This is a genomic window from Acidocella facilis ATCC 35904, assembly GCF_000687875.1.
Classification (GTDB): Bacteria; Pseudomonadota; Alphaproteobacteria; order Acetobacterales; family Acetobacteraceae; genus Acidocella; species Acidocella facilis.
In genome coordinates this window covers 115,344-173,014 of record NZ_JHYG01000006.1, presented here as the reverse complement: position 1 = coordinate 173,014, position 57,671 = coordinate 115,344, and the positions used below count along the sequence as shown (strand labels likewise).

At 65.1% G+C, this 57,671-nt stretch carries 48 protein-coding genes (2 of these 48 cut by a window edge); 21 read left to right on the top strand and 27 right to left on the bottom strand.

The window, feature by feature from the left end; translation table 11 throughout:
- The 8 genes from T331_RS0109785 to T331_RS0109750 all read right to left on the bottom strand — a co-directional run.
- Nucleotides 1-1,327, bottom strand: the 5' portion of a protein-coding gene (locus T331_RS0109785) for a chloride channel protein (protein ID WP_026439886.1). The gene continues 458 nt to the left of window position 1, outside the view; 1,327 of the gene's 1,785 nt are visible here — the first part of the coding sequence; its start codon is at nucleotides 1,325-1,327; its stop codon lies beyond the left edge, outside the window.
- Nucleotides 1,299-2,228 (bottom strand): dimethyl sulfoxide reductase anchor subunit family protein, encoded by a 930-nt coding sequence (locus tag T331_RS0109780; RefSeq protein ID WP_026439885.1) that lies wholly within the window; start codon nucleotides 2,226-2,228, stop codon nucleotides 1,299-1,301. The genes T331_RS0109785 and T331_RS0109780 overlap by 29 nt, the downstream gene beginning before the upstream one ends.
- Entirely contained in the window at nucleotides 2,225-2,953 is a 729-nt protein-coding gene (locus T331_RS0109775) for a 4Fe-4S dicluster domain-containing protein (protein WP_026439884.1), read from the bottom strand. The genes T331_RS0109780 and T331_RS0109775 overlap by 4 nt, the downstream gene beginning before the upstream one ends.
- Nucleotides 2,950-5,799: a molybdopterin oxidoreductase family protein gene (locus tag T331_RS17995; protein ID WP_051622298.1), complete on the bottom strand. Its 2,850-nt coding sequence runs from the start codon at nucleotides 5,797-5,799 to the stop codon at nucleotides 2,950-2,952. Before T331_RS17995 ends, T331_RS0109775 begins: the two co-directional genes overlap by 4 nt.
- Before the next feature lie 138 nt (nucleotides 5,800-5,937).
- Nucleotides 5,938-6,909, bottom strand: coding sequence for an Ldh family oxidoreductase (locus tag T331_RS0109765; protein ID WP_026439883.1), 972 nt, complete (start codon nucleotides 6,907-6,909; stop codon nucleotides 5,938-5,940).
- Nucleotides 6,910-6,912: 3 nt separating this feature from the next.
- Nucleotides 6,913-7,842 carry a hydroxyacid dehydrogenase gene (locus T331_RS0109760; RefSeq protein WP_026439882.1) on the bottom strand — a complete coding sequence of 310 codons (930 nt, stop codon included), beginning with the start codon at nucleotides 7,840-7,842 and terminating at the stop codon, nucleotides 6,913-6,915.
- 38 nt (nucleotides 7,843-7,880) lie between these two features.
- The gene (locus T331_RS0109755) at nucleotides 7,881-9,428 is read right to left on the bottom strand and encodes a sodium:solute symporter family protein (RefSeq protein WP_026439881.1); all 1,548 of its coding nucleotides are present in this window, start codon (nucleotides 9,426-9,428) and stop codon (nucleotides 7,881-7,883) included.
- 5 nt (nucleotides 9,429-9,433) lie between these two features.
- A complete protein-coding gene (locus T331_RS0109750) occupies nucleotides 9,434-9,664 on the bottom strand; it encodes a hypothetical protein (RefSeq protein WP_211248705.1) in 231 nt (76 codons plus the stop codon).
- A gap of 127 nt (nucleotides 9,665-9,791) precedes the next feature.
- On the opposite strand from T331_RS0109750, the gene T331_RS0109745 reads away from it, so the two are divergent.
- Both T331_RS0109745 and T331_RS0109740 read left to right on the top strand, forming a co-directional pair.
- Entirely contained in the window at nucleotides 9,792-11,378 is a 1,587-nt protein-coding gene (locus T331_RS0109745; protein ID WP_026439879.1) for a thiamine pyrophosphate-binding protein, read from the top strand.
- Nucleotides 11,379-11,504: 126 nt separating this feature from the next.
- Complete coding sequence (locus tag T331_RS0109740; RefSeq protein ID WP_026439878.1) at nucleotides 11,505-12,236, top strand: TSUP family transporter; 732 nt, start codon at nucleotides 11,505-11,507, stop codon at nucleotides 12,234-12,236.
- Between the two features lie 31 nt (nucleotides 12,237-12,267).
- Here T331_RS0109740 and T331_RS0109735 read toward each other — a convergent pair whose 3' ends face one another.
- Nucleotides 12,268-13,311 (bottom strand): LacI family DNA-binding transcriptional regulator, encoded by a 1,044-nt coding sequence (locus T331_RS0109735; protein ID WP_026439877.1) that lies wholly within the window; start codon nucleotides 13,309-13,311, stop codon nucleotides 12,268-12,270.
- A gap of 106 nt (nucleotides 13,312-13,417) precedes the next feature.
- On the opposite strand from T331_RS0109735, the gene T331_RS0109730 reads away from it, so the two are divergent.
- The 3 genes from T331_RS0109730 to T331_RS0109720 are packed head-to-tail and all read left to right on the top strand — an operon-like array spanning nucleotide 13,418 to nucleotide 16,714.
- The gene (locus T331_RS0109730) at nucleotides 13,418-14,185 is read left to right on the top strand and encodes an SDR family NAD(P)-dependent oxidoreductase (protein ID WP_026439876.1); all 768 of its coding nucleotides are present in this window, start codon (nucleotides 13,418-13,420) and stop codon (nucleotides 14,183-14,185) included.
- A 10-nt stretch (nucleotides 14,186-14,195) separates the two neighbouring features.
- Nucleotides 14,196-15,920, top strand: a complete 1,725-nt coding sequence (araD, locus tag T331_RS0109725; RefSeq protein ID WP_026439875.1) for an L-arabinonate dehydratase — start codon at nucleotides 14,196-14,198, stop codon at nucleotides 15,918-15,920.
- 11 nt (nucleotides 15,921-15,931) lie between these two features.
- On the top strand, nucleotides 15,932-16,714 hold the full coding sequence (locus T331_RS0109720; protein WP_026439874.1) for an HpcH/HpaI aldolase family protein: 783 nt from the start codon (nucleotides 15,932-15,934) through the stop codon (nucleotides 16,712-16,714).
- A gap of 88 nt (nucleotides 16,715-16,802) precedes the next feature.
- Here the strand turns inward: T331_RS0109720 and T331_RS0109715 are convergent, their stop codons facing one another.
- Nucleotides 16,803-18,812: an alpha-glucosidase gene (locus tag T331_RS0109715; RefSeq protein WP_081822205.1), complete on the bottom strand. Its 2,010-nt coding sequence runs from the start codon at nucleotides 18,810-18,812 to the stop codon at nucleotides 16,803-16,805.
- A 20-nt stretch (nucleotides 18,813-18,832) separates the two neighbouring features.
- Entirely contained in the window at nucleotides 18,833-20,230 is a 1,398-nt protein-coding gene (locus T331_RS17990) for a sugar porter family MFS transporter (RefSeq protein ID WP_081822204.1), read from the bottom strand.
- Between the two features lie 275 nt (nucleotides 20,231-20,505).
- Between T331_RS17990 and T331_RS0109705 the strand changes: the two genes are divergently transcribed.
- Genes T331_RS0109705 through T331_RS0109690 form a run of 4 tightly spaced genes read left to right on the top strand, consistent with a single transcriptional unit; the run spans nucleotide 20,506 to nucleotide 24,207 of the window.
- Nucleotides 20,506-21,879 (top strand): carbohydrate porin, encoded by a 1,374-nt coding sequence (locus tag T331_RS0109705; RefSeq protein WP_081822203.1) that lies wholly within the window; start codon nucleotides 20,506-20,508, stop codon nucleotides 21,877-21,879.
- A complete protein-coding gene (locus T331_RS0109700) occupies nucleotides 21,876-22,751 on the top strand; it encodes an SMP-30/gluconolactonase/LRE family protein (protein ID WP_035179793.1) in 876 nt (291 codons plus the stop codon). The genes T331_RS0109705 and T331_RS0109700 overlap by 4 nt, the downstream gene beginning before the upstream one ends.
- A gap of 42 nt (nucleotides 22,752-22,793) precedes the next feature.
- The gene (locus T331_RS0109695) at nucleotides 22,794-23,060 is read left to right on the top strand and encodes a metal-sensing transcriptional repressor (RefSeq protein WP_026439870.1); all 267 of its coding nucleotides are present in this window, start codon (nucleotides 22,794-22,796) and stop codon (nucleotides 23,058-23,060) included.
- A gap of 22 nt (nucleotides 23,061-23,082) precedes the next feature.
- A complete protein-coding gene (locus T331_RS0109690; RefSeq protein ID WP_026439869.1) occupies nucleotides 23,083-24,207 on the top strand; it encodes an S-(hydroxymethyl)glutathione dehydrogenase/class III alcohol dehydrogenase in 1,125 nt (374 codons plus the stop codon).
- Between the two features lie 57 nt (nucleotides 24,208-24,264).
- Here the strand turns inward: T331_RS0109690 and T331_RS0109685 are convergent, their stop codons facing one another.
- From T331_RS0109685 to T331_RS0109675, 3 genes are read right to left on the bottom strand one after another with little or no spacing between them, the layout of a single operon-like run.
- A complete protein-coding gene (locus T331_RS0109685; RefSeq protein ID WP_026439868.1) occupies nucleotides 24,265-25,011 on the bottom strand; it encodes an SDR family NAD(P)-dependent oxidoreductase in 747 nt (248 codons plus the stop codon).
- A 2-nt stretch (nucleotides 25,012-25,013) separates the two neighbouring features.
- The gene (locus T331_RS0109680) at nucleotides 25,014-26,891 is read right to left on the bottom strand and encodes a TRAP transporter large permease (RefSeq protein WP_026439867.1); all 1,878 of its coding nucleotides are present in this window, start codon (nucleotides 26,889-26,891) and stop codon (nucleotides 25,014-25,016) included.
- On the bottom strand, nucleotides 26,888-27,898 hold the full coding sequence (locus T331_RS0109675) for a TRAP transporter substrate-binding protein (protein ID WP_155992675.1): 1,011 nt from the start codon (nucleotides 27,896-27,898) through the stop codon (nucleotides 26,888-26,890). Before T331_RS0109675 ends, T331_RS0109680 begins: the two co-directional genes overlap by 4 nt.
- A gap of 255 nt (nucleotides 27,899-28,153) precedes the next feature.
- Between T331_RS0109675 and T331_RS0109670 the strand changes: the two genes are divergently transcribed.
- From T331_RS0109670 to T331_RS0109650, 5 genes are read left to right on the top strand one after another with little or no spacing between them, the layout of a single operon-like run.
- Entirely contained in the window at nucleotides 28,154-29,002 is an 849-nt protein-coding gene (locus T331_RS0109670) for an IclR family transcriptional regulator (protein WP_026439865.1), read from the top strand.
- 24 nt (nucleotides 29,003-29,026) lie between these two features.
- Nucleotides 29,027-30,196, top strand: a complete 1,170-nt coding sequence (locus T331_RS0109665; RefSeq protein ID WP_026439864.1) for an acetyl-CoA acetyltransferase — start codon at nucleotides 29,027-29,029, stop codon at nucleotides 30,194-30,196.
- On the top strand, nucleotides 30,193-31,833 hold the full coding sequence (locus tag T331_RS0109660) for an acyl-CoA synthetase (RefSeq protein ID WP_026439863.1): 1,641 nt from the start codon (nucleotides 30,193-30,195) through the stop codon (nucleotides 31,831-31,833). The genes T331_RS0109665 and T331_RS0109660 overlap by 4 nt, the downstream gene beginning before the upstream one ends.
- Before the next feature lie 10 nt (nucleotides 31,834-31,843).
- Entirely contained in the window at nucleotides 31,844-32,398 is a 555-nt protein-coding gene (locus T331_RS0109655; protein ID WP_026439862.1) for a PPC domain-containing DNA-binding protein, read from the top strand.
- Complete coding sequence (locus T331_RS0109650) at nucleotides 32,395-32,784, top strand: PPC domain-containing DNA-binding protein (RefSeq protein WP_026439861.1); 390 nt, start codon at nucleotides 32,395-32,397, stop codon at nucleotides 32,782-32,784. The genes T331_RS0109655 and T331_RS0109650 overlap by 4 nt, the downstream gene beginning before the upstream one ends.
- Nucleotides 32,785-32,914: 130 nt before the next feature.
- Here the strand turns inward: T331_RS0109650 and T331_RS0109645 are convergent, their stop codons facing one another.
- The 3 genes from T331_RS0109645 to abc-f all read right to left on the bottom strand — a co-directional run bounded on the left by T331_RS0109645 (nucleotide 32,915) and on the right by abc-f (nucleotide 37,893).
- Nucleotides 32,915-34,297 carry a cytochrome-c peroxidase gene (locus T331_RS0109645; RefSeq protein WP_026439860.1) on the bottom strand — a complete coding sequence of 461 codons (1,383 nt, stop codon included), beginning with the start codon at nucleotides 34,295-34,297 and terminating at the stop codon, nucleotides 32,915-32,917.
- 21 nt (nucleotides 34,298-34,318) lie between these two features.
- Nucleotides 34,319-35,983: a phospholipase C gene (locus tag T331_RS0109640; RefSeq protein WP_026439859.1), complete on the bottom strand. Its 1,665-nt coding sequence runs from the start codon at nucleotides 35,981-35,983 to the stop codon at nucleotides 34,319-34,321.
- Nucleotides 35,984-36,270: 287 nt separating this feature from the next.
- Nucleotides 36,271-37,893 carry a ribosomal protection-like ABC-F family protein gene (gene abc-f, locus T331_RS0109635; protein ID WP_008495484.1) on the bottom strand — a complete coding sequence of 541 codons (1,623 nt, stop codon included), beginning with the start codon at nucleotides 37,891-37,893 and terminating at the stop codon, nucleotides 36,271-36,273.
- A gap of 137 nt (nucleotides 37,894-38,030) precedes the next feature.
- Between abc-f and T331_RS0109630 the strand changes: the two genes are divergently transcribed.
- On the top strand, nucleotides 38,031-39,290 hold the full coding sequence (locus T331_RS0109630) for an Hsp70 family protein (RefSeq protein WP_026439858.1): 1,260 nt from the start codon (nucleotides 38,031-38,033) through the stop codon (nucleotides 39,288-39,290).
- 99 nt (nucleotides 39,291-39,389) lie between these two features.
- Here the strand turns inward: T331_RS0109630 and T331_RS0109625 are convergent, their stop codons facing one another.
- The 7 genes from T331_RS0109625 to T331_RS0109595 form a co-directional block, all read right to left on the bottom strand.
- Entirely contained in the window at nucleotides 39,390-40,646 is a 1,257-nt protein-coding gene (locus T331_RS0109625) for a glycerate kinase type-2 family protein (RefSeq protein WP_026439857.1), read from the bottom strand.
- Complete coding sequence (locus T331_RS0109620) at nucleotides 40,646-41,620, bottom strand: D-2-hydroxyacid dehydrogenase (protein WP_244876930.1); 975 nt, start codon at nucleotides 41,618-41,620, stop codon at nucleotides 40,646-40,648. Before T331_RS0109620 ends, T331_RS0109625 begins: the two co-directional genes overlap by 1 nt.
- Nucleotides 41,621-41,649: 29 nt before the next feature.
- A complete protein-coding gene (locus tag T331_RS0109615) occupies nucleotides 41,650-43,542 on the bottom strand; it encodes a TRAP transporter large permease (RefSeq protein WP_081822202.1) in 1,893 nt (630 codons plus the stop codon).
- Complete coding sequence (locus T331_RS0109610; protein WP_026439854.1) at nucleotides 43,542-44,570, bottom strand: TRAP transporter substrate-binding protein; 1,029 nt, start codon at nucleotides 44,568-44,570, stop codon at nucleotides 43,542-43,544. The genes T331_RS0109615 and T331_RS0109610 overlap by 1 nt, the downstream gene beginning before the upstream one ends.
- A gap of 193 nt (nucleotides 44,571-44,763) precedes the next feature.
- Complete coding sequence (locus T331_RS0109605) at nucleotides 44,764-45,765, bottom strand: transketolase family protein (RefSeq protein WP_026439853.1); 1,002 nt, start codon at nucleotides 45,763-45,765, stop codon at nucleotides 44,764-44,766.
- Nucleotides 45,762-46,598 (bottom strand): transketolase, encoded by an 837-nt coding sequence (locus T331_RS0109600; RefSeq protein ID WP_026439852.1) that lies wholly within the window; start codon nucleotides 46,596-46,598, stop codon nucleotides 45,762-45,764. Before T331_RS0109600 ends, T331_RS0109605 begins: the two co-directional genes overlap by 4 nt.
- Entirely contained in the window at nucleotides 46,595-47,356 is a 762-nt protein-coding gene (locus T331_RS0109595; protein WP_026439851.1) for an SDR family NAD(P)-dependent oxidoreductase, read from the bottom strand. Before T331_RS0109595 ends, T331_RS0109600 begins: the two co-directional genes overlap by 4 nt.
- Nucleotides 47,357-47,457: 101 nt before the next feature.
- Here T331_RS0109595 and T331_RS0109590 point away from each other — a divergent pair, with 101 nt between their 5' ends.
- Nucleotides 47,458-48,345: a LysR substrate-binding domain-containing protein gene (locus tag T331_RS0109590; RefSeq protein ID WP_026439850.1), complete on the top strand. Its 888-nt coding sequence runs from the start codon at nucleotides 47,458-47,460 to the stop codon at nucleotides 48,343-48,345.
- 150 nt (nucleotides 48,346-48,495) lie between these two features.
- On the opposite strand, the gene T331_RS0109585 is transcribed toward T331_RS0109590, so the two are convergent.
- Complete coding sequence (locus T331_RS0109585; protein ID WP_026439849.1) at nucleotides 48,496-49,899, bottom strand: UdgX family uracil-DNA binding protein; 1,404 nt, start codon at nucleotides 49,897-49,899, stop codon at nucleotides 48,496-48,498.
- A complete protein-coding gene (locus T331_RS0109580; protein ID WP_026439848.1) occupies nucleotides 49,899-51,110 on the bottom strand; it encodes a putative DNA modification/repair radical SAM protein in 1,212 nt (403 codons plus the stop codon). Before T331_RS0109580 ends, T331_RS0109585 begins: the two co-directional genes overlap by 1 nt.
- 171 nt (nucleotides 51,111-51,281) lie before the next feature.
- Between T331_RS0109580 and T331_RS0109575 the strand changes: the two genes are divergently transcribed.
- From T331_RS0109575 to T331_RS0109565, 3 genes are all read left to right on the top strand, one after another.
- Nucleotides 51,282-51,770, top strand: a complete 489-nt coding sequence (locus tag T331_RS0109575; protein ID WP_026439847.1) for a hypothetical protein — start codon at nucleotides 51,282-51,284, stop codon at nucleotides 51,768-51,770.
- A 149-nt stretch (nucleotides 51,771-51,919) separates the two neighbouring features.
- Entirely contained in the window at nucleotides 51,920-52,645 is a 726-nt protein-coding gene (locus T331_RS0109570; RefSeq protein WP_026439846.1) for a GntR family transcriptional regulator, read from the top strand.
- Nucleotides 52,642-53,769, top strand: coding sequence for a mandelate racemase/muconate lactonizing enzyme family protein (locus T331_RS0109565; protein WP_026439845.1), 1,128 nt, complete (start codon nucleotides 52,642-52,644; stop codon nucleotides 53,767-53,769). The genes T331_RS0109570 and T331_RS0109565 overlap by 4 nt, the downstream gene beginning before the upstream one ends.
- A gap of 86 nt (nucleotides 53,770-53,855) precedes the next feature.
- On the opposite strand, the gene adhP is transcribed toward T331_RS0109565, so the two are convergent.
- Entirely contained in the window at nucleotides 53,856-54,878 is a 1,023-nt protein-coding gene (adhP, locus tag T331_RS0109560) for an alcohol dehydrogenase AdhP (RefSeq protein ID WP_026439844.1), read from the bottom strand.
- Nucleotides 54,879-55,218: 340 nt separating this feature from the next.
- Between adhP and T331_RS0109550 the strand changes: the two genes are divergently transcribed.
- Complete coding sequence (locus tag T331_RS0109550) at nucleotides 55,219-57,390, top strand: GGDEF/EAL domain-containing response regulator (protein WP_008495466.1); 2,172 nt, start codon at nucleotides 55,219-55,221, stop codon at nucleotides 57,388-57,390.
- Nucleotides 57,387-57,671, top strand: partial view of an ATP-binding protein gene (locus T331_RS19200; protein WP_026439843.1) — the 5' portion only. Its footprint extends 2,265 nt past the window's final position; only the first 285 of its 2,550 coding nucleotides appear in the window; the start codon lies at nucleotides 57,387-57,389; its stop codon lies off the right edge, out of view. Before T331_RS0109550 ends, T331_RS19200 begins: the two co-directional genes overlap by 4 nt.

Below are 57,671 nucleotides of genomic sequence, written 5' to 3'. Positions count from 1 at the left end.
ACCGCCAGGTCGAGAAGGAATAGCCGAACACACGCTTGACCGTGATCGAGGCCGCGATCGCCGCCGCCAGCACGCAGATGGTGATGGAAAACTGCCCGGTGCTCTCCAGCGCCAGGAAGGTCATCGTCATCGGCCCGCCGACGATGGCCACCGCCATCGCGCTCATCCCCACCACCGCGTAGAACCCCACCGGCATCGCCGCCAGCCCGGGCACCACCAGCGCCACATCGGCAAACAACTTCCCGAACAGCGAGCCCAGAAACAGCGAGGCGAAGAACAAGCCGCCGCGAAACCCGGCGCCGATGGAAATCGACGACGCCACCGCCTTGCCCAGAAACAGCACCAGAGCCGTCAGCAGCGGCAGCGACAGCCCGATCTGCGCATGCAGCGCCGCATGGCCGGAACTCAGCGTCGCCGGCGAGACCAAGCCCAGCGGCCCGAGCAGCAGCCCGCCCACCACCGGGCGCAGCCAGACCGGCATTTTCGAGCGCCGGAACCCGGCCTCGATCGCCGTCACCCCGCGCATGATCGCAATCGCCACCATCCCGGCGGAAATCCCGACCAGAATCGCCATCGGGTAGGCGGAGAGCGGCAGCATTTGCGGCAGCGCCACATTCAGCGGGGCTGAGCCGGCATGCAGCTGCCCGGTCACCAGCGTGCCGGCCAGCGCCGCGATGATGATGAACGGCAGTGTTGCCAGCGAATAATTCGCCAGGATCAGCTCCACCCCGTAAAACACCCCGCAAAGCGGCGCGCTGAACGCCCCGCCGATCGCCGCCGCCGCCCCGCACCCCACCAGCAGCCGCAAATCCGAGCGCCGCAGCCGCAGCTTCGCCCCGCCCCAGGAGGCAAGGCCAGCGCCCAGCTGCGCATAGCCCGCCTCCAGCCCCACCGAGCCGCCAATGCCGTTGGACCAGACCGTCTGCACCGCGACGATGACGCTATCGCGCAGCGACATCCGCCCGCCATAGAGCGCATTCGCCTCTACCGGATCGATGATGCCTTTCGGGCGGAATTTCGCCACCAGCCAGGCGCCAAGCCCCAGCACCAGCCCGCCGAGCACCGGCACCGCCAGCAGCCGCGCCGTCTCCACATAGGGCGCGTCGGACAGCCCCTGCCCCGCCGGCAGGTTGAACAGCAGGCGATGCAGCGCATGGGTGACGCCGTTCATCGCCGCCACCCCGGCCCCGGCCAGCCCGCCGACCAGCGCCGCGAACCCCGCCAGCCATAATTCATCCACCCGCACCAGCAGCCGCACACGCTGCCAGGCAGCGTCCAGCCTGGGAAAATGCGCGGTCTTAACGTCCGTAATAGAGGGTTGCGACATGGGTGGCTTCGGCAAAGAACAGCCAGCGCTCTATGAACAGCCCCATGGCCGTCAGCAGCGTGGCGAGGATGATGAGCAGGGCCGGCACCAGCCCCAGCCCGGCCAGCAGCGCCAGCAAGGAAGGCAGCAGGAAGGCGGTGGCGATTGTGATGCGGCGCAGCCTGGCGGCATGTTTGCGGGCGATCTGATAACCCATCTCACGCAGCACGTAGTTTTCGGTGAAATGCGGCGCATCCAGCGGCCGCACCTCGCCATATCGGGTCAGCCCGGTGGCGCTGGCCAGCGTGGCCAGCGGTTTCTGGGTGTCGATGAAGCGCCAATAGGCCAGCTTGGCCGCCGCCGCGAGCAGCCCGGCCAGCAGCACCAGCAGCCCGGCCAACCCGGCCTGCCCAGTCCAGCAGGCCAGCAGCAGCGCCATCAGCATGGCGCCGGAGAACAAGGCCAGCAGCATATAGTTCGGCGCGGTATGCTTGTTGTTCCACTGCCGGATCGGCTTCAGGCTGGCATAGATCATCGCCGTGCAATAGACCGTGACCAGCCCCAGCGCCCCGGCGACGAGGCCGACAATCACCGTCACCGGCGCCGGCCCCATCCCCCACCACAAGGCGGCAAAACCCAAAGCCGGCGGAAAGCTGGCGAGCGAGGCCACCCCTTCGCGCGACAGCCAGGAGGAGCGCCATTGGCTGAAGGCCCGCCAGGCCCGCTCCGGCCGCCCGAGATGCAGCATGGAGGCGATGAGCCCCGAAGCCGCGAAGCCGAGCGCCACCACCACCCCCACCGGCATGAACCAGCGCGAGGCCGGCAACAGCCCGAGCAGCGCGAACAAGGCCAGCCAGGCCAGCAGCCCATAGCCAAAGCCGGTCAAGGTGGTGAGCAGCAGAACCGAAGCGGCAGGCTTCATCGGGAGAGCACCTTGTCCAGCAGCCGCAACAGCTTGTTGCCGCCCTCGGCGGCGCGCTCGCGCGGCGCGGTTTGGATCTGCGCCTGGCGCGGCGGCAGATATCTGTTCACCGGCTTATAGCCCAGCTCCGGCATCAGCTCGACGCCGCCGCGCTGCGCCACCAGCTTGGAAACCTTGCTCTCCGGGTCATTGAAATCGCCAAAATGCCGGGCCCGCGAGGGGCAGGTGGCGACACAGGCCGGCTCGCGCTCTTCCGCGGGCAAGGTCTCGTTATAGATGCGGTCGATGCAGAGCGTGCATTTCTTCATCACCCCGGCCAGCTCATCAAACTCCCGCGCCCCGTAGGGGCAGGCCCAGGAGCACAGCTTGCAGCCGATGCATTTATCCATATCCACGAGCACGATGCCATCTTCCACCCGCTTATAGGAGGCACCGGTGGGGCAGACGGTAACGCATTGCGGGTTTTCGCAATGCAGGCAGGAGCGCGGAAAATTCACCGTGCGGCTGGCCTCGCCACACCCCGCCTCGTAGGAATGGATGCGATTGAACCAGACGCCATCGGGCTCCTTGCCGTAGGGGTCGTAATCGGGCAGCGGCGCGGCATGGCCGCCGGTGTTCCATTCCTTGCAGTTCACCGCGCAGGCATGGCAGCCGACACAGGTATCAAGATCGATGACCAGGCCGAGTTTCTTCGCCCCCGGATCTGGGGTGGGTAGGCTGGTCATTCGGCGGCCTCCATCTTGGCGCCGTAGCGCAGATTTTCGGGGTTATGTACGGCAAAAGGGGCGTGCACTGTGCCGGGATGCGGCGCGGTCTGCCCTGCCTCGGCGGCGCTGGCCTTGCGCACCCGCACGGTGAGATCAAACCAGGCTGCCTGGCCGGTGACCGGGTCCGAGTTGGAGGCGCGATGCCCGCTTTCGTCCGCCGGCAGATATTCCGAAATCAGATGGTTGAGCAGAAATCCCCTCTCGGATTCAGGGGCTTTCTGATCCAGCGTCCAGGCGCCGGAGCGCTTGCCGATCGCATTCCAGGTCCACACAGAGTTCGGGTTCAGCCCCTCCATCAGCCGCGCCTGGCAGGTGAGCGCGCCGTTGCGGCTTTCCACCACCACCCAGTCCTCATCCGCGATCCCCAGCGCCCCGGCGGTCTCCCGGTTCATATAGAGCCGGTTTTCAGACATGATCTGCCGCAGCCAGGCATTTTGCGAACCCCAGGAATGGTACATCGCCATCGGCCGCTGGGTGAGCGCGTGCAGCGGGTACTCTTGCCGGTTCACCATCGTCGCCTCAATCGGCTCATACCAGATCGGCAACGGGTCCATCACCGCCTCCAGCCGGGCGCGCAGCCGCTCAGGGGGCTGATGCGCCCCGTGCCCCTGTGCGGCCAGACGGAATGTCTGCAGGATTTCGCAGTAGAGATGCAGCGTGATCGGTTCGTCCTTGTCGATCAGCCCCATCGCCTTGGCGGTGCTGAGATAGGCCTGGTTGGAATGTTTGAAGTAAAGCTGCTCATCGGGCAAATGATGCCGCCAGAAGCTGCCATTCTCGATATAGCGCTTGAGCTGGTCGCCATTCACCTCGCCCTTGCCGATGGCCTGCCCATCCGCGCCGCGGAATCCGGCCAGCGGGCCGATACCGGGCTTGCGCTGATGCCTCACCATGTAGTCAGCGTACGATGCATAAAGCGGCGCGCCGTCTTCATCCGTGAAATTCGGCAATTTCAGCCGCCCTGCAATGTCGATCAGCACATCCTGGAAGGGGCGCACATCGCGGTCGGGCTTGAGCACTGGAATCCGGATCGCATCCGCCGGCCCATGCGCCGAGCCAATCGGCCGGTCCAGCAGCGAGATGCAGTCATAGCGCTCAAGATAGGTCGTGTCCGGCAATACGATGTCCGCATAGGGCACGGTTTCGGAGAAGAACGCATCGGCCAGGATGAAAAATGGAATCCTGTAGCTGCCATCGGCGTTCTTGTCGGTGAGCATGCGCATCGCCTCACCCGGATTCATCGCCGAATTCCAGGCGACATTGGCCATATAGACCATCAGCGTGTCGATCGGATAACGATCCTGCTTATGCGCCTCGGCGATGGACATATGCATCATCCCGTGCACGCCCAGCGGCGCCTCCCAGGAAAACGCCCGGTCCAGCCGCAGCGCCTCGCCATTGTCATCCACCAGAAGATCCTGCGGCCCGGCGGGGAATCCCAAAGGCAGCCCGGCCAGCGCGCCGTTTTCCAAAAACGCCTTGCCCCCCGGCGCCGGCCCCGCCGGAATCGGCTTCGGGTAGGGCGATTTATAGCGCCAGGAGCCCGGCGTATCGACCGCGCCCAGCAGCATCTGCAGCATATGGATGGCGCGGCAGGTCTGAAACCCGTTGGAATGGGCGGAGATGCCGCGCATCGCATGGATCGCGACCGGCCGGCCCTGCATCGTTTCATGCCGGCGGCCGGAGGTATCCATCCAGGGCACATTCAGCGTCACCGGCTGGTTGAAGGCAATCTCCGCCAACTCCGCCGCCAGCCTACGTATGGTGGCAGCCGGCACCCCACAGCGCGCCGCCACCGCCTCCGGCGCGTAGGCGGCATCGCTATAGCGCGCCGCCAGCAGCGCGAAGGCGGGGCGCGCCGCGCGCCCATCCGGCAATGTCACGCTGCCCAGCAAGGCCGGGTCGGCCCCCAGCGTCGAAGCTGGTTTGATCTGATGATCGGCCCGGTCCAGGCAGAGCGGCGCGCCGCTTTCATCACGCGCGAACAGCCCATCCTCCGCCGTGCCCGGCGCATCGATCACCAGATAATGCGCATTGGTATGGCGGATGAGAAACTCGGTATCGATCGCCCCTTCTTCCAACAGGCAATGCACCAAGGCCAGCACGAACAGCCCATCCGTGCCCGGCGTGATGGCGACGAACTCATCCGCAATCGCCCCATAGCCGGTACGCACCGGATTGATGGCGACGATCTTCGCCCCCCGCTCCTTCAACCTGCCAAGCCCCAGCTTGATCGGGTTGGAATCATGATCCTCGGCGACGCCGATCAGCAGGAAGATTTTCGCATGCTCCCAATCCGGCTCGCCAAACTCCCAGAACGCGCCGCCAACGGAATAAAGCCCCGCCGCCGCCATGTTCACCGTACAGAACCCGCCATGGGCCGCGAAATTCAGCGTGCCGAACATCTGCGCGAAATAGCCGGTGAGGGATTGCGACTGATCCCGCCCGGTGAAGAACGCGAACTGCTTGGGATCATTGGCGCGGATTTTGGCGAGGCGCGCGGTGATGATGGACAGCGCTTCCTCCCACTCGATCTCCTCGAACTCGCCCGCCCCGCGCTCGCCTACACGCTTCAGCGGTTTGCGCAGCCGCGCCGGGGAGAGCACATTCATGATCCCCGCCGAGCCCTTGGCGCAGAGCACGCCGCGATTGACCGGATGCGCCCGATTGCCCTCAATATAACGAAGCTTGCCGTCCTTCAGATGCACTTTGATGCCGCAGCGGCAGGCGCACATATAGCAGGTCGTCTGCGCCACGCTGTCGCCAACCGGCACGGAATACTCGATGGTTTCTTGCTTCGACACCACTCACTCCCAACGGCCTACCCAACAGGAAGGCCCGCCGCGCCAGGGGCGCAGCCGATTCAATACGCGATGATAGGTCAGCTTCCTTGTATTGAATAACAGATTATTTTTGCCAAACTCATAAATCGAATTTATGAATCAAGCCAGAAACCAGCCCTCCTGCACCAGCAGCCCCTCGGCCTCGGCACGGCGGCGGTTTTCGCTGCGGCGTGCCCCCGGCAGGCGCACCCCATCCGTCAGCGCCTCGGCAAAAAGCCGCTCCATATGTGAGATGTTGCCGCCAAAGCTGATCGGGTTCAGCGCGATCAGCAGCTGCCCGGTGCCCGGCGGCGGGCCTTGCGCGTCCAGAAAAGAGCTGGCCTCATAGGCATAATGGCTGCCGGTCAGCCCGGCGGCCAGCGCCTCCACCATCAGCGCCAAGGCCGCGCCCTTGGCCCCGCCCAAAGGCAGCATCGAGCCCGCCAGCGCCGCCGCCGGGTCCTCGGTTTCCTGCCCCTGCGCATCCAACGCCCAATCTTTGGGAATTTTCGTGCCCTTCTGCTTCGCCGCGACGATCTGCCCGCGCGCGACCTTGGAGAGGGAGAGATCGATCACCACCGGCGCGCCGCGCGGGCGCGGGAAGGCACAGGCGATCGGGTTGGTGCCAAGCAACGGCCGCCGCCCGCCCCACACCGCCATCGCCGCCGGGGTATTGGCAAACATCAAGGCCACAAGCTCGTGACTGGCCAAACGCTCAACCACCAGCCCCATCGCCCCGCAATGGCTGGAACGGGTGATCGAGGCCGCGGCGACCCCCTGACGGAAGGTGAGCGCCAGTAACTCGTCGATCGCCATGTCGATCGCTGGGTAGGCAAAGCCGTTCGCGGCATCGAGGCTCACCCCGCTGCCGGTGCGCTGCTTCACCGCCGGGCGGGCCTGGCCGTCGATCTTGCCGCATTTCGCCTGCGCCGCGTAAAACGGCAAACGCATCAGCCCATGCCCGGCCAGCCCGTCCGCCTCCGCCAGCACCAGCGCATTGGCGACAGAGGCGGCATTTTCCGGCGCGGTATCATTCGCCACCAGCGTGGCCTCAGCCTTCTGCTTGGCCTCGGCGATGGAGAGTTTCAACATGCGTCAACCAATCTTCAAAGCGTTGAGAACAATCTCGGCAATCTTGCCGGAGACACGGACATTTGATTCCATCGTCACCCCGGCAATATGCGGCGTTAGAATCAGATTCGGCACGCCGGCGAACAAGGCGCCATAGGGGCCATCCAGCGGCTCATGCTCGAACACATCCAGAGCCGCCCCACCCAGCGCGCCGGCTTTCAACCCCGCCACCAGGGCCGCCTCATCCACCACCCCGCCCCGGGCAGCGTTGATCAGCACGGCATGGCTCTGCATCAAAGCGAGTTTTCCGGCATCGATCATATGGCGCGTCTGCGGTGTCAGCGGCACATGTAAGCTCACCACGTCACAGCTTGCGAGCAAGTCCTCCAGGCTCATGCGCTGCGCCGTCCCCCAGGCCGCATGCCCCTCCGACAATAACGGATCGTAAGCGGCGACGCGCATGCCCAAAGCCGCCAGCCGCGCCGCCGCCTGCCGCGCCGTACCGCCGAACCCCACCATGCCCGCGCGCCGGCCGGCAATCTCCCGGCCGATCATCGCCTCACGCGGCCACAGCCCGGCCGCCACCTCGGCACTGCGCAGAAAGCCGCGCCGCAACAGGCTCAGCGTGGCGCAGGCGACATATTCGGCGACGGCATCGTCATTCGCCCCCGTCGCCGGATAGACCGCGATCTTGCGCGCCTTGCAGGCCTCAAGATCGATATTATCGAGCCCGACGCCCAGCCGCCCGACCAGCTCCAGCTTCGGCGCCTGCGCCAACAGCGCGCCGCGCACCTGGGTGCGGTTTCTCACAATCAGCGCCTGGCAATCTTCCAACGCCGCCGCCAGCGCTTCGGGCTGATCGACCAGGTCAGGGCGATACAGCACCTGCCCCCGCGCCGCTAAGGCGCGCACCGCCTCGTCATCCATGAATTCGGTTATGACAATCTGCGCCATGCCGCCTACGCGCTCCGGTCCATGATCAATCTCCTCATTTAAGACACAGGGTTTTTAAGGCTATCCGGCAAATCCCGGGCCAGCGCGCCGCGCGGGGCGGCAATGACCTGGCGCCGGCGGCGGTGGTAGGCCGCGCCGAAGAACTCATCCAGAAAGCTGGTGGGCACTGGCTGCGTCGTCAGGCTGACGATGAAGAAGGTGACGCAATTGGCCAGCAAGGCGACGAAGCCGGCATTATAGCCCAGCACCGGATCATGGTGGGAGAGCAGGAAATACAGGCTCAACCCCCAGCCGACCAGCAGCCCGGCCGCCACCCCCGCCCCGGTGGCGCGCCGCCAGAGCAGCCCGCCAATGATCACCGCCGGCACCAGCTGGGCGATGAAATCATAGGCCACCAGCAGCACCGTGACGATCAGCGATTGCGCCACCACCGCCAGGATCAACGCCGCGAAGGTGACGACGAAGACCAGCCAGCGCGTCATGTTGAACATCTGCCGGTCAGTCGTCTGCGGCACCAGCTTGGCATAGACATTGCGCGCCAGCATGGTGCAGCTCATCATGATGATCGGCCCGGCCGGGACGATGGCGGAAAGCACCGCCGCCAGCGCGAAGATCGCCAGCGCCCAGGGCGGGAAGATCTGCTGGGCCAGGCGCAGCACCACCTCATTGCCGCCGACCTTCTGTGTGGCGAAAATCAGCACCGCGGCAAAGCCGATGGTGATCACGGCAACTTTCACCAGCTGGTAGAAGGGCATGAACACCGCCTGCAGCTTCAGCGTGCGCGGCCCCTTGGCGGAAAAGGCGACATTGAACCATTGCGGCCACATCCACTGACCAAAGCCGGTCAGGATCACCGTGGTCCAGAACCAGGACAGGGTCAGCTTATGCGTCGGCCCCGGCATGTTGAGATGCGATGGAATCTTCTGCATCATCTGGCTGAACATATCGCCGAAGCCGCCAAAATAGCGGTAGGGAATGGTGAAGAACAGCACCGCGATGGCGCCGAACATCAGCAGATCCTTGATCACCGACTGCCAGGCATTGCCCCTGATGCCGCCAAAGAACACCGCCAGCGACAGCACCGAGAAGCCGATAATGTCGGCGGAGAGAATGTTGAGCCGGTGATCGGTCAGCACGCTGAGCACCGCGCCAAGCCCCTCGATGTTGAGATCGATATAGGCGATCATGATGATCGCGGCGCAGAAGGAGACGATGATGCCCAGCCACTCATTCTGGTAGCGCCCGGCGATGAAGTCGGACTGCGTGACATAGCCGAATTTGCGCCCCAGCAGACCGATCGCCGGCAGCAGCATGAAGCCCAGCGCGTAGCCGACATCGTTGGTGGCGACATTATAGAACACGCCACCACCTTTGCTGTAGGCAAAGCCGGCGAGGCCGAGGAAGGTGAAGGCGGTGTAGATTTCCGTGCCGAGCAGAAACCAGGTGAGCCAGGGGCCCATCTGCCGGTCATTGACCAGCCAGCCTTCCATGGTGGTGGAGGCCTGGCGCCCGCCGCGAATGCCAACCCAGGTGACCAGCAGCACGCCGAGCCCGACGATACCGAGGATGAAAACCATATCGGACATCGCGCTCACTCCGCCAAATCGGAAAGTTCGTCGTCATCGCCAGGGTTTTCCGCCCGGTCGATCAGATAAAGCGCACCCAGGATCACCGGATTCAACAGCGGCACCAGGACGAACCAGAAATAAAGCGGCGGCATCCCCAGGATGGCGGGGGAGGCCGCGTTGAAGCCGAAGGCCGGGCCCAGCGTATACAGGCCGATAATCACCAGGACCGCAACAACCCATGCCAGCATCGACATTCGCATTGTTTCCCCCGAAATTTGTGTTCGATTTTTATATCTTATATAAGACTATACGGAGCCCGCGCCGCTTTTGTCAAGCGCGCGACCCGCGGGCGGCAAAATCGCAGGAAAAATGGGGGATGGGATGAAGTCTGGCCAATCTGGCGCGGATCTGCTGGTGAAAACATTACAGCTGGCGGGCGTGGAAAAAATTGTCTCGCTGTCAGGCAATCATATCATGCCGATCTATGACGCGCTGCGCGATACCGATATCGCGCTCTACCATGTTCGCCATGAAGGCGCGGCGGTGCATATGGCCGAGGGCTATGCGCGGCTTTCCGGCAAAATCGGGGTGGCGATGGTGACCGGCGGGCCGGGCCATGCCAACGCCATCGGCGCGCTCTACACCGCGCGGCAGAGCGAGACGCCGCTGCTGCTGCTCTCCGGCCATGCGCCGCTGCGTGAACTGGGGCGCGGGGCGTTCCAGGAAATGGACCAGGCCGGGCTGGCCGCGCCTTTATGCAAGGCCTCCTGGATGGTCGCCTCCGTTGAGGCGCTGGCGCAGGATGTGGGCCGCGCCATCGCCATCGCCCAATCCGGCCGGCCGGGGCCGGTGCATCTCAGCCTGCCCAGCGATGTGCTGGAAGCCCCCGCCGCCACCGCCCCGCAGGCCCCCGCTCTGCCGACGCCAACCGGATTGAGCGAGACCGCGCTGGCGGCGCTGCGCGCGGCGCTGGCCAGCGCCCGCCGGCCGCTTTTCCTGCTGCCCCCAGCCCTCTGCACCCCGGCCGGGCAGGCGATGACGGCGCAGCTGCGCGCGCAGGGCTTCATCTGCCTACCGATGGAAAGCCCGCGCGGCGTCAATGATCCCGCTCTGGGCGCGGTGCAGGCTTTGCTGGCGTCGGCGGACTGCATCGTCTCGCTCGGAAAATTGGTCGATTTTGCCTTGAAATTCGGCAATCTCGGCGCGGCGGAGTGGATCGTGATCGACCCTGACGAAGCGATGCTGGCCCGCGCCCGCGCGGCGCTTGGGGAGCGGCTGCGTCTGGGCGTGGTCGCGGATATACCGGCCGTGCTGGGCCAGCTCGCGCGGATCAAGCCGCAAAGCGCACCGGGCTGGGCCGAGCGCGCGCACAGCGCCCTCACCCGCCGCGCCGCGCCGCCGCCCGCAACCGGCCTGAATAGTTTCTCGATGTGCCAGGCGCTGGCCGCCTTCATGCGCGGCTTGGAAAACCCGGTTTTCATCTGCGATGGCGGTGAGATCGGCCAATGGGCGCAGGCGGCGATCGACGTGCCGGCGCGGATCATCAACGGCGTCGCCGGGGCCATCGGCAGCGCCCTGCCCTTCGCCCTCGGCGCCAAGGCCGCCGCACCGGAACGGCCGGTGCTGGCGGTGATGGGCGATGGCACGTTCGGCTTTCACATGGCGGAGTTCGAAACCGCGCTGCGGCACAATTTGCCCTTCATCGCGGTGATCGGCAATGATGCGCGCTGGAATGCGGAATATCAGATCCAGGCGCGCGATTACGGGGCGGGGCGCGCGCATGGCTGCGACTTGCTGCCGGGCACGCGCTATGATGCGGCGGTGGCGGCTTTGGGCGGGCATGGGGAGCTGGTGACGCGGGAAGAGGAGATCGCCCCGGCGCTGGCGCGGGCTTTTGCCAGCAACAAGCCGGCTTGCGTGAATATCATCATCGCCGGGCTGGCGGCGCCGAAGCTGCAACAATCATAGCGCTATTATTTTTTGAAACACTTACATAAAGCCATCTAAAAAGCTCATGGAGCCATGCTGCATCGCGACATTGACCGGCTAAAATCGTACCGCTACGAGGCAGCAGCCTCTAACCCGCCTGGTTCCATGCCGCATCTCCAGCTTGCCCTTGTCGCGTTCTCCGCCTTCCTCGGCGCCACCACCCAGCGCGTCACCGGGCTGGGTTTTGCGCTGGTCGCCTCGCCGCTGCTGATTCTGGTGCTGGGGCCGTTCCAGGGGGTGCTGCTGGCCAATCTGCTGACGCTGGTGCTCAACGCCGTGGTACTGGCCGGCACCTGGCGGGCGGCGGAGCCGCGCCGGCTGGCACTGCTGGTGCCGGCCGCCCTGGTCGCGGTGCAGCTGGGCGCGCCGGTGGCGCGGCTCATCCCCGCCGCCTGGCTGCTCACCATCATCGGCACGCTGGTGTTTCTGGCGCTGCTGAGCGTGCTGCTGCTCAAGAACGTGGCGCTGTTCAAGGGCAAGGCCGGGGCGCTGGCGGCAGGCGCGCTGAGCGGCTTCATGAATGTCACCGCCGGGGTCGGCGGGCCGGCGATCACGCTCTACGCCGTCGGTACCGCCTGGGACCAGGCGAAGTTCGTCGCCTCGATGCAGGTCTATTTCGGCGCCCTCAACCTGGCCTCGGTGGCGGAGAAGGGCCTGCCGCACCTGCCGCTGGCGGCGGTGCCGCTGCTGGGCGTGGCGCTGCTCACCGGGCTGGGGCTCGGGCAGATCCTGAACCGCCGCATCCCGGCCAAGCAGGCGCGCCAGGGCGTGTTGTTTCTCGCTTTGGCCGGCTCCGGCGCCACCATCGTCAAAGGCGCGCTGCTGCTCGCTCACTAACCCGCGTTCCAACCGTAGGCCCAAACACCTCTCAGCTGGTGCCGCGTCGCACCAGCTCGAACCCGACATCCACGGTTTTCTGCGCCACCGTCTCGCCATTCAGCGCCGCCAGCGCGAGCCGCGCCACCTCCTGGCCGATCCGCTCGCCCGGCGGGCGGATGGTGGAGAGCGCCGGATAGGTTGCCGCGGCAAAAGGCAAATCCCCGAAGCCGATGATCTTCAGCCGCTCCGGCACCGCGATGCCGCGCTTCTGGCATTCGAACAGCACGCCGAGCGCGATCCAGTCATTCGAGCAGACCACCCCGTCGATCTTCGGGTCGCGCTCCAGCAGCTCACCCAGCAGCGCCTCGCCCAGCGCCACCGAGGCCGGTTGCGGGGCGATCGCCTGGCGGGCACTCGCCCCCTCCTGCTGCAAGGCGGCGATGACTCCGCTGCCGCGCTGGGCGGCGCGCCGGTCCTCCTGCAGCCGGGCGCCGATGAAGGCGACATTCTTGCACCCGGCCGCGCGCAAATGCCGCGCCGCCGCCGCCCCCACGGCGCGATGGTCGAACCCCACCAGCATGTCCAGCGGGTTGGCGCCCAGCTCCCACATCTCGATCACCGGGGTGCCGCGCGAGAGCGCCATCTGCCGGGTGCCCCGGCTATGCTCCAGCCCGGTGAGCACCAACGCCGCCGGCGACCAGGCGAGCGAGGCGCGCACCAGCGCTTCCTCCCGCGCCGGATCATATTCATTATGGCCGAGCAGCAGCTGCACCCCGGCCTGCGCCAGCGCCGCCTGCAGCGCATCCGCGGTGGCGGCGAAGAAGGCGTTGCGCAGCGAGGGCACGATCAAACTGACCACCCGCGTCGCCGCCGCCGCCGCCAGCCCGCCAGCCATCATGTTCGGCACATAGCCCAAACGTTCGATGGCGGCGGTGATCTTGGCGCCGGTCTTGCCCTTCACCAGATCCGGCTTGCGCAGGAACAGCGAGACGGTGGAGGTGGCGCAACCCGCCAGCCGCGCCACATCCTGCATGGTGACGCTGTCGGTCTTGCGGCGAAGGCGGGGGGCGGATTTGTCTGTCGGTGAGGCCATACGCAACACATATCATCGGAAACCGGATGGCAGGCAACCATGCCGAATGGTTGACAATCCCGGAATCGTAGCGCTACGATTTTGCGGAATAGAGGATAACGCCAATATGACTTCCCCCTATGAAGACGTCACATACCGCTCCCTGCGCGGGGCGGGGGTGCTGATCACCGGCGGCGCTTCGGGCATCGGCGCCGCGATGGTCGAGGCTTTCACCGCGCAGGGGGCGCGGGTGGCGTTTGTCGATATTGACGAGGCGGCCGGTACGAAGCTGGCCCAGAGCCAGGCCGGCAGCGCCTTCCACGCCGTCGATCTGACTGATATCGCAGCGCTACGGAATTGCATCGACAGCATCGAGGCGACGCGCGGGCCGATCAATGTGCTGATCAACAACGCCGCGCGCGATAAAAGGCAGGATTTCTGGTCGTATGAGCCGCAGGATTGGAAGGACGCGCTCGCGGTCAATCTGGACCATCAATTCTTCGCCACCCAGGCCGTCGCCCGGCATATGCGCACGCGCGGCCAGGGGGCGGTGATCATGACCGGCTCGGTCTCCTGGATGCGCGGGCGGCCGGGCATGGCCGGCTATACCTCCTCGAAAGCCGCGATCAACGGCCTCACCCGCACCTTGGCGCGCGAGCTGGGGCCGGAGGGGATCCGGGTGAATTGCATCGTCCCCGGCGCGATTTTGACCGAGCGCCAGCAGGCGCTCTGGCTCACCCCGGAGCTGGACCAGCAATTCAAGGATCTGCAGGCGCTGAAATTCCGGCTGGATGCGACGCATGTGGCGCGCATGGCGCTGTTTCTGGCCTCGGCGGAATCCGGCGGCTGCACGGGGGCGAATTTCCTGGTCGATGCCGGGCTGACGGCGAATTGAGGGGGCGCGGATGACCGAGACAAAATTGCGATCCGCCCGCTGGTATGAGGGCACCGACATACGCGGCTTCGCGCACCGCCAGCGCAGCCAGCAGATGGGGCTGCGCCGCGAGGAGTTTTTGGGCAAGCCGGTGATCGCCATCATCAACACCTGGAGCGAGCTGAGCCCCTGCCACATCCATCTGCGTGAGCGCGCCGAGGCGGTGAAGCGCGGCGTCTGGCAGGCCGGGGGCTATCCGGTGGAGCTGCCGGCCCTCTCGCTCGGCGAGGTGCTGGTGAAGCCGACCACCATGCTCTACCGCAACATGCTGGCGATGGAGGTGGAGGAGCTGCTGCGCTCGCTGCCGGTGGATGGCGCGGTGCTGATGGGCGGCTGCGACAAGACCACGCCGGGGCTGCTGATGGGGGCGATCAGCATGGATCTGCCGGCGATCTATTGCCCGGCCGGATTCATGTCCAATGGCCGTTGGCGGGGGCAGAGTGTCGGGGCCGGCACCCACACCAAGACCTTCTGGGACGAGAAGCGCGTCGGCAAGATCACCGAGGAGGACTGGATCGAGCTGGAATCGAAAATGACCCGCTCGATCGGCACCTGCAACACGATGGGCACGGCGAGCACGATGACCGCCATCGCCGAGGCGATGGGCATGACGCTGCCCGGCGCCTCCTCCCTCCCCGCCGCGGATTCCGGCCATACCCGCATGGCGGCCGAATGCGGAGCGCGGGCGGTGGAGATGGTGCGCGAGGATTTGCGGCCCTCGCAGATCATCACCGCGGATGCGGTGATGAACGGGGTGAGCGCCTGCATGGCCCTGGGCGGCTCGACCAATGCGGCGATCCACACCATCGCCATGGCCAGGCGGGCCGGGGTGGCGCTGAGCCTTGATGACCTCGGCGCGGTGGCGGCGAAAATCCCTGTCTGCGCCAATATCTTTCCATCGGGTGGTTATCTGATGGAGGATTTCTTCTTCGCCGGCGGGCTGCCGGCACTGCTGGCCAAGCTGGGCGATGCGATCATCCCCGGCTGCATGACGGTGAACGGGCGCACGCTGGATGAAAATATCGCAGGTGCCCGCTGCTGGGATGATGATGTGATCCGCGATCTGGACAAGGCCGTGGTGCCGCTTGCGAAAGGCTCCAGCCTGGCGGTGCTGCGCGGCAATCTCTGCCCGGATGGGGCGGTGATGAAAAGCTCCGCCGCCAGCCCGCATCTTCTGCAACATACCGGCCCGGCCGTGGTGTTCGACAACCCGGCGGAGATGGCGGCGAAGCTGGATGATCCGGCGGTGGAGATCACCAAGGACAGCGTGCTGGTGCTGCGCAATGCCGGGCCGATCGGCGCGCCGGGGATGCCGGAATGGGGCAATCTGCCGATGCCAAAGCGGCTGCTGGAGCAAGGGGTGAAGGACATGGTGCGCATCTGCGACGGGCGGATGAGCGGCACTCATTACGGCACCTGCGTGCTGCATGTGGCGCCGGAATCCGCCATTGGCGGGCCGCTGGCGCTGCTGAAAACCGGCGACATGGTGGCGCTGGATGTGCCGGCCGGGACGCTGAACATGCTGGTGGACGAAGCGGAGATTGCGGCAAGGCGCGCGGCCTGGGTGAAGCCGCCGGAACGCTTCGCGCGTTCTTATGCCCGGCTTTATGAACGCAGCGTGAGCCAGGCGCCGGATGGCTGTGATTTCGATTTTCTGAGCGGGACCGAGAAGATTCCCGAACCGCCGATTTTTTGAAGGAGAGATCTATGGAAAACCAGTTTCGCGCGGCGCTTTCGCGCGGCGTGCCGTTGGGAACCTGGCTGATGAGCGGTACCCCCGCCACCGCCGAGGCGCTGGGCCATGCCGGGTTCGACTTCCTGGTTCTGGATCTGGAGCATGTGCCGGTGGATGCGCCGCAGGCGATCGAGCATTTGCGCGCCATCGGCAACACCAAGGCGGCCCCGGTGGTGCGGCTGCCCTGGAATGATCTCGTCTGGATCAAGCGGATTCTGGATGCGGGCGGGCAGACCATCATGGTGCCGTTCGTGCAGAATGCCGAGGAAGCGAAGCGGGCGGTGGCGGCGGCGCGCTATGCGCCGGAGGGGATACGCGGTGTGGCCGCCGTGCACCGCGCCAGCCAGTATGGGGCGGATACGGCCTATCTGCGCAACGCCAATGCGCAAACCTACGTGATTGTGCAGTTGGAAACGCCGGAGGCGGTGGCGGCGGCGCCTGAGATTGCGGCGGTGAAGGGGGTGGATGCGCTGTTCCTGGGGCCGGGGGATCTCTCGGCGGCGATGGGGCATATGGGGCAGATCGGCCATGAGGCGGTGCAGGCGAAAATCGCCGAGGCGGCGCGGGCGGCGAAGCAGGCCGGCAAGCCGATTGGCATTGTCGGGCCTACACCGGAGATGGTGCAAAGATTTCTGGGCTATGGCTATGATTACGCCGCGATCGCTTCGGATATGGGGATGATGACCGGGCGGGCGAATGAGTTTCTCGGCGCGCTGAGAGGGCACGCCAAGCGCGAGACCACAGGCCCTTATTGATAAAAGTTTTTGGGGGTATGGGGTGTTTTTTCAAAAACACCCCACGTCTTTCGCCGCTTTTTTGAAAAAAAGCGGCACCAAAAAACTTTTATAACTTCGCGCAGGTGCCGAAGAGCGGTTCGTGCGCGCTGCCCGCGCGGTAATAGACCGGCGGCTCGCCGTAGGGTGTGGCGACGCTGACGGTTTGGCCCCCCACATGGCGGCTGCCGGACCAGAGATGCACCCAGTCCGCGCCCTTCGGCAGATAGACATCCATCGTGAAACTCTGCGCGCTGATCACCGGGGCCACCAGCAGATCCTCACCCAGCAGATAGCTGGTCTGGCTTTCATAACAGGCCGGGTCATCCTCGAAATGCAGGAAGAGCGGACGCTGCATTGGCAGCCCTGCCTCGGCCGCGACGGCGCGGCGATAAGGCGCCAATGCGGCGAAGATCCGCGTCATCCGGACGAAATGCGCCAGCACCTGCGCGTCTTCATCAATCTGCAGATTTTCGCGCGGACGGTTGCCCTCATGGCTGCGCATCACCGCGGTGAAGGCCGCCATCTCGCTCCAGCGCATCAGCAGATCCGCATCGCGCACATTGCCGAACAGGCTGGTATAGCCGCCAATATCGCTGTGATGATACGGGTTGCCGAGCAGCCCGGAAGAGAGCGCGCCGCAGATCACCGTCTGCAGCCCGTCATGCCGGGAGAAATCCACGCATTGATCGCCCGCCCAGAGCAGCCGGTTATGCGCCTGGATGCCGGTGAAGCCGGCGCGCATGAAGAACAGCACCTCCTCGGTTTTGCCGCGCAGGGCAAGGGCTTTTTCATTCACCTGCGCCCACAGCACCGGCCAGAGATTATGCGCCTCCAACCCCGGCAGGCCACTGGCCAGCACCGCATCCGTCGGCAGATATTCGCCGAAATCCGCCATCCAGCCGCCAAGACCGAGATCCAGCATCTCAGTGCCGATCACCTTGTCGGCGAACCAGTCCGCCGCCTGCGGATTGGTGAAATCCAGGATGCCGCAATCGAACTCGCCGAAATCCATGACATACACGGCGCCTTCGGCATTGCGCACGAGATAGTTCCGCGCCTTCGCCTCGGGATAGAGCACGCCATCCACGGCGAGGTAGGGGTTGATATAGCCGAGGAAGCGCACGCCCTGCTCGCGCAGCGCCGCGATTTTTTCGCGCAGGCCGGGATAGCGCTTGTCATTCGCCCGCCAGTCCCAGAACAGCCGGGTGCCGAAGCTGGTTTCGCGTACGCCGCACCAATCCTCGCACCAGAGCCCGACGATCTTGGCGCCGGCCTCGGCGATGGCATTCATCCGGGTGAAGCTTTTCTCGCCCTCTTTCAGGCCGAGAATGGCGCCGTCATGCACCCAGTCCGGCAGGGCGGGCGGCTGGCCGAAGCGCTGCGCCATCTGGCGGACCAGACCGATATAGCTAGGGCTTTCGAAAAACTCCAAGCTCTCGGGAATCGCCCAGGCTTCCAGCTCGTGGAACTCCGCGTGCCGGAAATCGAAGGCGCAATAGGCGGTGGTCTGCAGATGCGCGGCGTAGCGGCGCGAGGAGAGAAAAGTCGGCTGCGGGTAGTTGGTGTTGTAGTAATCCCCGCCGGCCTGGCCGGTGACATCGGCCTGGAAGGTGATCGGGCTGGTCTTGTCGCGGCCGACGCCGGGTTCGGAGGTGAAGAGCGGGAAATGCCGGCCCTTCATGTCGAAATAGGACATCTGCTCGCCCCCACCCCAGAGTTTTTCGCCGGGCCGCGCCGGCAGGCGGAGCCAGATGCGGTTCAGCGTTTCGTCATGCGCGGTGAAGGCGATGCGGGCCTGGTCCTTGGTGATTTCGAAGCTGAGCGAGAGCAGTGCGGCGGCGTGGGCGCCTGGGGCGAAATCCGCGACGATGCGGCCTTCCGTTTCGCGCAGGGTACAATGGCTCAGCGCCTGACGTTCGCTGACATAATCCTCGATCTTGAAATTGCCGCGATAGCAGGCGATCTCCGGCTGGCCGCGCCCGACGAACAGGCAAGGCGCCCCCGGCCGGTGGGCGAACAGCACGCCCGCCGCGCCAGAAAGCGAAAATCCAGAGGCGTCATGGTCAAGTTTCAGCAAAACAAATATCCTTCAGCCGTTCAATGATGCGCGATGCTGGGGATCGCCTCGCCCAGCACCTCATCCTCCATCTCGATGCGCTCGAGGCTCTTGCGCGCGGTCTCCTTCAGAATGAAGATGGTGAACAGCAGGGCCAGCACGCAGCCGCCGATGAACACGCCGAACACCAGCAGCGAACTCGTCGCCAGCAGCAGCGGAAAGGAGAAGGAGACAGCGAAATTCGAGGCCCAGTTGCACAACGTGGAAACCCCCATGCCAGCCCCGCGGGCACGCAGCGGCAGCACTTCCGGCATGATCACCCAGACCAGCGGGCCCCAGCTGAAGGAGAAGGCCATCTTGTACACCGCCAGCGCGGTGACGGCGATGATATGGCCGGCCAAAGTGAAGGCGAGCGCGGTTTGCATGATGATGCCAATGGCGGCCAGGCTCATCCCCATCACGATGGCGCCGGCGATGAGCAGCGGCCGCCGGCCAGCCTTGTCCACCAGGCGCGAGGCGGTGAGGGTTGCCAGGATCGCCAAAAATTGCAGGCAGGCGGTGGTGAGAATGGCGCTGGAGGCGCCGAAGCCGATATTCTTCAAAATCGTCGGGGCGTAATAGATCACGGTGTTGATGCCGACGATCTGCTGCAGCACCGCCAGCGCGCAGGCCACCGCCAGCGGGCCGAGCAAGGCGCGGTCAGAGAACAAAGCCGCCAGCCCGACATGGCTGCTGGTGTGGGCCACTTTGCGGATCTCGGCCAGCTCCTGCGCGGCGCGCTCGGGCGGGCGGGATTGGCGCAGCACCGCCAGCGCTTCATCAAAGCGGCCACGATGGGCAAGCCAGCGCGGCGAATCCGGCGCGAAACACATGCCGATGATCAGCAGCAGCGACGGGATCACCGCGACGCCGAACATCCAGCGCCAGGCGCCATCGGTGGAAAAACCATAATCGACGAAATAGGAGATCAGGATGCCTGTGGTGCCGGTCATCGGCGCCAGCGTGGCGAGCTGGCCGCGCGCCTCCGCCGGGGCGATTTCGCTGACATAGAGCATCACCTGCGCCGAGGCCGCGCCGACCGCGAGGCCGATGAAAAACCGTGCCGCCACCAGCATTTCAAAGCCGGTGCTGAGTGCCGCGCCCAGCGCGCCGAAGGTGAACAACACCCCCGCCGCGATCAGCAACCGGCGATGGCCGAAGCGTTCCACCAGCATGCCGGAGCCGATGGCGCCCAGCGTGGCACCGGCGAGCAGGATGCTGACCACCCAGGCGGTCATCGCCGGGGTCAGCGCCATTTCCTTTTTGATGAACAGCAACGCCCCGGCGATGACGCCGGTATCGTAGCCGAACAGCAGGAATCCCAACGCGCCGAGCGCGATGGCGTAGCGGATCATTTTCCGGTGCGAGGCCGCCATCCCGACCATCTCTGTCTGAGTCATTATGTTTCCCCCTCAGCCTGCCGGCACAGCCTGTCCCGGCCAGCAAGCCGTTTGTTCTGGGCAACTTCGTAGCGCTATTATTTTGGCTCGTCAAACCAAATCGACGTCGGGGAAACGCCGGAATACGTCAGAGTCTTGTCTGTTTTTTTCATATATTTTGGTCAATCTTCTTCGCTGGACAGGCCGTTTTGAAAGTGATAGCCAATTTCGTAGCGCTACGAATTAAGCGCCCCGCGCGATGGCGCGACGAAAAACGATCCGAGGGAGCAGACAAGATGAAACGCGTTTCATGCAAAGCCTTGAAGGCGGGTACGCTGGCCGCCTGGGCGCTCACCGCCGCCAATGCCGCGGCCCAGGTGCCGGGGCCGGGTAATTTCACCCCCGCCAACCCCAACAGCACGCTGGCGAAGCTTGGGGAGAGATTGCTGAATAACGGCATTTATCTGCGCTCGAACTACACGGGCGACGCGGCGGGGAATGTCAGCGGCGGCCATAAGCAAGGGGCGGATTATGCCGATGAGCTCAATCTCGGCGCGGATATCAATATGCAGACGCTGGCGGGGATTCCCGGCGGGGCGCTGCATGTCACCGTCACCGGGCGCACCGGGCGGGATATTTCCATCGACACGGTCGGCAACAACGTGCTCGCCAACCAGATTTATGGCGGCCAGGGGATAAGACTTTCCGAGCTGACCTGGGACCAGAGCCTGCTGCAGGGGCGGCTGGATATCATCGCCGGACGGATGAATGATGCGATTTTCGGCACCTCGCCGATCAACTGCAATTTCATGACCAACGCTTTTTGCGGCCATGTCGATTCGATGTTCCGCGCCGTCGGGCTGGTCGCCTACCCGTACGCGACCTGGGGGCAGCGCACCACCATCAAGCTCAACCGCACGCTCAATCTGATGATCGGCACCTCCGAGGTGAATCCGAAACAATCCGCCTATGGCCGGAATGATCTGAATTTCACCTTGCAGAACGATACCGGCGTGGTGGTGCCGGTGGAGCTGGATTACACGACGAATTTCCAGCAGAGCGCCTACCCCACCGCGATCCAGCTCGGCGGCTATTGGGACAGCTCGAAATATAACGACCCCGCCTACAATACAGCCGGCCAGCCTTTGGCCAGCGCCGGCGGCAAGGCGGCGACGCATTGGGGCCGCACCGGCGTCTATGCCTTCTTCAACCAGGTGGTCTATCGGCCGGATCTCTCCAGCACCCGCAATCTGCGGATTTTCGGCGGCTTCACCCATAGCCTGGATACGCCTGAGGAAATCCAGTGGGGCGGGGATGTCGGCGCGCTCTATACCGGGCCCTTCGCCAGCCGGCCTTATGATACGATCGGCCTTCTTGGCACGGTAATGCATTTCGGCGGGCGCGAGCTGACCTACCTGAAGCAGGAGCGCGCCCTGGCCGGCGGCAGCGGCACCCCGGCGGCGAATGAATATATTTTCGAGGTCAATTACGGCATCCAGGCGAATGACTGGCTGCGGGTGCTGCCGAATGTGCAATATGTGCTAAACCCGGATAATCTCGCTCATCCGAAACAGGCCAGCGCCACACCCAATGCGTTGATTTTCGGTGTGCAGCTATCCGTCAATCTGGTCCGGCTCGCCGGGCTGCCACAAAAGGTGTTCTCGCATTGATTTCACGCTTCGCCCCCCTGCCCGGCACACAAGGCATGCTCACGGAAAGCCCGGTCTGGGATGCGCGGCGCCAGGCGCTGCTCTGGTGCGACATTCCGGAAGGGTTGATCCATGAGCTGACGCTGGGCAGCGGGGCGCGGCGGGTTTGGCAATTGCCGGGACCGGTGGGCAGCTTCGGCCTGGCGCAAGGCGAGGCGCTGGTGGTGGCCTGCCGGCACGACATCATTCTGCTGGAGCGCGATAACGGCGCGCAAAGCGTGCTGGCGCGGCTGCCGCCGGACCCGCGCACCCGCGCCAATGACGGCAAGATCGGCCCGGATGGCGCCTTCTGGGTCGGCACCATGGATGACACGCCGGCGAAGGAGCCGATCGGCGCCCTGTATCGCGTCACGCCGGAGGGGCGGGTGGAATGCCGGGTGGAAGGGCTCGTCACCTCCAACGGGCTGGCCTGGTCCGCGGATGGGCGAGTGCTGTTCCATTCCGATTCCCGTGCCCGCAGGCTGGATGTTTATGATTTCGATCCGGCGACGGGCACGCTGCGCAATGGCGTCCGGCTGCGGGAGTTCGAAGACGAGACCGGCCGGCCCGATGGCGCGGCGATGGATGTGCAGGGGCATTATTGGAGCGCCGGGGTTTCGGCCGGGCGGCTGAATGTGCTGACGCGTGAAGGGGGGCTGGTGCAGAGCCTGGCCGCCCCCGTCCCCGCCCCCACCATGCCCTGCTTCGGCGGGCCGGATATGAAAACCTTGTTCCTCACCTCGCTGCGCCACGGATTGTCCGAGGCGCAGCTGGCGGCGGCTCCGGGCGCGGGCGGGCTGTTCCAGGCCCAGGCGGAGGTGGCCGGCGTGCCCGTGGGGCGCTTCGGCGGCTGACCCCTCGACATACTCACCCGGAGTATATTAGGGTAGCGCGCCATGCCGCACCACCCTGAGGAAAAGCGCAAAATTCTCGCCCGCATCCGCCGCGTTCAGGGGCAGATGACGGCGCTGGCGGGCGCGCTGGAGGAGGGGGCGGACTGCGCGCCCATCCTGCAACAGCTCGCCGCCGTGCGCGGGGCGGTGAATGGCATCATGGTGAGCGTGCTGGAGAGCCATCTGCGCGAGGAATTCGCGGCCCTTGGCGACCCGCCGCCTGAACCGCCGGAGGCCGTGATGGCCCTGCTGCGCTCTTATCTCCGCTAGAAACCCGGAAGGATCCCCGCCGATGAAATCCCGCGCCGCCGTCGCCTTTGCCGCCGGACAGCCTCTGCAGATCGTGGAAATCGACGTCGCCCCGCCCAAGGCCGGCGAGGTGCTGGTGAAGATCACCCATACCGGCGTCTGCCATACCGATGCCTTCACCCTCTCCGGCGAAGATCCGGAAGGGCTGTTTCCGGCCGTGCTGGGGCATGAGGGGGCGGGGATTGTGGTCGAGGTCGGCGAAGGTGTGACCAGCGTGGCGCCGGGCGACCATGTGATCCCGCTTTACACCGCTGAATGTGGGGAGTGCCTGTTTTGCAAGAGCGGCAAGACCAATCTCTGCACCGCGGTGCGCGCCACCCAGGGCAAGGGGGTGATGCCGGATGGCACCACGCGCTTCAGCTATAATGGCCAGCCGATCTATCATTATATGGGCTGCTCGACCTTCAGCGAATATACCGTCGTCGCCGAGGTTTCACTGGCCAAGATCAACCCCGGCGCCAATCCCGAGCAGGTCTGCCTGCTGGGCTGCGGTGTCACCACCGGGCTGGGGGCGGTGAAGAATACCGCCAAGGTGCAGGAGGGCGATTCTGTCGCGGTGTTCGGGCTGGGCGGCATCGGGCTGGCGGTGATCCAGGGCGCGAAGCTGGCCAAGGCCGGGCGGATCATCGCCATCGACATGAATCCCGGCAAGTTCGAGCTGGCGAAACAGTTCGGCGCCACTGACTGCGTGAACCCGAAGGATCATGACAAGCCGATCCAGCAGGTGATCATCGAGATGACCGGCTGGGGGGTGGATCACAGCTTCGAGTGCATCGGCAATGTGAATGTGATGCGCGCGGCGCTGGAATGCGCGCATCGCGGTTGGGGGCAGTCGGTGATTATCGGTGTGGCCGGTGCGGGGCAGGAGATTTCCACACGGCCCTTCCAGCTCGTCACCGGGCGGCGCTGGCTGGGCACGGCCTTTGGCGGGGTGAAGGGGCGCTCGCAGCTGCCGGGAATGGTGGAGGAGGCGATGGAAGGCAAGATCCAGCTGGCGCCGTTTGTGACGCATAGGATGGGGCTGGCGGAGATCAATCAGGCGTTTGATCTCATGCATGAGGGGAAGTCGATCCGGTCGGTGGTGCGCTTCGCTTGCGAGGAAGTTTGACGGGTTTTGTGGGGGCTTTTTGAAAAAAGTCCCCACACCCCGAAAAATTTTTGCGATTCAGGCGGCGGTGAGGCCGGAGCCCATCATGCCGCCATCGATGGCAAGCACATGGCCGGTGACGTAGCCGGCATCATCCGAGCACAGGAACACCGCGCCGCCGGTCATTTCCTCCGGGCTGGCATAGCGCGCCATCGGGGTGCGCTCGATCCAGCGCTTGCGGATGAAATCATTATGCATCTTGGCCACCAGCGGGGTTTCCACCGGGCCGGGGGAGAGCACGTTGACGCGCACATTCTGCGCCGCCAGATCCACCGCCATCACCTTGCTCAACACCACCACGCCGCCTTTCGAGGCGCCGTAGGCGGAGCGGCCGACATTGCCGGTCATGCCCGAGACGCTGGCAATGTTGCAGATGGCGCCACCGCCGGTTTTCACCATCGCCCGCGCCGCCGCCTGGCCGACGATGAAGGTGCCGCGCAGATTGACCGCGATGATCTTGTCAAACAGCTCCAGCGGGGTGTCGAGGAAGGGAATGTCATTGCCAATGCCGGCGGAGTTCACCACGCAATCCAGCCGGCCATATTTGGCGATGATCTTGTCGATGCCGCTTTGCGTGCTGGCCTCATCCGCGACATTCATCTGCAGCGGCGCCATGTTCGAGTCATCGAGGGCGGTGGCCTCCGTGCTGAGATCAGCGGCGATGACCTGCGCGCCTTCGCGCACGAAACGCTCGGCGATGGCAAGGCCGATGCCCGAGAGCCCGCCAGTGACCAGCGCGATTTTTCCTTGCAACATTCCAGCCATATTCAATTTGCTCCGATGAGACAGGTGGTCAGCCATGGCACCATGGCGACGATGACGATGCCGACGAGCAGCGCGCCCATATAGGGCCAGATGCGCCGCAGCCCGGCATCAGGATTGATTTTTCCGATGGCGCAGGCGGCATAATAGCCCACGCCGAAGGGCGGGGAGAACAGCCCCAGCCCCATCGCCAGCACGATGGTGATGGCGTAATGCACCTCGTTCACGCCGATGGATTGCGCGACGGGAAACAGCAGCGGCCCGAACAGCACCACGGCGGGAATCCCCTCCAGCACGCTGCCCAGCACCAGGAAGGCGAGGATGGAGACGACCATGAAGCCAACGCGCCCACCCGGCACGGCCTGCATCGCCACTGTCAAACTCTGCGAAAAACCCGATTGCGTCAGCGCCCAGCCCATCGCGCTGGCGGCGCCGATGATGAACAGGATGGCGCCGCTGAGCGAGGCGGTTTCGATCAGCAGCGGATAGATACGCCGCCAATCGAAACTGCGATAGACGAAGATCCCGACCAGCACCGCGTAGGCGATGCCGATGGTGGAAACCTCCGTTGCCGTGGCAACACCATCCACCACCGCGAAACGGATGACGAAGGGCAGAGCGAGTGCCGGCAGCGCCACCCAGAAGCGGCGGAGCTTTTCCTTGTTGGGGATTTTTTCGGCCATCTCCGGCTTGTCGCCGCCTGAGCGCCACCAGGCGATGACGCCGAGCGCCAGAGCCAGCACGAGTGCCGGGATGAGGCCGCCGGCGAACAAGGCCGCGATGGAAACGCCCGTGGCGGAACCTATGGCGATGAGAACGATGGAGGGCGGCACGGTCTCGCTCATCGCCGCCGCGCTGGCCAGAACTGAGACCATCTCGCCCTCATTCATGCCGCGCTTTTTCATCTCCGGAAACAAGACCGGCGCCACCGCCGCCATGTCCGCCGCCTTGGCGCCGGAAATGCCGGAGACGAGATAGATGGCGCCGAGCAGAACATAGCTCAGCCCGCCGCGGACGGAGCCGAGAATGGCGGTGAGGAAGGCGATCATCGCCCGCGCCATTCCGGACATTTCCAAAAGTCCGCCCAGGAAGACGAACAAAGGCACCGCGAGCAGGATGAGCGAACTCATGCCCTGATCCATGGCGCTGAGCATGACACTGGGCGGGGCGGCGTTGGTGGTGAGCAGGAAACTGATCGTCGCCATGCCGAAGGAGAAGCCGACCGGCACGCCCGCCAGCACGCCAAGCCCGAGCAAGCCAACGAAAAACGAGACAAGATTCCAGTTGCCGATGCCGATGATCAATGACTGCCCGGCCCAGAGCAAGGCGGCGATGGCGCCTAACAGCACCACCGCCAGCCCCAACGCGCGTAGGCTACCGCGCCCCAGGCGGATGACCGCCTGCAGCAGCATCAAAATCGCGGCGACAGGGATGGCGCTGGTGCGGATCATGTCCGACAGGCCGAGTGCCGGCGAGAGGATCGGCGCCTGGTTGTTGGCGTAGCTCCAGGAGGGCGGGATCATCAGCAACAGGAACAAGGACGTGGCCGCCAGCGCGAAGCCTTCGAGGAAGGCGGCGACGCGGGGCGGGGCGCGATTGACGATCGCGGTCATGCGCATATGCTGGCCGCGCTGCAACGCGATGACCGCGCCCAGCATCGCCAGCCAGAGAAACAAAATGCCCGCCAGCTCATCGGCCCAGACCAGCGGGCTGTCGAGCACGAAGCGATAAAAGACGCTGGCCGAGAGAATGAGAATCTCGACCAGGGCGAGGATGGCGGCGGGAATTTCCACCGCCACCCGCAGCCAGCGTTCCGCCATCTTCCAGACGGAATGCCCACTTTCTTCCAGCGCGCGCGCCTGCATATGCGACAGGCCGCTCATCCCAACGGTCCGGTGTAGCTTTCCAGCAGCGACCAGGGCTGAGCGCCGAACTGGCCTTTCCAGTATTTATAGAAACCGGCCTGCGCGAGCGCGTCACGGAAGGCGGCGGGGTCGGTATTGTTGAAGACCAGCCCTTGCTTGGCGAGGCTGCTCTGCAGGCTGGAATTCAGCGCCGCCACATCCACACGCTGGCGCAGGGCCGCCGCGTTGAGCTCCTTGCGCACGATCGCCTGGAAATCCGCCGGCAGCTTGTTGAAGGCCGCCGGGTTGGCGAGCAGCCAGAAACCGTCCCACATATGATTGGTGAGGGAGCAATATTTTTGCACCTCATAAAGCTTCGCGGAATTGATGATGGCGAGCGGGTTTTCCTGCGCATCGACAATCTTGGTCTGCAGCGAGGTATAGACCTCGTTGAAGCTGATCGTCGTCGGCGCGGCGTCGAAATCCTTGAACATCGAGGTCCAGAGGGCGGCGGGCGGAACACGAATGCGCAGCGATTTCAGATCCGCAGGGGTGTTGATGGGGCGGTTGCTGGTGGTGATCTGGCGGAAGCCGTTATCGAAAATATTTTCGAAGGCGATCAGGCCGCGCTTGGAAATTTCACCGCGCACATACTCGCCCAGCTTGCCATCCATCGCGGCGAAGGCGGTTTTCTCGTCCTTGAAGGCAAAACCTACGCCGTTGATGGCGGAAGCGGGCACCAGCGTGGACAGGATCAGTGGCGACAGGGTGAAAAACTGGATGGCGCCGGAGCGCACCTCGGAGAGCATCACCGGATCAGTGCCCAGCGTGCTGTTGGGAAACAGAGTGATGTCCAGCTTGCCGGCGGTCTGTTGCTTGATATTCGCCAGGGCTTCGCTAATTCGCACATTCAGCGGATGGGTCGGCGGCAGATTGGTGGCCAGCTTATAGGAAAAATCCGCGGCGCGCGCCGGGCGCGACATCACCGAGACCAGCGGCAGAGCGGCGGCACCGGCAACAGCGGCGCGGCGCGACAATTTTATCATTCTCATTTCCTCCATTTATTTTTTGAAAGATCGTGTCGTCAGATCACCATGACGAAATTTAATGCGCCAACCAACCCTGGCGCCGAGACATTTTCGCTCAAAGGTTCATATTGTGAAACTTAAAATCTCCCGTGTGTATTATTTGCCGGAAACATAAGACATAGACATTATAAAAGCAAATATCTAAAATCAGATTCAGGGAAAGGTCCACAATATGGATTTGATTTTACAACTCAATCAGACGCGGCATTGCCGATGAGGCGCGCCAAGGAGGCTGGACCCGCGCGGCAGGAGGGGGGCGGCACGCAGAGTCTGCAGCGCGCGCTGGCTGTACTGCGGCTGGTGGCGAGCCATTCCGGGCGGGGGATTCGGTTGGCGGACGTGGTCGAGCGATCGGGCCTGACCAAGCCAACGGCGCATCGTTTGCTGCAGGCGCTGGAGCAGGAAGGGTTTCTCGCCCAGGATGTGGCGAGCCGGCTTTATCATCTCGGGCCGGAAGCCTACGTGATTGGAACACTTGCCGGTGATCGCTATGGGTTTCGCCGCGCGGCGCTGCCCAGCCTGGCACGGCTGGCGGCTGCATCGGAAGATACCGCCTTCCTGACAATACGGCGGGATCTGCATGGCGTGTGCCTGCATCGCGAAGAGGGGAGCTTTCCCATCCGCTCTTACGTGTTGCAGGCGGGGGACCGGCATCCGCTTGGCGTAGGCGCCGGGAGCCTGGCCATTCTCGCCGCCCTGCCCTGCGATGAAGCCGAGGAGCTGATCGAGCGCAATAGCGAGGAGTTGCAGGCGCGCTATCCGGGCTTTCCGCCCTCGCTGCTGCGCCAACGCGTGGAGGAGGCGCGCATTGAGGGGCATGCGTTCAATCCTGGCCAGCTTTATGCCGGCAGCTGGGCGGTCGGCGTGGCGGTGATGGGGCGCAATGGGCAATGCGAAGGCGCGCTGTCCATCGCCGCGATCGAGAACCGGCTGCAGCCGGATCGGCGCACCTACCTGGTGCGACTGCTGCAGCAGGAGGTGGCGAAATTGACCGAATTGCAGGAACGCCCGGCGGGGGCGACCAATATCGTCGCGCAGGCCCGCAGGTTGACGGCGAATTAGAAAAACCGAGGAGCGAACAAGACCATGTCAGACTCGTGCATTGTGGGCTGGGCCCATACGGAATTCGGAAAGCTGGCCGATCCCGATGTTGAAAGCCTGATCGAGCGTGTGGCCGCGACGGCAATCGCGGATGCTGGGCTGGAGGCGCAGGAGATTGACGGCGTGTTTGTCGGTCTGTTCAATAACGGCTTTTCCAAACAGGATTTTCCTAGCTCGCTGAGCATGCAGAGCGTGCCGGGGCTGCGGTTCAAGCCGGCGTCGCGTTATGAGAATGCCTGCGCCTCGGGTTCCGCGGCACTTTATGCGGCACGCGATTTCATCGCCGCCAGGCGCGGGCGGTTGGCGTTGGTGATCGGCGTGGAGAAGATGACCACCCTACCCGGCCCGCAGATTGGCGATGTGCTGTTGGGCGCCTCCTACCGCAAGGAAGAGGGTGAGATTCCCGGCGGGTTCGCCGGTGTGTTCGGGCGCATCGCGGAGAATTATTTTCAGCGCTTCGGCGACCAGTCCGACGCGTTGGCGATGATCGCGGCGAAGAACCACAAGAATGGCCTGGATAATCCCTACGCGCAGATGCGCAGGGATCTCGGCTTTGAATTCTGCCGCCAGGAATCAGAGAAGAACCCGTATGTGGCGGGGCCGTTGAAGCGTACGGATTGCTCGTTGGTGAGCGATGGCGCGGCGGCGTTGATTCTGGCGGATGCAGAGACCGCGGCCGCCATGGCGAAGTCGGTGAAATTCCGTGCGGGCGTGCAGGTGAATGATTATCTGCCGCTCTCGCGCCGGGACCCGACGCGCTTTGAAGGCGGGGCCGCGGCCTGGAGCCGGGCGCTGGCGGAGGCGAAGCTGGCGCTCAGCGATCTCTCCTTTGTGGAGACGCATGATTGCTTCACCATTGCCGAGCTGATCGAGTATGAGGCGATGGGCCTTGCCCCGCATGGGCAAGGCGCGCGCGTGATCAAGGAAGGCTTGACCCAGCCCGGCGGTAGGCTGCCGGTGAACCGCTCCGGCGGGTTGAAGGCCAAGGGCCATCCGGTCGGCGCCACAGGCGTTTCCATGCATGTGATCAGCGCCATGCAGCTCACCGGCCAGGCGGGGGCGATGCAGTTGCCGAAGGCGGAGCTGGCGGGGGTGTTCAATATGGGCGGTGCGGCTGTTGCCAATTACGTTTCCATCCTGGAGCGGCAGAAATGAATGTGATGTCCTCCATCGAGGCGGCGCCGCGCGGTGGAGTGGCGCCGTGCAGCAAGCGGGTGATGAATCTCTCGCATTTTCTGCGCCAGGCCGGGCGCCGGCATGGCGATGAAATCGGCTTCGTGCATGGCGCGCAGCATCTGACCTGGGCGCAGCTGGAGGCGCGGGTGGATGGGATGGCGCTGGCGCTGGCCGCGCGCGGTGTGGTGAAAGGCGACCGAATTCTGGTGCAGTCCAGGAACTGCAACCAGCTTTTCGAATCCATGTTCGCCTGTTTTCGCATCGGCGCGGTCTGGGTGCCGACCAATTACCGGCAAAGCCCGGCGGAGGTGGCCTACCTGGCGGAAGCCAGCGGCGCCAGCGTGATGATCTGCCAGGACGCCTTCCCCGCCCACGCGCAGGCGGTGCAGGAGGCGGTAGGCGGGCTCAAGCATCTGATCACCATTGGCGAGGGAGGCGAGAGCTACGAAGCGTTGGTGGCTGAACATCTCGGCCAGACCTGCGCGTTGGCGGATGTCACCTATGATGATCCGTGCTGGTTCTTCTTCACTTCCGGCACCACCGGGCGGCCGAAGGCGGGGGTACTGACGCATGGGCAGATGGGGTTTGTGATCACCAACCATCTTTGCGATCTGATGCCCGGCACCACGCATGAGGATGCCTCGCTGGTGGTGGCCCCGCTGTCGCACGGGGCGGGGATTCATCAGCTGGTGCAGGTGGCCCGCGCGGTGAAAACCGTGCTGCCCGCCAGCGACAAACTGGACCCGGACGAGGTCTGGGAGCTGGTGGCACGCTGGAAGATCACCAACATGTTCACGGTGCCGACCATCGTGAAGCTGCTAACCGAGCATAAAGCGGTGGATGAGCATGACCATTCCTCGCTGCGCTATGTGATCTATGCCGGCGCGCCGATGTACCGGGAGGACCAGAAATTCGCCCTACGTAAACTTGGCCGCGTGCTGGTGCAGTATTTCGGGCTGGGCGAGGTGACCGGTAACATCACCGTGCTGCCGCCTTCCCTGCACGAGCCGGAGGATCATGCGGGGGCGCGCATCGGCACGTGCGGCATCGAGCGCACGGGCATGCAGGTTTCCATTCAGGACGAGCAGGGCAAGGAGATGCAGCCGGGCGAGACCGGAGAAATCTGCGTCTGCGGGCTCGCAGTGTTTGCCGGCTATTACAATAATCCCGAGGCCAATGTGAAAGCTTTCCGCAATGGCTGGTTTCGCACCGGGGATCTCGGCCATCTCGACCGGCAGGGGTTTCTGTTCATCACCGGCCGCGCCTCGGACATGTATATTTCCGGCGGCTCCAATGTGTATCCGCGCGAGGTGGAGGAGCTGCTGCTCACTCATCCGGCGGTGGCGGAGGTGGCGATTGTCGGCGTGCCGGACCGGATGTGGGGCGAGGTCGGCGTGGCGGTGCTGGTGACGCGCCCTGGGGCCAGCATCAGCGAAGCCGAGATGATGGCGTTTCTGGACGGCAAGATCGCCCGCTACAAGATGCCCAAGCAGGTTTTCTTCTGGGATGAGCTGCCGAAATCCGGCTATGGCAAGATCACCAAGAAGATCGTCCGTGACGAGCTTTATGCCCGGGGCTGCCTGACGCAGGATGCCCCGTCTTCCGTATCCGCATGAGGAGATGAGCATGGCCCCCGCGCGCCTACACACCCCAGCGCCGCGTGCACGCACGATGATCCATCCCGGGCCGTTCAACCCGGTACGAATCCAGAGCCAGCACGCGACGCATGGGCGCCATATCCGCCTGGCGCTGGCGCCAGGGCTGAGCCTGTATGAAGGGCTGGTGAAGCCGTTGGCTGAGCTTGGCATCACCAGCGCCTCGATGACCATTCTGGGCGGCTATGCGGCGCGGCTGGAATATTGCGTCGCCCCGCCGGATAAGAGCAAGCGCGCGTTGATTGCCTACTCGACGCCGATTCCGCTCGGGGAGACCTACATCATTTTCGGCAACGCCACGCTGGGGTTCGATGCCGCGGGGAAGCCGCTGGTGCATTGCCATGCGGCGATGCGCACCGACACGGGCGCGGTGCAAGGCGGGCATATCATCACCGAGGAGACGATCATCGGCCCCTGGCCGATTCCGGTGCTGGTGACCTCGCTGGAAGGCTTCGAGCTGCGCCAGACATTCGATCCGGAGATCAATATTTCCGTTCTCAAGCCGTTGCGGGAGCAAATGATATGAGCCAGGCCGTTGCTGAAAGCGGTGCGATGGGGCGGGTGGCCTATGCGCGCATCGCCCCGAATGAAGATCTGGTGCAGGGGGTGGAAAAGCTCTGCCTCGCCGAGGGGTTTCGCAATGCCTTCGTGCGCGGGGCGCTGGGGAGTTTGGTGGATGCGTGCCTGGGATTGCGCGATGGCGGCACGCAGCTGATCAAAGGGCCGGCGGTGGAGATTGTCAGTCTCGCGGGTGAGGTGCGCAGCACGGAGGATGGCGGGCTGCAGGCGGCGCTGACCGGGGTGGTGGCGGACCCGCAGGGGCACGTCTATGGCGGGCCGTTCATTGCCGGGGGCAACCCGATCTGCATGACGTTTGAGGTGACGCTGGAAGAATGGCTGCCTGAGGACTAAAAGTTTTTTGGTGCCGCTTTTTTTCAAAAAAGCGACGAAAAAGTTTGGGGTGTTGGCAACGCACGTGCCAACACCCCAAACGTTTCTGGGGACTTTTTGAAAAAAGTCCCCAGACCCCCAAAAACTTTTGCTACCCGCCCTTCGGCTTGTACCCATCCGTCAGCGTCTTCAGGAACGCAACGATATCATTCACTTCCGCATCGCTCAGCGCCGGGGCGTCGCCCAGCTTGCGGTTCAGCGGCGGATCGGTCCTGTCGATATTCGCCTGATATTTCGCAGGCAGATCATTGAATTTTTCGACCTTGCCGTCGGGGCCGGTGGGATAGATCCTGCCAGGCGCGACATCGCGTAGGTTATAGAACTCCACCACATCATGCAGATTATGGTAGAATCCGTTATGGAAAAACACCTTCCGCGTGGCGCTGTTGCGTAGCGTCGGTGTGAGGAACATGCCGCAATATTGCGTCAGGCTTTTCAAATCCTCGCGGATCGGCCCGCACAGCCCCATATCGAAATAATCCGGGTTGGCGTTGGCCGGGATATGCGGGTTGCGCGGTACGCCGAGTGCTTCGTACTGGGTGTCGGTGAACAGAGGCGGGCGGTGGTCGGGTGTGGGCTGATCGAGATGGCAGGCGGCGCAATCGCCCTTGGCCGGGTCGTTGAACAGCTGGTAGCCGCGCATTTCCGCCTGACTCATGCGGGCTTTGCCTTCCAGCCAATAATCATATTTGCTGGTGAAAGGATGGAAATCCTGGTCCTCCATCTCATAGCGCGCGATCGCGAACAGCGCCTCGGCAACCACGAAACGGGGGGTCTGGAAAATATCATCGCCGAACAAGGCGGTGAATTGCGCGGCGTAGGGGCTGGCCTGCAGCTTGGCGGCGATGGTGGCGTCGCTGCCGCCATCCATCTCGAAAGAGCTGGTGAGCGGGCCCTTCGCCTGCGCCATCAGCGTATCGGCGCGGCCATCCCAGAACAGCCCGCCCATCGGCACGAGATTGGCGGCGGCGCTGGCGGTGCTTTGCGCGGTCTTGGTGGCACGGGTGGCGGTGGCGGCGGCCGCGGCGAGCTGCGGCAAGGTGGCCGGGGTGTCGGTCTCGCCCTGCTCCGGGCCGATGGAGAAATTCGCCTGGGTGCTCAGATAATCCAGCGAGGGCACGGCGCGCAGGCCGGGGCTTTTCATCTCCGGGCCGCCATAAACCACGGGGCTGGCGGTCGGCGGGCCGTAATGGTTTTGCGGGTCGTGGCAGGAGGCGCAGGAGAGCTGGCCGGAGGCGGAGAGGCTCTTGTCGAAGAACAGGTTCTGGCCGAGTTGCGCCATCGCCGAATATTGCGCCGGCGCCACCGGGCGGACCAGCGCGATGGGGGCCGGGTTCTTGCCCTGCGCCAGCGCGAAACTGGCCAGCGGGGCGGAGGCCCAGTCGCTCAGCGGGATGGGGCCGGAGAGGACCCATCCCGCGAAGATGCAGAGACAAAGGGCTGCGAGAAGCAGCAGGCTAGACCAGAGACGCATCTCGCAGGCACCCGGTGATGGTTATTCGGCGTGCGCGGCGGTGCCGGTATCGGCATCCAGCAGCATCACATCGCTTCCCTTCGGCGCGGTCTTGAAATCGAACATGTCCATGATCGAGCCGGCATTGGCATCGAAGGAGCCACCGCCCAGGCGCGCGCCGCCCAGCCAGTTATCCTCGATGAATTTCACCACCGACGCCTGGTTGATCAGCTGATGGGCGATGAAGCCTTTCTTCGCGTAGGGCGAGATCACCATGAAGGGGATGCGCGTGCCGGGGCCGCAGAGCCCGTGCACCGGCTTGCCGGCCAGGCCCATCGGCTCGGTGCCGGACCCGCAGACCTGCTTGCCGTTCAGCGCGTCCATCGGGCTGAAGGAGGAGGTGGTCGGGGTCACGAAGGCATGGTCGTACCAGCCATCGGAATCATCATAGGTGATGATGATGGCGGTGTTCTTCCAATCCGGCTGCTGCATCAGGAAGTTGATGACCTTGACCACGCCCTCCTGCTCGTCCAGCGGATCGGAATAGCCAGCATGGGCGTCCTGGGCCGCGATCAGCTTCAGGTAGGAGACGGCCGGGTAGACACCCTTGCTGACCGCTGCCTCGAAATCCTTCAGATCATATTCATGATTGGCCGGATCGGGGCTGCCGGAGGGCGCGAAGCTGTAGCCGATATCGTCCAGCGCCGCCGGGCGGGCGTGGGTGTAGTTGGCGGTGGAGGCGTAATACTGGAACCAGTTATGGTGCGGGATATAGTCCGCGGTGGGGGCATCGACCGCGGTGGCGAAGCTGGAACGCTTGCAGCCGGTGGTGCCGTTGGGGTTGGTGAGGCCGAGATCGAAGCCGCCCATGAAGCCGCCCCAGGTGATCTTCTTCTGGTTCAGCAGATCGCCGATATTCTGGCCCTCCATCTTGAAGGTGACCGTCTTGCTGGAGCAGACATCGTAGGCGGGGTCGACATCGCCATCATCGGTGAAGCCGCCCTGCCCGTCCGGGTTCAGGTTCGGGGAGGTGCCGACCACCGGCACCGCGCCGTTGGTCTGGCCGGAGACCACCGCCAGCGCGCCGGGGGTGGAGGGGCCGTAAGTGTCGGTCCAGGCATTGTCGCTCATCGCGTAGTGCTGGGCGTAATTCCAGAGGGCGGTGACGGTGTTGCCGTCGAAATAGCCCATCACCTGGCCCTTGGTGCCGAAGGCGCCGGCGCCGCCGGCGCTGGCCTTGCCGGTATATTTGGGGAACAGGTCCATCTTGCCGTTATCGTAGGCTTCCTGCTCGGGCTTGTAGGCGTGGTTCTGGTCGGCGGTGGCGGCCTGGGTGCGGTCCAGCCGGAACGGGTTGGCGGCGCCGGCGCCGTTTTCCTTGTTGGTGAAGTTCGGGTTGTTGTTCAGCAGATTGGCAGTGACCAAATTATCAACCTTCTGGCCGTGCAGGCTGCCATGGAAGGCCGGCTCGCCGGCCGGGTTGGCGGCCTTCGGGTAGGTGGCGAAATAATGGTCGAAGGAGACGTTTTCGCCATAGATGATGACCAGATGCTTGATCGGCGTCGCGGTCGGCAGCGTGTCGGTGTACTGGGTCGCGGCGCTGGCGGAGGCCGGCGCGGTGGCGCCGAGGCTGGCGGTCTGCGCCGCCGCGGGGGTGATCGACGAGACCATCATGGAGGCGCACAAAAGAGCCCGGCGGATATTCATGGTTCACCTGCTTTGCAATATGACGAACTTACGGAGTGTTAATCCGAAGCGGCGTGGTAATCCCGGCAGGCCAGTCTGCGTGTGACGTATTTATGATTTGTGACAGCCGGGCCGCGTTATCGCCCGGTCCGTCACAATCGTCTCAGAGAGTGTTTCAAAAGTCGCTATGGTGAGTCGCCGAGTGGTGATTTGCGAGCACCGGCGCGGAGCGTACTTAAGGTACGTGAGCACCGGCGCGCAGCAAATCGCCGCTTGGCGGCCGCCAGAGTGGCTTTTGAAACAGCCTCTCAGCTATGCAGGCCGGGGGCTTCCTGGCCGGTGCGGGCGACATATTCGCTATAGCCGCCATCGTAGAAATGCACGCCCTCTTCCGTCAGCTCCAGCACCCGGTTGGAGAGGGCGGAGAGGAAATGCCGGTCATGCGAAACGAACAGCATCGTGCCCTCGTAATTGGCCAAGGCGGTGATCAGCATTTCCTTGGTGGCGAGGTCGAGATGGTTGGTCGGCTCGTCCAGCACCAGGAAATTCGGCGGGTCGAACAGCATCATCGCCATCACCAGCCGGGCTTTTTCGCCGCCGGAGAGCACGCGCACGCGCTTTTCCACCTCATCGCCGGAAAATCCGAAGGCGCCCGCGAGGTTGCGAAGCACGCCCTGCCCGGCCTGCGGGAAGGCGGCATCCAAAGCCTCGAAGATGGTGGCGGTGCCGTCCAGCAAATCCATCGCGTGCTGGGCGAAATAGCCCATCTTCACGCTGCCGCCGAGGGTGACGGTGCCGGCATCCGGCGCGGTGCTGCCGGTGACGAGCTTCAACAGCGTGGATTTGCCGGCGCCGTTGATGCCGAGCACGCAAGCCCGCTCCTTGCGGCGGATCAGCAAATCCAGATTGTCGTAGATCACCTTTGAGCCATAAGCCTTCGAGACGCCGCGCAGATTGGCGACATCCTCGCCCGAGCGCGGGGCCGGCTTGAATTCGAACTCGATGGTCTGGCGGCGCTTGGGCGGCTCCACCCGGTCGATCTTGTCCAGCTTCTTCACCCGGCTCTGCACCTGGGCGGCGTGGCTGGCGCGGGCCTTGAAGCGCTCGATGAAGGCGATCTCCTTAGCCAGCATCGCCTGCTGGCGCTCAAACTGCGCCTGCTGGTGCTTCTCGTTCAGCGCCGCCTGGCGGGCATAGAATTCGTAATCGCCGGAGAAGCTGGTCAACGCCCCGGCATCGATCTCGATGACCTTGTTGATGACCCGGTTCATGAATTCGCGGTCGTGCGAGGTCATCAGCAAGGCGCCGTCATACCCGGCGAGGAATTGCTCCAGCCAGATCAGGCTTTCCAGATCCAGATGGTTGGAGGGCTCATCGAGCAACATCACGTCCGGGCGCATCAGCAGGATGCGGGCCAGGGCGACGCGCATTTTCCAGCCGCCGGAGAGGCGGGCGACATCGCCGTCCATCATCTCCTGGGAGAAGCCGAGCCCGTGCAGCACCTCGCGGGCCTTGGCGTCCAGCGCGTAGCCGCCCAGCTCCTCGAAGCGGGACTGGACCTCGCCGAAGCGCTCCAGGATCTCTTCCATCTGCTCGAACTTGTCCGGGTCGGCCAGATCCGCCTCCAGCTGGGCGAGCTCGGCGGCGACGCTGCTCACCGGCCCGGCGCCGTCCATCACCTCGGCGACGGCGCTGCGCCCGGCCATCTCGCCCACATCCTGGCTGAACAGCCCGATGGAGATGCCCTTATCGACCAGGATATGGCCTTCATCGGGCTGCTCCTGGCCGGTGATGAGCCGGAACAATGTGGATTTACCCGCCCCGTTGGGGCCCACCAGGCCGATCTTCTCGCCACGCTGCAGGGCGGCCGAGGCCTCGATGAAGATCAGGCGGGCGCCGTTCTGCTTGCTGATATTGTCCAGGCGGATCATGAAACCTCGGTGGTGGGCGGTGGTCAGATGGGCGGCTGGCTCTTACCCCAATGCTGCTCTGCCGCAAACCGCCCTTGCGCCGGCGGCTCTTATGCGCTTGAACCCGGCTCCCTCAGCGTTCACCTCAAGGCTCCCGCATGTCCCGCATTTTCGGCATCGATTTCGGCACCACCAATTCCGTGGTGGCGGAGCTGGCGGCGGATGGGCAGGTGAGCAGCCGGGTGTTCACCCAGGACGGGATGAGCTTCGAGACCTTCCGCACCGTGCTGTGCTTCTGGCAGGAGGAGACCAAAGGCCGCCCGGCTTTGCGCCATGCCGCCGGGCCGGCTGCGGTGGAGACCTATCTGGAGGATCCGTTGGAGGCCCGGCTGATCATGTCCATGAAGACCTATCTGGCGCAGAAGAGCTTTACCCAGACGCAGATTTTCGGCCGCTCCTTCACGCTGGAGGAGATGATCGCGCTGTTTTTGAAGGCGCTGCTGGGGGAGGATAGAGAGGCGCGGATCGTCGCCGGGCGGCCGGTGCGCTTTGCCGGAGAGTTCGCGGATGATGCGTTCGGCGAGGCGCGGCTGCGCGCCGCCTTCGCCGCCGCCGGCCTGCCCGAGATCGAGACCGCTTATGAGCCGGAGGCGGCAGGCTATCGCTTCATTCGCGCGCTGGAACGCCCGGCGCATGTGCTGGTGGGGGATTTTGGCGGCGGCACGTCCGATTTCTCGATTTTGCGCTTCACCCCGGGGGCGGAGATGCCGATTGTGACGCTGGCCAATACCGGGGTGGGGATTGCCGGGGACAGTCTGGATTACCGGATCATCGACAACGCGATCTCGCCGCTTCTGGGCAAGGGCGATGAGTACCGGGTGCCGATGGGCAAGGATATGCCGATCCCGATCGAGTATTTCACCAGCTTCGCCAATTGGCACAAGCTCTCCTTGATGCGCAGCCCGAGGGTGCTGCGGGATATCGAGGAGGTGGCAAAGCTGGCGCATAAGCCGCAGAAGCTGCGCAACCTGCTGAGCCTGATCAAGGATGAGAGCGGGTATCATCTCTACCAGGCGGTGAGCCGGGCGAAGGCTACGCTTTCACGCGAGGCGGGGACCAGGCTGCGCTTTGAGCATGAGGATTTCACCCTGGACCAGGAGATCGCGCGTGAGGAGTTCGAGGGCTGGATCGCGCCGGAGCTGGGCAAATTGGATACGTGCATTCAGGCGGTGCTAGACCAGGCGGGGATGCAGGCCGGCGAGATCGACCGGGTGTTTCTGACTGGGGGCACCTCGTTCGTGCCGGCGGTGCGCGGCTTGTTTGAGACACGCTTCGGGGCGGAAAAGATGTCCGCCGGCGGCGAGTTTGTCTCTGTGGCTGAGGGGCTGGCGCTGATCGGCAGAGACCGCCAAGCCTAGTGTTACAAAAGTTTTTGGGGTGAAGCCCTTTTTTCAAAAAGGGCTTCGAAACCTTTGGGCCTTGGCAATGTCGCCGTCACAACCCGAGAGCCCTCCCTTTTATTTATCTATGTAAATCGCCCGGAAATCATTCACGTTGGTATGGGTCGGCCCGGTGACGATGGCCGCATCCACCGCCTGGAAAAACCCGTGCCCGTCATGGCGCTTCAGCGCCTTCGCCGCATCCGCCCCACGCGCCAGCGTGCCCGGCCGCCAGAGCGCCCCGGCGATTTCCTCGATGCCGTCGATGCCGTCGGTATCCGCCGCCAGGGCGGTGATCGCCGGATGGTCCTGCACCGCCAGGCCGAAGGCCAGCAGGAACTCCACATTGCGCCCGCCGCGCCCGGTCTCCTCGCCCTTGCGCAAGGTCACCGTGGTCTCGCCGCCGGAGAGCAGCACGCAGGGCGGCGCGAAAGGCTGGCCGCGCGCGGCCACCTGCAGCGCGATGGCAGCCAGCACCGCCCCGGTATCCCTGGCCTCGCCCTCGATCCGGTCGCTGAGAATATGCGCCTTCACCCCCAGCGCCTCGATCCGCTTTGCCGCCGCCTCAAGCGCTGCCTGCGGGGTGACGATCATGCGGGTTTGCACCCGCGCCAGCCGGGCATCGCCGGGCTTCACGCTCTCCGCCTCGGGGTTGTCCAGCGCCGCCTGAATGGAGGCGGGCAGGTCGATCTTGTAATGCGCCAGGATCGCCTTGGCGTCGGCGATGGTGGAGGCGTCCGCCACCACCGGGCCGGAGGCGATGGCGGGGGCGTCGTCGCCCGGCACGTCCGACATCAGCAGCCCCAGCACCGGGGCCGGATGCGCCGCCGCCGCCAGCCGGCCGCCCTGGCTGCGCGAGAGATGCCGACGCACGCAGTTGAATTCGGCAATATTGGCGCCGCAGGCCAGCAGATCCCGGTACAGAGCCTGGATCTCCGCCAGCGAGATACCGGGCAGCGGCAAAGTGAGCAGCGCCGAGCCGCCGCCGGAGACCAAGGCCAGCAGCAGATCATCCGGCCCCAGCCCTTCGGCGATGTCCAGGCAGCGCTGGGCGGCTTCCAGCCCGGCCGCGTCCGGCACCGGGTGCGCGGCTTCCACCACCTCGATCCATTGCGTCGGCAAGGCATGGCCGTAGCGTGTCACCACCAGCCCCTCCAGCGGGGCGCCGTAATGCGCTTCCACTGCCTGGGCCATGGACGCGGCGGCCTTGCCCGCCCCCAGCACCACCAGCCGGCCGCGCGGGCGCGGCGGCAGATGCGCGGCCAGGCTCTGCTTCGGGTCGGCGGCGTCCAGAGCGGCCTGGAAGGCAGCGCGCAGCAGCGCTTCCGGGGCCATCACGCCACCAGGTTCCGCGGCGTGCCGGCCAGGAAGGCCTCGATATTGCCGATAAGCTGGTCCGCCAGCGCCTGCATCGCCTCTTCCGAAGCCCAGGCGACATGCGGGGTGAGGATGAAATTCGGCAGCTCCATCAGCCCGAGCAGCGCATTATCCGGATGCGGCGGCTCGGGGCTGGTGACGTCGAACCCCGCCCCGGCGATCTGGCCGTTGCGCAGCGCCACCGCCAAAGCCGCCTCATCCACCAGCCCGCCACGGCCGGTATTGATCAGCAGCGGCTTGCGGGCCATCCGCGCGAATTCGGCGGCACCGAGCAGGTTGCGGGTGAGCGGGGTGAGCGGGCAATGCAGCGTGATCACGTCCGCCTGGGCCAGGAAGTCCGCGAACGGGGTGTAGCCCGGCTTGGCCTCCGGCTCGCCCTTGCGGCCGGCATAGATGATGTTCATGCCGAAGGCCTCGCCCAGCTTCGCCACCGTCCCGCCCAGCGCGCCGCCGCCGATGATGCCCAAAGTGGAGCCGGCGAGGTCGCGGATCGGGTAGTCGAAATAGCAGAACTGCCCGGCCTCCTGCCAGCGCCCGGCGGCGACCGAGTTGTGATAGGGGAGCAGGCTTCGGCGCAGGGCGAGCAGCAGCGCGAAGGTGTGCTCGGGCACCGTGTTCACCGCATAGCCGCGAATATTGGTGACGGCGATGTCGCGGGCGGCGCAAACGGGAAGATCGACAATATCCGTGCCCGTCGCCGCCACCGCGATCAGCCGCAGCTTCGTCGCGGTGGCCAGGCTTTCGGCGCGCACCGGCACCTTGTTGGTGATCACGATATCGGCTTCGGCGATGCGCGCCGCGACCGCGCTGGCCGGGGTGGCATCATAGCTCACCAGCTCATGCGGCTGGGTCAGGCCGGGCAGCTTCACGCTGGGCCCCAGCGTGCCGCGATCCAGAAACACCACCCGCAATTTATCGTTGGACAAGGCCACTCCCCTTCTCGTTTCGCGCCGGCGCACCCTCAACGCACCAGCGCCAGAGTGATCCAGGGCACCGCCGCGATCAAGAGCAGCCCCACGAACAGCGCGCCGACATAGGGCCAGATCCGCTTCAGCCCGGCATCGGGGCTGATCCGCGCGATCGAGCAGGCGGCGTAATAGCCGAGGCCGAAAGGCGGGGCGAACAGGCCGAGACCCATCGAGAGCACCACCACCATGGCGTAATGCACCTCGCTGATGCCGAGCGATTTCGCCACCGGGAAGAGCAGCGGCCCGAACAGCACCATGGCGGGTATCCCCTCCAGCACGCTGCCCAGCACCACCATCACGATGATCGAGACCAGCAGGAAGCCATAGCGCCCACCCGGCACGGACTGCATGAAATGCGCCACCGCCATGGAGAAATTGGACTGGGTCAGGGCCCAGCCCATCGCCGTGGCGGCGCCGATGATGAACATGATGGCGCCGGCCAGCGAGGCGGTTTGCACCAGCATCGGGAACAGCCGGTGCCATTCGAAATGCCGGTAGATCAACAGCCCCGCCAGCACCGCATAGGCGATGCCGATGGTGGAGACCTCGGTGGCGGTGGCGATGCCGTCCACCACCGCGAAGCGGATGACGAAGGGCAGCGCCAGGGCCGGAATGGCGATGGCGAATTTGCGCCAGACCGCCCGCGCGGGCGGCCGCGCCGGCGCATTCGCCTGCGGTTTGGTGCGGAGGCGCGCCACCAAGGCCAGCGCCAGCGCCAGCACCACGCCCGGCAGCAGCCCGCCGGCGAACAAAGCCGAGATCGAGACGCCGGTGACGGAACCGATGATGATCAGCACGATGGAAGGCGGGATGGTCTCGGCCATGGCGCCGGAGGTGGCGAGCAGCGAGACGATCTCGCCCTCATCGATGCCGCGGCGCTTCATCTCCGGCACCAGCACCGGGGCGACAGCGGCGAGATCCGCCGTCTTCGCGCCGGAAATGCCGGAGACCAGCAGCACCGCGCCGAGCAGCACGTAATTCAGCCCGCCGCGCACATGCCCCAGCGCCGCCGCCAGGAATTCGACAATGACATGCGCCATGCGGGTGGTAACCAGTAGATGGCCGAGCAGGATGAAAAGCGGCACTGCCAGCAGGATCATCGCGCTCATGCCCTGATCCATCGAGCCCGGCACCACCGCCAGCGGCGCGCCGCCGGTGGTGAGCAGATAGGCCACCGTGCACAGCCCAAAACAGAAGGCGATGGGCACGCCCGCCAGCACGCAGAAGGCCAGCAGCCCGACGAAGAACACCAGCAGATTCCAGTTGCCGATACTGCCCAGCAGCGGCGCGGCGGCGGCGAACAGCAGCGCGCCGCAGACCAGCACGGCGGCGGCCACCACCAGCTCACGCCAGCCATAGCGGGCCAGGCGCAGCAGGCAGACCAGCAGCATCAGCCCCGCCCCCACCGGCATCGCCCCGGCGCGGAAACTATCCGGCAGGCCCAGAGCCGGGGTTTGCACATACCATTGATTGGCCGCGTACTGGCAGGCGGGGCCGATCAGCAGCGCCAGCATCAGCGCCGGAGCCGCTACGCCAATGGCGTTCAGCCGCGCCCGCCAGACCGGCGGCAGGCGCGAGACCAAAGTGGTCATGCGCATATGGTCCTGCCGGCGCAGCGCATTCGCCGCGCCGAACATGGTCAGCCACAGGAACATCAACCCGATGATCTCATCGCTCCAGACCAGCGGGGTGTTGAAGACCGAGCGCGCGATGACGCTGACCAGAATCAGCGCCACTTCCGCCAGGACCAGCACCGCGCAGGGAATATCGATGACCCAGCCGAGCAGCCGGTCTGCCTTGCGCAGCAGATGATGGCCGATCTCGGCTTCGGCTTCGATATGGCTGGCCGGCGCGGGCTGTCCCATCTTCATGGCGCTGGCCGACATCAGCCCAGTGTCCCGGACACGCTCTCCAGCAGGGACCAGGCCTGGTCGCCGAACTTGGCCTTCCAGTGCGGGTAGAAATCGGTCTTGGCCAAAGCGGTGCGGAAATTCGCCTTGTCGACATCGAGGAATTGCAGCCCCTTGGCGGACATGTCCGCCTGCAGGGATTTGCTCAGCGCGGCAATGTCCGTGCGCTCATCCTTGCCGGCCTGGTCGAATTCATGGATCACCATCGCCTTCATCTCCGCCGGCAGCCTGTTCAGCGCCGCCGGGTTGCCGAGGATGAGATAGCCATCCCAGACATGGCCGGTGAGGCTGCAATATTTCTGCACCTCGTAGAGCTTGGCGGTGGCGATGATCGGCAGCGGGTTTTCCTGGCCATCGACCAGATGCGTCTGCAAGGCGGTATAGACCTCGGAGAAATCGATCGGCGTCGGGCTGGCGCCGAGGGCCGCGAAGAGCGAGGTGAGGATCGGCGCGGGGGGCACGCGGATCTTGAAATTTTTCAGATCCTCCGGAGTCTTGATCGACTTGGTCGAGGTGGTGATCTGGCGGAAACCATTATCCCAGCTGCGGCCGATCATGGTCAGCCCGGCCTTGTCGATGGATTGGCCGATATATTTGCCCAGAGCCCCATCCATCGCCTGCCAGACCTGGTCATAACCGTTGAAGGCGAAGCCGGTATTCACCACGCCGGCGGCGGGGACATAGGTGGCCAGGACGGAAGAAGCCATGTTGATGAACTGCACGCCGCCGATGCGCACCTGCGAGATCAGCTGCGCATCGGTGCCGAGCTGGGCGGCGGGGAACAGGTCGATCTTGATGCGGCCATCGCTGTTCTTGGCGATGCGGTCGATCGCCTCCTGGGCGCGCTTGTTCACCGGATGCGAGGGCGCCTGGCCGGTGGCCATCTTGTAGGTGAATTCGGCGGCCTGGGCGCGGCGGGTGAGAATGCCGAACAGCGGCAGTGCGGCGCCACCGGCCAAGGCGGTGCGGCGGGTGAGCTTGAGCGCGTTATTGTTCTTCGTCATGGTCTGCATCCTCCAATGGTCGCTCGGTTTTTGTGCTTTTGAAGCTTGTCTTTTTAAAACTCTTGGATCGAAACGCGGCTGGCGCCAAGGCGGCCGGCGCGGCCCGTCGAAGCTTTGAAATCCGGGGCCTCCCGCCGAATGGGAGGCCCCGGCCAGGCGCGGCCGGTTGGACAGGCCAGGCCACGCGAGAGGGTTACAGCCAGCCCTTGATCTGCCGCGCCACCGCCTCGGCGGAAATGCCGTAGCGTTCATGCAGGGTCGGCAGCGCGCCGGCATCGAGGAACTCATCCGGCAGCGCGATCTGGCGGAAAACCGGATTGATGCCGTTGCGCAGCAGCAGCCCCGCCACCGCCTCGCCCAGCCCGCCGACAATGCTGTGATTCTCGGCAACCACGACGATGCGGCCGGGCTTGGCGGCCTCCTCGATAATCTTCGCCTCATCCAGCGGCTTGATCGTCGGCACATGCAGCACCGCCGCTCCCACCTTGTCCTTGGCCAGCAGATCGGCCGCTTCCAGCGCGCGCATGGTCATGAAGCCGGAGGAAATCACCAGCGCCTCGGCGCCGTCGCGCAGCAGCGCCGCCTTACCGATCTGGAATTTATAGCCGTACTCATCCAGCACCAGCGGCACATTGCCGCGCAGCAGACGCATATAGACAGGGCCTTGATGCGCCGCGATCGCCGGCACCGCCTGCTCGATCTCATGCGCGTCGCACGGGTCGATGATGGTGAGGTTGGGGCAGCCGCGGAAGATGGCGATATCCTCCGTCGCCTGATGGCTCGGGCCGTAGCCGGTGGTCAGGCCGGGCAGCGCGCAGATGATTTTGACGTTGAGCTTTTCCTCGGCGATGGCAAGGCAGATGAAATCATAGGCGCGGCGCGCGGCGAACACCGCGTAGGTGGTGGCGAACGGGATCGCGCCTTCGCGCGCCAGCCCGGCGGCGGTGCTCATCAGAAGCTGCTCGGCCATGCCCATCTGGTAGAAACGCTCGGGATAGGCCTTCGCGAAAATATGCAGATCAGTATATTTCGCGAGATCCGCCGAAAGTCCGACAATATCCGGATTCTGCGCGGCCAGGGCGGTCAGCGCATTGCCGAACGGGGCCGGCTTGGTGCGCTGGCCGGGGGCGGCCAGCGAGGCGATCATCGCCGAGGTGGTGAGGCGCGGCTTCGCCGCCGCGGTGGTGCTACTCATGCGGGCTTCCCCTGGTCCAGAATTTCGAGCGCCTTCTGCCATTCATCCGCGTCGACGCGCAGAAAATGGTTCATCTCGCGCTCTTCGAGGAATTTCACCCCTTTCGCCATCTTGGTGTCACAGATGATGATGCGCGGCTTCGGTTCGCCAAGATTGCGCGCCGCATCGAAGGCATTCACCACCGCCTCGATATCGTTGCCATCCACACGCTCGACATGCCAGCCGAAGGCGGTGAAGCGATCATGCAGCGGCTCGCGGCTGGACATGGCGGAGGACGGGCCATCGGCCTGCTGGTCGTTCACATCGACGATGGCGATGAGATTATCCAGCTTCCAATGGCTGGCGGCCATCGCCGCTTCCCAGGTCGAGCCCTCATTCAGCTCGCCATCCGAGAACAGGTTATAGACGAAGTTTTTCGAATTCTTCCGCTTCAGCCCAAGGCAGAAGCCGACGGCGATGCCCAGACCATGGCCGAGCGAGCCACCGGTGATCTCCATCCCCGGCGTGTAGGCGGCCATGCCGGACATTGGCAGGCGGCTATCATCGGTGCCGTAGGTTTCCAGCTCATCCTCGGGGATCACCCCGGCCTCGATCAGCGCCGCGTAGAGGGCGATGGCGTAATGGCCGATGGAGAGCAGGAAACGGTCGCGCCCTTCCCACTCGGGGTCTTCCGGGCGGTAGGTGAGCGCGTGGAAATAGGCCACCGCCAGCACATCGGCGATGCCGAGCGCCTGGGCGATATAGCCCTGGCCCTGCACCTCGCCCATCCGCAGCGCATTGCGCCTTATGCGCCAGGCGCGGGTGGGCAGGGAAACATTGGAGATCTGGTTCAATGGATGAGCATCCCGCCGTTAACGTCGATCACCGCCCCGGTGATGTAGGAGGAGATATCGGAGGCCAGGAACAGGAAGGCGCCGGCGACATCCTTGGCCTCGCCCAGACGGTTGAGCGGGATGCCTTTCAGGATGTCGGTGCGCATCTGATCCGTTAGCTTGCCGCCGGTGATCTCGGTCTGGATCAGACCGGGGGTGACGCTGTTGACGCGGATGCCATCCGGCCCCAGCTCACGCGCCATCGCCTTGGCGAGGCCGAGCACGCCGGCTTTGGCGGCGGAATAATGCGGGCCGCCGAAAATGCCGCCGCCGCGCTGGGCGGACACCGAGGACATGCAGGCGATAGAGCCCTGCTTGCGCGCACGCATATGCGGGATGAAGGCCTGGCTGAGATACAGCACGCCGGTGAGGTTCACATCCATCACCTTCTGCCAGTTCTCCCCTCCGATCTCCATCAACTTCAAGGGCTGGGTGATGCCGGCATTATTGATGAGAATGTCCGCCTGGCCGAACACCTCCAGCACACGCTGCGCCGCGCCCTGGCAGGCCTGCGCATCCGTCACGTCGCAGGCGACACCCAGATGCGCGCCCTCAGGTACGGCCGGCAGGCTGGCGGCCGCTTCGGCGGCGGCTTCTTCGGTGAGGTCGAGAATCGCGATCCGCGCGCCCTGGCTGGCGAAAAGCCGCGCCGTGGCCAGGCCGATGCCGGCCTTGCTGGCCGCGCCCGAGATGATCGCCGTCTTGCCGCTGAGCAGCATGGTTCCTCCAATTTGGTTTTGTAAGGCTGAAGCTGCGCCAATACCGGGCTGCCGACAAACGCGATCTTTACATCCATGGATGAATTTGGTTCACATATAAAATGCTCAACAAAATCCCACTTCCGGCGCTCAGAGCCTTTGAATCTGCCGGGCGGCTGGGCTCGTTCACCGCCGCGGCGGATGAGCTGGGCTTCACGCCGAGCGCGGTGAGCCACGCCATCCGCAATCTGGAAGCGGCGCTGGGGGTGAAGCTGTTCATTCGCCGCACCCGGGCGGTGGAGCTGAGCATGGAGGGGGCGGCGCTGATGCGCGCGGTGGAGCGCGGCTTTGAGGAGCTGCGCCGGGGGCTGGAGACGGTCTCGCGCCGCACCCCGGCCTCGCTGCGGCTGCATTGCGCGCCGAGCTTCGCCGCCCAGTTCCTGGCGCCGCGTTTGCCGCATTTTCTCAACGCGCATCCTGGCATCGAGGTGCGGCTGGCGGCTGGCACCGATTATACCCGCTTCACCGCCGATGAGTTCGATGCCGACATCACTTACGGCCCGGTGACGCTGCCGGGGGTGGAGATGATCCCGCTCGGGCCGGAGACAGTGACACCGCTTTGCGCCCCGCCTCTGGCGGCGCGGATCACCAGCATCGCGGATCTTGGCGAGCAGACGCTGATCCAGAGCGACAATAAGCAGGTGCGCTGGCCGGACTGGTTCGCCATCAACGGCCTGCCGGCCCCGCCGCTGCGTGGCTTGCGGTTTGACCGCAGCTTTCTCGCCATTGCGGCGGCGGTGGAGGGGCATGGGGTGGCGTTGGAATCAACCTTGCTGGCGGCGAAGGAGCTGGCCACGGGCAAGCTGGTGGCGCCCTTGGCGGGGTGCTCGCGCAGTATTTCCTATGTCGGGCATCATTTTGTGTATCCGACGCGGCGGAAGAGTGCGCCGATGATCAGGGTTTTTTTGAACTGGCTGAATTCGGCGCTGGCTGAGGTGGAAAAAGGCTGAAAATCTAAATTTGCAAAAGTTTTTGGGGGTGTGGGGACTTTTTTCAAAAAGTCCCCACGAAGGTTTGGGGTGTTGACGACGGCGTTGCCTATGCCCCGGCGTTTTTGCCGCTTTTTTGAAAAAAAGCGGCACCAAAAAACTTTTGCACATTTAAGCGTGGGTTTGAGCCAGACGCCTCACCGCCCGCAAATCCTGCAAAAACGCCGCCTCCGCCGCGCGGCGCGCCTGCTCATCCGGCAAACGCAACAGGTAGGACGGATGCGTGGTGACAAAAGCCGGCCAATCCCCCAGTTGCGCCGGGCCGCGCGCCTGGGTGACGCAGACCGGCTGGCCGCCGACCGCCAGCGCCGCACTCGCCCCCAGTGCGACCACCAGACGTGGCCGCACCAGCTCCAACTCCTTCAGCAGCCACCAGCGATAATGCTTGATCTCCCCGGTGGTCGGGGATTGGTGCAGGCGATTTTTGCCGCGCTGCTCGAACTTGAAATGCTTGACCGCGTTGGTGATGTAGCATTCCGCCCGGTCAATCCCGGCCCGCGCCAGCATCGCATCCAGAAGCTGCCCGGCCGGGCCGACGAAGCAGCGCCCCTGCGCATCCTCCTCATCCCCCGGCTGCTCGCCGATGAAGGCGATGGCGGGCTGCATCACCCCCTCGCCCAGTACCGCGCGGGTGCTCCCGGCCAGGAAAGGCGGCGAAGCCGTGATGATCCGGTTCAGCGCCGCTAATGTCGTCGGCGTTTGCGCCGCCATCGCCGCCACCGCCTTTTGCGGGTCGCGTTTGGCGCTCATCGCCGCCGCGCGGGCAATCATCTCCTCCACCCGCGCCGGGGCCTGCGCCACCAGCTCTGGGATCAGCCGCGCCTCGGGCAGATTGCGCCAATATTTGCGCGGCATTTCCTTCTGCATCATCGCGGTGTTCAGGCGCGCCGGGTTGAAAATGCTTTGGTAATAATCCAGCCAGCCGGATTCGACCTCATCCCTCTCCGGCACATCGCCACGCTGGCCCGGCGGGCCGATTTCCAGCCGCGTGCCGTCCCAATGCAGCGTGCCCTCGGGCGTGAGGATGGACCAGACCAGGCTGCGGAAGCGATTGACGAAAAACCCTGAAGTCGCCTCCAGAATATGATGATCCGGCTCGAACCAGGCGAGGAAGCGCTCGCCCTGCGCGTCCTCGACGCGGCGGAAGCGCACGAAGGCGTGCATCTTGTGCAGATCCCGCCGCACGGCTTTCGCCAGCATCTCCAGCCGGTGGGTCAGCTTGTCGTGGCGCATCTCCAGCAGATGCGGCTCGCCATGGCGCAGCCGCCAGATCATTTCATAAAGCAGCGCATGGCGGGCCGGGTCGCGATGGCAGATCACCAGCCCGATCAGCTCCGCCGCCGCGCGGGGCAGGCTGAAGGCCGGGCCGTCCTGCGGCGGGGCAGCGCCGAACAGGCTGGCGCCCGTCTCCCATAGCACCTCGCGCGGCTTCACGCCCCGCGCCACCAGCCCGCGCACCGCGGCGCGAAAGCCGGGCAGATCCGCTCCCGGCGCCAGCGCGATGCGGGTCTGCATCAGAACAGGCTCGGCTGCACCGCGAGGCGCTGGCGCAGATCCAGCCGGTCGGTCTGCGCCGGGCGGTGATCCTCGGTGATCAGGAAGGGCAGCATGCGTTTCAGCCCGGAGCTGAGCCGCGCCACATCCGCCAGCCGCAGCCGCGAGAAGCGCCGCGCCGCGATGATCTTCTCCACCGCCCGCGCCCCCAGCCCCGGCACCCGCAACAGCATCTCGCGCGGCGCCTGGTTCACATCCACCGGAAACTGGCCGCGATTCTTCAGCGCCCAGGCGAGCTTGGGGTCGATCTCCAGATCCAGCATCCCGCCCTCGCCGCCGGCGGCGATCTCGGTGGCGGTGAAGCCGTAATAGCGCAGCAGCCAATCCGCCTGATAGAGCCGGTTCTCACGCTGCAGCGGCGGTGGTTTCGCCGGCAGCGCGGCGCTGACCGCCTGGTGCGGGCTGTAAGCGGAATAATAGATCCGCCGCAGCTTGAAATCGCCGTACAGCGCCGCACTTTTCGCCAGCACCGCGGCATCGTCCGTGGCATCCGCGCCGACGATGATCTGGGTGGATTGCCCCGAAGGCGAGAAGCGCCGCCGCTCCGCCTTGGCCTCGACGATGCGCTGCTGCATCTGCCCCATCGCGGCGCTGATCGCCGGGGCCTGTTTCTCCGGGGCGAGCCGCGCCAGGCTGGTCTCGTTGGGGAGTTCCAGATTGATCGAGAGCCGATCCGCCCACAGCCCGGCCTGCTCGATCAGCCAGGGATTGGCCTCCGGGATCGCTTTCAGATGGATATAGCCGGCAAAGCCGTGATCCTGGCGCAGCGATTTCGCCACCAGCATCATCTGCTCCATCGTGTAATCCGGCGAGCGGATGATGCCTGAGGAGAGAAACAGCCCCTCGATATAATTGCGCTTGTAGAAGGCCAAGGTGAGATCCACCACCTCCCGCACCGAAAAGCGGGCGCGCGGCACGTTGGAGGAGCGGCGATTGATGCAATAGGCGCAATCGAACAAGCAGTAATTGGTCAGCAGGATTTTCAGCAGCGAGACGCAGCGCCCGTCCGGCGTGTAGGAATGGCAGATGCCGGCCCCCGTGGTGGAGCCGAGCCCGCCCTTCCCCGCCGCGCGCTTCGGCGCCCCGGAGGAGGCGCAGGAGGCGTCATATTTCGCCGCATCGGCCAGGATCCGAAGTTTCGCGGTCAGGGCTGGGTCGAGAGAGGCTGTCATGGCGTTGTTCACGTTATGTTCTTGTAGCGCTCTTCGTCAAGTTCCGAATGAATCAGGCGGCGGCGAGCGCCGCGCTTGTCACGAAGCGATTTGCCCAGGCTGGCCGATGGCGCTAACCACGCGCCATCCTCCGGGCGCTGACGACCCGGCGGCGGCGCGAGGAGCGGGCATTTGAGTTTCTACTGGGCCTGGATTGCCTTCCATTGGGTTTTCATCACGGTGACGCTGATCCTCTGCGTCGTCGCCTCGATGCCGACACGCGGCTGGATGCGCCTCGGCGCCTGGGTGAAAGGCCGGCTGACCCAGCGCACCCAGTCCCGGCTGGAAGCCGCCCTCGCCGCCGCGCCGCAACCTTTCACCGCGCAGACCAGCTTTTTCGCCCGTGGCGGCGGGCTGGCGCTGGATGGCGGGCGGGGGCTGGTGTTTCTGGCCATACCGGAAGGCAAGGCGCTGCGCAGCCTGGTGGTGCCGGCCGCGCATGTGCGGGTCGGCGCGGTGCGCACATTGGTCGAGAACGGGTTTCAGCAGATCGTGCTGGAGCTGCAGGTGGTGGGGGACGGGCTCTGGCGCCTGCCCTGCGCGGATATGGACCTGGCCCATGACATGCAGGCCGCCCTGGCCGGCTTCGCCATGGCCGGCGGCAGCGAACAGCCGGCCTGAACCTCACCGCGTCGCGTCGGTCCGCGCGCATCTTGCCACCTCAAGTCGTATGGTCTATAGGATGACCGTATATCAAACGGGTTGCCGCCCTGAATAATCTCGGACGGCGCTCATACCATTATCGGGATGATGGGGGTATGTCCGCGCCGATGAGTATTCTCTCCACCGACAATCCGCTGCCGCTTTACGCCCAACTTTCCGAAGTGCTGCGCCAGCGCATCCTGCGCGGCATTTTCAAGCCCGGCGACAGGCTGCCCTCCGCCGAGGAGCTGGCGAAGGAATTTTCCCTGGCACGGGTGACGGTGCGCCAGGCGATCGAGCTGCTGCAGCGCGACGGGCTGGTGGTGGCGCGGCAAGGGCGCGGCACCTTCGTGCAACGCAACCCGGCCGCCGAAACCAGGCTGAAAGTGCAGACCACGCTGCGCGATCTCGTCACCATGCTGAAGGGCGACGAGATCCAGCTGCTGAACATCTCCGAGGGCCAGGCGGCGCCGAACCTGACCGAGACGGACGGCAAGCCGGCCGCCCATTATGTGCATATGATGCGGGTGCATCTGCGCGAGGGCACGCCTTACTGCGTGATCTCCATCCATCTCGACGAGGCGATTTTCCGCCGCGCCCCGGAGCGGTTTCGCAGCGAGCTGATGATCCCGCTGCTGGCCGCCATGCCGGAGATCGAGATCGCCCGCGCCCACCAGACCCTGACCATCGGCAGCGCCGACCCGGAGGCCGCCGCCTTGCTGAAATTGCGGGTGAATGCGCCCGTTGCCAATGTCCGCCGGGTCTTCGCGGCGCCGGATCGCACGGTGATCTATCTGGGCGAGGTGATCTATCGCGGGGATCTCGTGCAGCTGGAGATGGATCTGGTCTCGTGAGTGCCGCCCCCCGCATCGCCGCGCTGCGGGCCTTCGTCTATCGCTGCCCGATCGAACATCCGGTGACCACCTCCTTCGGGGTGATGCATGACCGGCCGATGGTGGTGGTGGAGGCGGAGGATGAGGAAGGCGCCATCGGCTGGGGCGAGATCTGGTGCAATTTCCCCGCCATCGGTGCCGAGCACCGGGCGCGGATGGTGGAGCGCGTGCTGGCGCCGCTGGCGGTCGGCCAGGAGGGCGTGCCGGAGGCCGTGTTCGCGCGGCTGACTGCCCGCACCGCCGTGCTGGCGATCCAGTGCGGCGAGCCGGGGCCGATTGCCCAGGCCATCGCCGGGGTGGATATCGCGCTCTGGGATCTGCGGGCGCGCCGGGCCGGGCAGCCGCTCTGGCGGCTGCTGGGGGGCGGCGATCCGCGCCTTTCGGTCTATGCCAGCGGCATCAATCCGGACAAGGCGGTGGAGACGGCGCTGGCGCAGCGCCAGGCGGGCTTTACCGCCTTCAAGCTGAAGGTCGGGTTCGGGCAGGCGCGGGATCTGCGCAATCTGCGCGATCTGCGCGCGGCGCTGGGCGAGGGCGCGAAGTTGATGGTGGATGCCAACCAGGGCTGGAGCCTGGAGGAGGCGGCGCGGATGCTGCCGCATCTGGCCGGCTTCGGGCTGGGCTGGGTGGAGGAGCCGCTGCGGGCCGACCGGCCCTGGGCGGAGTGGCGGCACCTTGCCGGGCAGACCGGCATCCCCCTGGCGGCGGGGGAGAATCTGCTCGGGCAGGAGGGCTTCGCGGCCGCTCTGGCCTCCCGCGCTGTGGCGGTCATGCAGCCGGACATCGCCAAATGGGGCGGGTTTTCCGGGTGCCTGCCGGTGGCGCGCGCGGCGCTGGCGGCGGGGCTGATTTATTGCCCGCATTGGCTGGGCGGCGGGCTGGGGCTGCTGGCCTCGGCGCATCTGCTGGCGGCGGTAGGGGGTGAGGGAATGCTGGAGATCGATTCCAACCCGAACGCGCTGCGCGAGATGAGCTGCGGCCCGCTGGCGCGGATCACCCAGGGCCACGCCACACTGAGCGAGGCGCCGGGGCTGGGGATTGTCCCGGACCTGGTGGCGCTGGGCGCGTACCGGGTGGGGCATTAAAACGCAACGAGCGGAGGACCGTGGGGAGTTTTTGAAAAAACGCCCCACACCCCCAAAAACTTTTGCGCGGTTTCAGGTCGGGTGTTTCAGAGCTTCAGCACCACCCGGCCATCGATGCCGCCCTGCTCCATGCGCTCGAAGATCTGGTTGATATTTTCCAGGCTGTCCCAGGAGAAATGCGCCGCCACCTTGCCCTCGCCGGCGAACTCCAGCGCCTCTTCCAGATCCTGCCTGGTGCCGACGATAGAGCCGCGCACGGTGATGCGTTTGAGCACCGTCTCGAAGATCGGCAGGCTGAAGCGCCCCGGCGGCAGCCCCACCAGCGCCATGGTGCCGTGGGCGCGCAACAGCCCGTAGGCCTGCTCGAACGCCACCGGCGAGACCGCGGTGACCAGCGCCCCGTGAACACCGCCGCTGCGCTGCGTGAAGCTGGCCAGTGCCTCGGCATCGCGCGCATCCAGCGTCACATCCGCGCCGAGCTGCCGGGCAAGGGCCAGCTTGTCGGGGTGGATATCGACCGCCGCCACATGCATGCCCATCGCCTTGGCATATTGCACGGCCATGTGGCCGAGCCCGCCGACGCCCGAGATCAGCACCCATTCGCCGGGCTTCACCTCGGTTTCCTTCAGCCCTTTATAGGTCGTCACGCCGGCGCAGAGCACCGGGGCCGCCGGCCCATCCTCCAGCCCGGCCGGAATCCGGCCGACATAATTCGGGTCCGCCAGCGCGTATTCGGCGAAACTGCCATTCACCGAATAGCCGGAATTCTGCTGGTCGGCGCACAACGTCTCCCAGCCGGTGCGGCAATGCGGGCAATAGCCGCAGGCGCTGTGCAGCCAGGGAATGCCGACCCGGTCGCCCTCCTTCACCCGCTTCACCCCGCGCCCGACCGCCGCGACCATCCCCACCCCCTCATGGCCGGGGATGAAAGGCGGGGTTGGGCGCACCGGCCAATCGCCCCGGGCGGCGTGCAGATCCGTGTGGCAGACCCCGGTCGCGCTCAGCCGCACCAGAATCTGCCCTTCCGCCGGGTCCGGCACCGGCCAGTCCTCGATCGTCAACGGTTTTGTGAAGTCCCGCACAATGGCGGCTTTCATCATCTTCGCCACGCGCTCTCTCCTTTGCGGTTGCAGCGAATTCCACTGAATCCCGCCCCGCGCCGCGGCGCCATGACCCAGATCAAGTCCGCCTTTTCCGCCCCTCCCACCGGGGCCGGTCCGAAAGCGATCTTGGCGCGTATCGAATTATTGAATAAATTCGATTACAGGTAGAATTGGGGCAGATCTTGAGATAGCTTCCAACCCTACCGAGAAGGGCAAGAGGGCATTCGGGAAATGAGTTGTCAGCATCTAAGAATAATGCCGTGCCCCGGCCGCCATTCGTGTGTCTCGGTTCGCCTGAAACCGTCTTGTGGGGCGCAACAGGTCCGGCACTGGACAGGCTGAGGTGATGCAGATTTCCCAGCCGACCATCCTGATCGTCGATGACAGCCCGACCAATCGCCGCATTTACGCCCGCCTGGCGCGCAATCTCGGGGTGGAGGCGCATGTCCGCACCTTCGAGAACGCCCAGCAGGTGATCGACTGGCTGCCCGGCAACCAGGCGGACCTGCTGATCACCGACTATAAAATGCCCTTCATGACCGGCGACAAGCTGGTCGCGCATATACGCTCCTACGACCCCAACCTGCCGGTGATCGTCGTCACCGCCTATCACGACCGCAATTACCGCGTCGCCTGCCTGGAAGCCGGGGCGACGGATTTTCTGCTGAGCCCGGTCGACCATGTGGAATTCGTCACCCGGGCCCGCAACCTGTTGAAATTGCGCGCCCAGCAGCAGAACACGCTGCGCCGGGCGGAGATGCTGGAGCGGCGGCTGGCCGCCGGCGTGCCGATGCGCGAGGATTTCGCCATCGATAGCCGCGAGGCGCTGGCGCAGGTGATCGACAATGTCCCGGCGATGATCAGCGCCGCCGACCGGCATGGCAATTGCCTGTTCGTCAACGCCGCCCAGGCCGCCGCCGCCGGCGAGCTGCCGGGCGAGCTGGTCGGCCAGCCGGTGGATCTGCTGTTCGGCTGGGAGCGCGGCATTTCCAGCCGCCGGCTGGACAAGCTGGTGCTGGAAACCGGCCAGCCTTTGCCCGCCCGCGAGGAGGAGGTGATGACCGCCTCCGGCGACACGCTGGTGTACCTGACCAGCAAGGTGCCGCTGCGCGATGCCAATGGCGTGGCGCGCGCGGTGCTGACCACCTCGGTCGACATCACCGAGCGGCGCAATGCCGAGAAGCGGCTGGAATATCTGGCCAATCACGACCCACTGACCGGGCTACCCAACCGTGCGCTGCTGCGCGACCGGATCCAGCGCGAATTCGCCCGCGGCCGCCGGGGGGACCAGCATTTCGCCCTGCATTTCATCGATCTCGACCGGTTCAAATCGATCAATGACAGCCAGGGCCACGCCATGGGGGACCGGCTGCTGCGGCGCATCGCCGAGATGCTGGTCGAGCTGATCGGCGAGGAGGATACGGTGGCGCGCATCGGCGGGGATGAGTTCGCGGTGCTGCAATCCAATATCACCGGGCCGGAGGATACCGCGCGGCTGGCGGATTTGATCATCGCCCGGCTGAATGAGAGCGAGCATGCGCCAGAGGCGCTGAATGTGGGGGCGAGCATCGGCATCTCGATGGCGCCGCAGGACGCGCAGGACGCGGAATCGCTGATGAAGAATGCCGACCAGGCGATGTATGCGGCGAAGCTGGCCGGCGGCAATATGTGGCGCGCCTTCGCCGCCGAGATGGGCACCAATTCCAGCCAGGTGGTCAATCTGGAGCGCGATCTGCTGAACGCCATCGCGCAGCGGGAATTCGTGCTGAACTACCAGCCGCAATTCGATCTGCGCACCGGGGCGCTGACCGGCGCCGAGGCGCTGCTGCGCTGGCGCCGGCCCGAGGCGGGGCTGGTGCCGCCGGGGCATTTCCTCAGCCTCGCCGAGGAAACCGGGCTGATCATGCCGATCAATGAATGGGTGATCCATGAGGCCTGCCGGCAGATCGGGGACTGGGCGCGCCAGGGCGTCACCGGCTTGCGGGTCGGCGTCAATCTCTCGCCGATCCAGTTCCGCCGCCGCGCCATCGCCAAGGTGGTTGCCGCCGCCCTGGCCGAGACCCGGATCGACCCGCGCGCGCTGGACCTGGAACTGACCGAAGGGATTTTGCTGCGCGATGTCGATGACATCATCCCGCAGCTCAACGCGCTGCGCAGCCTGGGGGTCAGCCTGTCGCTGGATGATTTCGGCACCGGCTATTCCTCGCTCGCCTATATGCAGAAATTTCCGCTCGACCGGTTGAAGATCGACCGCTCCTTCATCCAGGGGCTGGCCGAGAACAAGAATGACCTCGCGATCGCGCGCACGATCATCGAGCTGGGCCATATCCTCAATCTGCGCGTCGTCGCCGAGGGGATTGAGACCAACGCCCAGCTCGCTCTGCTGAAAGCCGAGGGCTGCGATGAGGGCCAGGGCTTCCTGCTCGGCCAGGCGCTGGCGCCGGATGTGTTCCTGAACGAGCTGGTCTGGCAGAAATCCCAGGCCTCCTTCCTCTGCGCGGCGCGGAGCGCGCGATGAGGACGCTGAACCGGGCGGGCGATGCGCTGCGTCGGCTGCTCGCCCCGCTGACCCAGCGCCTGCGCGGGCGCCCGGACAGCGAACATGAGATGAGCTTCAACCGGCTGGCGTTGACGGCCGTAATGCTGCTGATTTTCCTCGCTGATGGCCATGCCATGACAGGGAATAGCGAGCTTTGCGTCATGGCGCTGTACGTCGTGCTGACGCTCGGTGTGCTGGCGCATATTCTCTGGCGCCCCGACATCAATATTCCGCGACGAATCCTCGCCCTGCTGCTGGAT

Bases quoted from the DNA above. Each gene is read 5' to 3' on its own strand.
- T331_RS0109780 (WP_026439885.1), bottom strand. From the start codon at position 2,228: ATGAAGCCTGCCGCTTCGGTTCTGCTGCTCACCACCTTGACCGGCTTT.
- T331_RS0109775 (WP_026439884.1), bottom strand. From the start codon at position 2,953: ATGACCAGCCTACCCACCCCAGATCCGGGGGCGAAGAAACTCGGCCTG.
- T331_RS0109765 (WP_026439883.1), bottom strand. From the start codon at position 6,909: ATGTTGAAACTCTCCATCGCCGAGGCCAAGCAGAAGGCTGAGGCCACG.
- T331_RS0109760 (WP_026439882.1), bottom strand. From the start codon at position 7,842: ATGGCGCAGATTGTCATAACCGAATTCATGGATGACGAGGCGGTGCGC.
- T331_RS0109755 (WP_026439881.1), bottom strand. From the start codon at position 9,428: ATGTCCGATATGGTTTTCATCCTCGGTATCGTCGGGCTCGGCGTGCTG.
- T331_RS0109750 (WP_211248705.1), bottom strand. From the start codon at position 9,664: ATGTCGATGCTGGCATGGGTTGTTGCGGTCCTGGTGATTATCGGCCTG.
- T331_RS0109745 (WP_026439879.1), top strand. From the start codon at position 9,792: ATGAAGTCTGGCCAATCTGGCGCGGATCTGCTGGTGAAAACATTACAG.
- T331_RS0109740 (WP_026439878.1), top strand. From the start codon at position 11,505: ATGCCGCATCTCCAGCTTGCCCTTGTCGCGTTCTCCGCCTTCCTCGGC.
- T331_RS0109735 (WP_026439877.1), bottom strand. From the start codon at position 13,311: ATGGCCTCACCGACAGACAAATCCGCCCCCCGCCTTCGCCGCAAGACC.
- T331_RS0109730 (WP_026439876.1), top strand. From the start codon at position 13,418: ATGACTTCCCCCTATGAAGACGTCACATACCGCTCCCTGCGCGGGGCG.
- araD (WP_026439875.1), top strand. From the start codon at position 14,196: ATGACCGAGACAAAATTGCGATCCGCCCGCTGGTATGAGGGCACCGAC.
- T331_RS0109720 (WP_026439874.1), top strand. From the start codon at position 15,932: ATGGAAAACCAGTTTCGCGCGGCGCTTTCGCGCGGCGTGCCGTTGGGA.
- T331_RS17990 (WP_081822204.1), bottom strand. From the start codon at position 20,230: ATGACTCAGACAGAGATGGTCGGGATGGCGGCCTCGCACCGGAAAATG.
- T331_RS0109705 (WP_081822203.1), top strand. From the start codon at position 20,506: ATGAAACGCGTTTCATGCAAAGCCTTGAAGGCGGGTACGCTGGCCGCC.
- T331_RS0109695 (WP_026439870.1), top strand. From the start codon at position 22,794: ATGCCGCACCACCCTGAGGAAAAGCGCAAAATTCTCGCCCGCATCCGC.
- T331_RS0109690 (WP_026439869.1), top strand. From the start codon at position 23,083: ATGAAATCCCGCGCCGCCGTCGCCTTTGCCGCCGGACAGCCTCTGCAG.
- T331_RS0109685 (WP_026439868.1), bottom strand. From the start codon at position 25,011: ATGGCTGGAATGTTGCAAGGAAAAATCGCGCTGGTCACTGGCGGGCTC.
- T331_RS0109680 (WP_026439867.1), bottom strand. From the start codon at position 26,891: ATGAGCGGCCTGTCGCATATGCAGGCGCGCGCGCTGGAAGAAAGTGGG.
- T331_RS0109675 (WP_155992675.1), bottom strand. From the start codon at position 27,898: ATGATAAAATTGTCGCGCCGCGCCGCTGTTGCCGGTGCCGCCGCTCTG.
- T331_RS0109670 (WP_026439865.1), top strand. From the start codon at position 28,154: ATGAGGCGCGCCAAGGAGGCTGGACCCGCGCGGCAGGAGGGGGGCGGC.
- T331_RS0109665 (WP_026439864.1), top strand. From the start codon at position 29,027: ATGTCAGACTCGTGCATTGTGGGCTGGGCCCATACGGAATTCGGAAAG.
- T331_RS0109660 (WP_026439863.1), top strand. From the start codon at position 30,193: ATGAATGTGATGTCCTCCATCGAGGCGGCGCCGCGCGGTGGAGTGGCG.
- T331_RS0109655 (WP_026439862.1), top strand. From the start codon at position 31,844: ATGGCCCCCGCGCGCCTACACACCCCAGCGCCGCGTGCACGCACGATG.
- T331_RS0109650 (WP_026439861.1), top strand. From the start codon at position 32,395: ATGAGCCAGGCCGTTGCTGAAAGCGGTGCGATGGGGCGGGTGGCCTAT.
- T331_RS0109645 (WP_026439860.1), bottom strand. From the start codon at position 34,297: ATGCGTCTCTGGTCTAGCCTGCTGCTTCTCGCAGCCCTTTGTCTCTGC.
- T331_RS0109640 (WP_026439859.1), bottom strand. From the start codon at position 35,983: ATGAATATCCGCCGGGCTCTTTTGTGCGCCTCCATGATGGTCTCGTCG.
- abc-f (WP_008495484.1), bottom strand. From the start codon at position 37,893: ATGATCCGCCTGGACAATATCAGCAAGCAGAACGGCGCCCGCCTGATC.
- T331_RS0109630 (WP_026439858.1), top strand. From the start codon at position 38,031: ATGTCCCGCATTTTCGGCATCGATTTCGGCACCACCAATTCCGTGGTG.
- T331_RS0109625 (WP_026439857.1), bottom strand. From the start codon at position 40,646: ATGGCCCCGGAAGCGCTGCTGCGCGCTGCCTTCCAGGCCGCTCTGGAC.
- T331_RS0109615 (WP_081822202.1), bottom strand. From the start codon at position 43,542: ATGTCGGCCAGCGCCATGAAGATGGGACAGCCCGCGCCGGCCAGCCAT.
- T331_RS0109610 (WP_026439854.1), bottom strand. From the start codon at position 44,570: ATGACGAAGAACAATAACGCGCTCAAGCTCACCCGCCGCACCGCCTTG.
- T331_RS0109605 (WP_026439853.1), bottom strand. From the start codon at position 45,765: ATGAGTAGCACCACCGCGGCGGCGAAGCCGCGCCTCACCACCTCGGCG.
- T331_RS0109595 (WP_026439851.1), bottom strand. From the start codon at position 47,356: ATGCTGCTCAGCGGCAAGACGGCGATCATCTCGGGCGCGGCCAGCAAG.
- T331_RS0109590 (WP_026439850.1), top strand. From the start codon at position 47,458: ATGCTCAACAAAATCCCACTTCCGGCGCTCAGAGCCTTTGAATCTGCC.
- T331_RS0109585 (WP_026439849.1), bottom strand. From the start codon at position 49,899: ATGCAGACCCGCATCGCGCTGGCGCCGGGAGCGGATCTGCCCGGCTTT.
- T331_RS0109580 (WP_026439848.1), bottom strand. From the start codon at position 51,110: ATGACAGCCTCTCTCGACCCAGCCCTGACCGCGAAACTTCGGATCCTG.
- T331_RS0109570 (WP_026439846.1), top strand. From the start codon at position 51,920: ATGAGTATTCTCTCCACCGACAATCCGCTGCCGCTTTACGCCCAACTT.
- T331_RS0109550 (WP_008495466.1), top strand. From the start codon at position 55,219: ATGCAGATTTCCCAGCCGACCATCCTGATCGTCGATGACAGCCCGACC.